The following is a 51,364-nucleotide window of genomic DNA, read 5'->3' as shown; positions in this document are numbered from 1 at the left end:
CCCGAGCTGTTGTCGAACACCTCCATGGTGACCGAGACCCGGGTGCCGATGGCGCGGGGCTCGTAGCCGGCCGCCGTGATCAGCGTGTTGAGGCTCATCGCCGCGCAGGCCGCCTGGGCGCAGGCCACCATCTCTTCAGGACTCGATCCCTCGGCGAGGGTGCGGCCGTCGAACGAGAAGTCGGCGTCGATGACGCCGCTGCCGCCCACCAGGCGCCCGTACGGGGTGCCCCCGTCGGCATTCCAGTCGAACGAGCCCGTGCGGGTGATGTTCTCCGAGAGGGGCTCTTCGTCGACGAGGTCGCCGACACTGAGTCCGTAGGCGCGGGCCAGCGCCACCAGCGCCGGGAGCGAGGGCTGACGCTCGCCGAGTTCGAGCCGGGACACGTAGGCCTTCGAGAGGTCGGTGGCAGCGGCCAGGCGGGAGAGCGACCACTCGCGCTGGGCGCGCAGGGCGCGCAACTTGGCGGCGAAGCGATCCGTCACGGGCTCCCCGGTGAGCGCAGTCGCCTGCTCGAGTGTGTCGTCGTGCTGCATGAGCACCTCCGCGCCGTGGACGAATCGGCGACAAGGCGGATCGACCTTGGCGACGATGAGGAAACACAACTGTAACACCCGCGGAATCACGCCTCTTGTAGCGTCTCGAACGCGCAGTGTATGTTCGTCGACAAGCTCGATCCGGGCTGGCGACGCTCCGTCTCCGATCCCGGTGGACCAGCCATCCGATCCACCAGAAGGAGACACCATGCCGGTCATCAACGCCACCGTGGTCGCGGGTACCTACGACGCCGCCGAGAAGGGCGAGCTCATCGCGGGCTTCACGAACGCGGTCGTCGCCGTGAAGGGCGAGGGCGTTCGGCCGTTCGTCACCGTGCTGCTGAACGAGGTCGAGAGCGGCGACTGGGGCGGCGGCGGCGACCGCATCACCACCGAGCTGGTGCTCGGCGCCATCGCCGCGGGGAACGAGGCCGCGGGCGAACCCGCATCCGCCATCGCGCCGGCCGAGAAGGTCACCGCCGATGTCTGACGCGGCGTTCGCCGTCGGAACGCCGCTGGCGATGCCGTTCGGGCACATCCTCGACGGCGAGTCCGTCGGCCCCGCCCGCACCGTCGTCGGAGATCTGGTCACCATCAAGGTGCCCTCCTCGTCGACCGGCAACCTCTTCTGCGCCTTCGAAGAGCTCACGCCGCCGAACGGCGGGCCTCCCCCGCACCACCACCCGCAGGCTGAACTGTTCTACGTGCTCACGGGCGAGGTGCAGTTCATGCACGTCACCGACGACGGCCCGGAGATCGTGACCGGCGGCCCCGGCTCGATCGCCTCGATCCCCGGATCCGTGGTGCACACCTTCAAGAACGTGGGCCTCACGCAGTCGAAGGTGTTCGTGGTCTCGACGCCGGGCGGCCTCGACAACTTCTTCGAGGACATCGGCGACGTCACCGACCTCTGGTATGCCCCGGGTATGGCGGGCCCGCCCGACATGGACCGCATCCTCGCCGCCTCGAACAAGTGGGGCGTGCACTTCGTGGATCCGGCCTGACCCGGGGTCGACGCCTGGCCCGCGCGGAGGCTCCCGGCTAGGCGAACGTGCGATCGGCGAACATCGCGGCCCAGGCCAGCCCCGCGGCCACGATGGCGATCAGCACGATCAAGGCCCCCATGCCCCAGCGCTTGAGCTTCTCGGCGCGCGGATCGGGGTAGTAGCGGCTGCTGCGTCGCCTTGAGCGACGTCTCGACGTCGAAGGCATGTGCCCACGGTAGACCCGCCGTGGGACCGGCACGTTTCGAACACGTGAACGGATGCTCGGCACTCGCCGAGCGAGCCCGCTCGGCATACGAAGAGGGCCCCGCTCGCGTGAGCGGGGCCCTCTTCTGCTGGGAGTGGTGCACCCCCTCGGACTTGAACCGAGAACCCACTGATACGGAGTTCATGTTTCGAGGAAGTTGGAGAAGCTCCAATCGGATCGAACATCCGCGCCACGTCACAGATGTGAGTTCGGAATAGGTCGGGCAGGGTCCGTTCTCCTCTGAGTCAAAGTACCGAATAGGTACCGGATCTGGGTGGCCTGGCAGGCAACCGCCTACAACACCAGAAGCGCCCCACACCGCCGTGATGGCTGGTGTGGAGCGCTTCTGGTGTCGCGCGTCTATCTGGCTGGTTCGATAACGGTCAGGTCGTCTTCGTCCACCGTCTCTGGCAGCGAGCGGATCTGCACGTAGGTCACTGGGCGCGTCTTTGCGTCTACGGCGCGGAAATAGGTGAAGCCCGGTCCGCTAGTGGCCTGCTTGACGTACTCCTGGGGTGTCCCGTTCTCGATGGTGAGGGTGGTCAGTTGCCCAACTCCGACGCCGTTCTGGATGGCGGCGGCGTAGGTCTCTTCTGTATTCACAATGCTTCCAGTTCGTGTCGTCGTGGGCTCTCATCTTGGCGTGTCGTCGGTGGTGCTGTCTACGATGACCACTGCGCGGGCCGGCGCGCTCCCATCTGAGAGGAGCACCCGTTGGCCCAATGGCACCCCGTCGACAGCCTGCTGCCCGCCGAGCTGATCTTCCCCCGGCCGGGCACGAAAGAGCCGTACGCGATCATCCGTTGGGTGGACGTAATGCTCGAGGGCGAGCCTGTGTCGCGGTGGCGGGTCGTGACCTGGCACTCGGACCCGAACAGACGCCGGCTCCTCAGCGACGGCTACTACCGGGAACTTGAAGACGCGGCGATGGCCGCGCATCGGCATGCGGTCGCAAATGCTGGCAGCAATATCATCCAGACCCGCGGCGCGTCGGTCGACATGAGCCCAGAGAAGGCGATCTACCGGTGAGGGGGTTCACTCGTTAGAGACGTAGGTCACGTCTAGCCCAAGGGCTCGCCAATCGATCGCCGACAGCGCATTGGTGACGAAGTCGGAGATGGTCTGATCGTTGCCTGTCGCTTCGAGCGCCGCGCGGTATCGAGCCGGGTCGACGGTGTCGACTTCGAGAGAGATGGTCACTCGCATCAGGTGCGGGTAGGTCTCTACTCGGTAAGCCGCTTGGGTAAGAGCGCCATTATCTCGGTCTGCCGCTTGATGGCCTCCCGCACGTCTTCGATCGCTTGATTGACCGGGTCATCCGGACCATCAACGACGATGATCGAGCCGTAGGGCTCCATTCCGTGCTTGATCTGCGACTGCGTGATCACTTCGTTGGCTGCTTCCATGCGGCGCGCGTTCTCGTACAAGAGATGGAGGTTGTCGTCCAGATCGCCCTCGTCTGATCGGTCTGTGGTCATGAACGCAGAATAGCCCCCGGCCTCTCCGAAGAGAAGCCGGGGGCTCGGTGGTGATGCGGGTGGGTCAGGAGTTGATCGCGGATTTCGGGATGCTGCCCAGTCCGAACCGGGTGAGGAACGCGTTCACCACCGGGTTGGCCATCAGCCGGGCGACGAGCGCCATCAGCAGCGCCGTCGCGACGACGATGCCGTTGAGGACTACGAAGATCCAGCCGGGGATGACGAAGTCGGCCTGACCCTTCAGGACCTCCAGGACGATGCCGGCGCCGAGGTTCGCGACGGGCACGAGGACGACGAGGGCCTGGACGCCGGTGCGGAGGGCACGCTGGGTCTTGAACCAGATGGTGGGCACGGTGGTGGTGTCGATGTGGGTCACGGGGTCTCCTTGGGGTTGCGGACCTTTACGAGGTCACGGTCGGGGGCGGTGCGAAGAAGGTGTGGCCGCCACTTGCGGAGGCCGAGCAGGATCACCAGGGCGGTGACGGTGTATGCGACGTACGTGTAGGCGATCGCGCGGACGAGCGGCCGCCACGGGAGTACGTCGCCCGGGTAGATCCACCACTCGCGGCCGGTACGGGGGTCGATGAAGAGGCTGATGAACACGAGGCCGACGACGCCGATGAGGGACACGGCGAACCGGAACACGAACTTGCCCGCGGTCGTCGCGCCGGGGTCGAAGAGGGCGTAGTAGCCGACCACGAAGATGACGAGCACGACCGCGATGTAGGCGACGAGCAGGTTCGAGGCCACCCACAGGATCGGGTTGATCTCGGCGAAGAGGTCGGTCATCGGGCCTCCTTGGGGCGCAGGGTGTACTCGAAGTCCTCACCGAAACCGTTCTGGTCCTTCCGGGCTTCGAGCCAGGATGTGAGGGCGTTGACGTGGGGCTGTTGTGCGGCGACGCGTCGCATGGACTCGTCGGCCTGCGCGGTGAGCTCGTCCGGGTCGATGCGCGGGTGCCGCGGCTTGCGGGTGAAGATGCTCACGTGGACACCTCCCCGCGCTTCGGGGTTGTCTCTTCGAAGAAGTGCTTCGTGATCTCGTTGGCCGTGATCAGCTGCCCGTTCTGCTTCGTGAGTTCGACGTTGGCTTCGGCGAGGAGCTTCGCGGATGCCTCGAGGCGTCGGTATCGGGCGCCGGGCACCCATCCTTCGCGGAACGCGCCGAGGACGACGGCGAGGCAGAGCCCGATGAAGAGCGACCAACCGCCGAGGGCCGCCCAGTCGCGCGTAAGTAGCGCGGTAACTGGGTCGGCACCCTCGGCGACGAGCGCGGCCATGATGAGTGCAGTCACCTGCTACCCCCTCTCAGGGTGGAGAGGGTCAGGCTTCTGCCGTGGGAGCGGATGCATCGAGCGCGGGTGTGGGCTCGTCCGTCGGCACCAGGGTGCCGAGGTCGATGGGCTCGCTGCTAGCCGAGACGAGGGTGTGGAGCTTGCCCTGGACCTCGTCCATCAGGAGGGTCCAGTCGGCCTCAGAGCACTCGAGCGCGTTCTCGGGCGCGACCATCTGCAGTCGCATCCAGTTCTCTCGCTCCGCGAGCGATGCGAACGAGTGGTAGAAGCCCTGGTCGGTGTCGATCGCGGCGATCTCGCCGGTCTTGGTGCGGCGGTACTGGCGGGGGCGGGCCTCGCGCCGGATGGCGTTGAGGATGCGCTCCACCTGGGCGTCGTCGTTGCCGAGCGCCGCGAGGATGGCGCGCAGCAGCGGAACGATGGTCTTGTCGATGCGAGTGCCGATGAGCTCCTCGCGTGCGGCGGCGTCGTACATGTCGTCTCCCTGGATCGGTGTTGTGTGTTCGCCTGCGGTGCTGGTACGGCCGAAGACGGCATGGACGACCTTCGAGAAGGCCGAGAAGTCGATGTCGCCGTCGGGGTTGCGGTAGATCTCGTAGTGCCAGATCTCCGATGAGATAGTGCGCTTCATGCCGGCGCGCTCGGCCCAGTAGTCGAGGCGGCTGTAGCTGTCGCAGTCGATGTCGCCGGCCACGCCGACGGTGTGCTTCGAGGCGTACTGGCCGGCGTACGGGTTCGCCGCTGAGGGGGTGCCCTGAGCTCCGCCGGTCGCCACGTAGAGCAGGTACCGGCCGTACTGGTAGCAGACCGTGGAGCGGCCGGAGGCGGTCTGTGAGGCGCTCTGCCCGTTGCGGCCCACGGCAATGTCGGAGAACGAGCCGAACGGGCGCCCAGCCTCGTTCAGGCCGACGTCGACACCCTCCTCGCGCAGCTGCGTGAAGATCCACAGGAGCCGGTAGAGGAGGCTGACAGAGTTCTCGTTGTCGCGGTCGAAGAGACCACCCTCCCACGTGGAGAGGTTGCTGCCGTCGACAAGAGTCATGAGTGCTCCTTAAATACGAATGCCCGCCGAAGCGGGCGATTGTCCGGTCGTTCACGGGTGTCGAATACCGGTAGGGTTCACGAGTGGATAAAGCGGGGGCGCGTCCCAAATTCGAGTTCGCCGATGGGCTGCGAGCACTCGCCGCGCTGACGGTCGCGGTATTACACGCGACGACGTTCACGGGTCACCTCGGCGATGCCGACGAGAACCTGCCGATCATCGCGAAGCTGATGGAGATCGGGAACTACGCGGTGCCCATCTTCATCACACTGTCGGGCTACGTACTGATGCTCCCCGTCGCCCGCACCGCCAACTTCGAGCTTCGCGGCGGGTTCTGGAAGTACATCTGGCGACGAGGGAAACGAATCCTCCCGCCCTACTACGCTGCCCTCATCCTCTTCATCGTGATGATCGCCGTCATCCCCGCGCTGCAGACAGGCCACGACACCGCTTGGGACAACAAGGTGCCGATCACCCCTTGGGGCGTCGTCTCCCACTTCCTGCTGATCCATAACTGGAGGGCCGACTGGATCTACCAGATCGACGGACCCGCCTGGTCGGTGGCGACCGAGTGGCACATCTACTTCATCATGCCGCTGATCCTCCTGCCGCTCTGCCGCTGGCTCAACCCGTGGGTGATGCTGGTCGTCGCCCTGCTACTCGGCCCCGCCCTCTCCTACGCTCTCCCCGGAGTCGGACCAGCGAACTACTGGATGATCGGCCTCTTCGCACTCGGAATGATGGCCGCGCTCTACACCGTCCGTGGGACACCACGCATCCCGTCACACTGGTTCGGATGGGCAGGCATCGGCCTCTTCCTGATCGCCGTCGCGTGGCAGCTCACCTACACTCCACACGCCCGCCACGAGCAGATCATCTCCGACACACTCGCCGGAGCCGGCATCGCCCTCGGCCTCGTCGCAATGGGGCAAACGAAGCTGGCCGGGCGCACCAACCTCGGAGTGCGCATTCTCGAGTGGCGACCACTGGTGTTCCTCGGGCTGTTCTCCTACAGCATCTACCTCATCCACTCCCCGCTTCTCGCTCTGGCGAACATCCTGATGCTGCCGCTCGAGCTCCCCACCCTCGCGAACTGGCTTGTGCTTGTCCTCGTGGTGATCCCGATCGCGGTCGCTGCATCGTACGGGTTCTTCTGGCTTGTGGAGAGACACTTCATCACCAGTCACCAGAAACGCGCACTCGCCGACAAGGCGGGCGAAGACACAATCGTCCGACCAGTTTCAACCCCCTGACAGACGGCGAAGGAGGCTCCGGCCTCGAGGCTTGCCCAACCGCCGCATCAGCGCCGAGCCGGCGGTCTAAGACAGCCCGCATTGCATCGGGGGTGGGGCGACGTAGTAATCGCCGCCCCACCCGTCCTTTCATCCTCGGTACCTTTGCACGGCAGTCACCAAAGGACGGGCACCGGGTCCTTCTCCACGTTCGTGAGCGTCGCCCCCGTCGTCACCACCGTGTCGAGCTGGGTAGGGGTGTCAGCAAGGTCGAAGATGCCCCTCCGGGACTGGAGGTAGCCGCCGATCAGCACCGCGCCAACCGCGACGAGGATCGCCGCACGGTCGCCGACGATGCCCCGCTTGCCGTTGGAAGCGATGATGTTGTCCTTCAGCATCAGCTCCTTGATCTTTGCGCCGTCGGAGGTGCGCAGCCACACACCGGACTTCCCGTTGCGAAGGATCTGGTTCCCCGTGATCATCAGCCCCTCGATGTCCACCCAGGAGGCGGTGATCGCGATGCCATAGGACTTGTTGTCGATGATCTGATTGCCCTGGATGATCAGGTGAAGGTTCCGGCGCACGTTCGGGAAGTCCGCGAGCTTCGCCGTGGAGATCGTGAGGCCGACCCCATCGTTTTCACCCGGGCCGGTGCAGCCCATGATGATGTTGTTGACGATGGTGGTGTTCAGGCCCGGGTACGAATCCGGCAGCGTCGTGACGCTCACCCGCATGCCCCTCGAGCAGCCGACGACCAGGTTGCCGCTGATGAGCGTCCCGTTCGAGCCTGCGTCGGAGATCCCGAAGTAGAACCCGATGATGACGTTGTTCACGATCCGGTAGCCCGGGGTGCCGAGGTCGGGGTTCGCGCCGGTCTGGCCCTCGGTGAAGATCCCGTTGTGCCCGTTCGTGATGTTCGTCGCGGACTGTCGGCCGATGATCGTGTTGTTGAAGATCAACGTCGGCTCGGTCGCGCCCGTCGCCTTCGTGCCCGCACCGATCCCCGACCCGCCCGGCCCCACGCCGGAAGGTGCGAGACGTCCCGGGTAGAGGATCACGTTGTCGTGAATCGAGCACTGGTCGAACGAGTGATCGAACGGGATCGCGGTCGCTGGGGTGTTCCACACGTTCATGTTGTAGATCGAGCAGCGCTGCACGTAGTAGATGTTCAGCGGCTTGATCGCGGACCCGTATCCGCCCGTATGGATGTGAGCCTCAGCGTTGATGCCGAAGTCGTGGAAGTCGGCACCGATCAGCGGGTCGTCCGCTGTACGGCCGGCGCACGTGAGCCAGTCCGACTCACCCGCCACGTAAGGCAGGCCGCCGGTGTCCTGGATGACGTGCACCCACGACCGCTCCCGGCTGGCACCTCCCCAGCTCACGTAGTTCTTCACCTTGAGCGGCAGGGTGACGATGCTCCGCGCTGCGGGGAAGTAGACAGTGCCGCCCTTCGAGAAAGAAGAAAGGCTGACCGCTGCTTCCTGTGCGCGGAAAATGGCCTGATCGTCAGGGGTACCGAAGATCGCTCGGAGTCCGGTGGCGGAGGTGGTCGCGTTGGAGTCGAGGACCGCGGAGCTGCCCGACAAAGACAGGACGGTGCCGATCCACACGCCGTCGTTCTTGTTCGCCAGCACGGGTCCAGCGCCCATCACGGCGACCCGCTTGCCGATGTCCGCCGATGTAAACGCGTAGGTCGGCGACTGGACGTAGGCCTGCCCGGCGTACGTATTCACGTCGGTGAGGTAGATCCCGTCGCACTTCGCGCCGTAATCGCGGATATCGAAGACGGGGCCGATGATTGACCGTTTCGTCTCCGGCGCGAGTCGCACCAACGACGACAGCAGACCATCCGCCCCCAGCGAAGGAAGCTGACGATCTACGGTTCCGGTGGGCGAGTCGTACCAGGCCAGCCACTGCCAGCCGCCGAGCTTCGCCCCATCCTGCAGCGTGCCGTTGGCCCACATGCCGGCGAAGTTCGCCGCTGCATGAGCGGTCTTGACTGCGTCGGCAACCTGCACGAATGCGACCAGGGCTCCGTTGATGCTGAGCGACAGGATGCCGTCGGCACGCGCGTAGCCGAGGTCGACCAGGTCGTTGGCCTTCGGCACCACATTCGTCACGCAGAGCGTGGTGAACGCACCGATGGAGAAGCTAGTGCCTTCCCAACGGGTGAGTGCGTAAACACCGGCCGAGGTGATGACCCACCGGAAGAAACGGACATCGTTGGTCGCGATGCGGCAGCCCACGATGCCACCCATGGAGGACTGCACGCCCGTGGTTGCAAGACCGCCCACGCGCAAACGAGACACCCCGTCACCGGTCCCGACATCGATGAGGGGCATAACGATGGCGGAGCCGCCCGTTGGACGCTGGAAGCCAGGGGTGAGGCTGTTGCCCCACTGACCTCCTGTGCCCGTGGGGAAGCGCACCGAGATCGCTCGAGCATCAGCGCCGGGGCCCGTGATTGCGGCGAGCCCGTTGAACGATGCCGTACCGGCCGCGATCGCCGAAGGGTCGATGGAGTAGCGCATGCCGAAGAGGCGGCCAGGCTGTGACCCGTTCGGCATCGTCACGAGCCCGTCGGCGGTGCCCGGCTGGAAGTAGGCATCCTCGATGATCTGCGCGACGGCGGGATCGAGCTGCGTTTCCAGCGCAGCCGAGACGGCCGTGTCTGCACGGTCGTCGACGACACCGGTGATGATCGTCGTGAGCTCTGGGTCAGAGAGCGCCTCCGACACGAGAGGGTTGACCTCGTCGCGGATCGCCTGCCGAGTCTTCGTGGGGTTCTTGATCAGCCCTTCGGTGACGTCATCGTTTGCGAGCGCGATGCGGCCCTTGCCGACGAGTTGTGCCATGCTCAGGCCTCCACTTCGAACCAGTTATCAGGAGCGTCTTCGGGGGCGGTTGCCCAGTAGATCCAAGTGCCGATCGAGATAGTTCCCATTTCTTTCACCAGTGCGGCGTAGGTGGGCGCGTAGGACCAATACAGCGAGTCCGCGTTGGTGGGGGCATCAAGCAGCTCTTCGAGGGTTCCGCCGCCGAGAGGAACGTGAACCCGCCAGTTCACGAAGTCCTGGGAGATGAAACGGCCGACACCGTTCTGCCACGTGATACGCGGGAAGTAGCGCAGCGACCCGTCCGGGACGCCATAGATCTCGTCAGTGCGCTCGAGCTGCACCGTGAACGCACCCGTCGACTGGGTGACAGTCGCCGGCACCTCCCGCGTGACGAATAGGTGGTCCCCGTGCACACCGTTGCCGGTCGGAACGAACGCCAACTGCAACCCAGGGAGCTGGTCGGTGTTGCGGGCGAATGATGTGATGAACCCGGTCACAGTCTCGAGCGCCAAGAGATCCTCCAAGAGTTAGGTGGTCAGGCTGCGGGGCCTCGGTAGAAGTTGCCGTCTTCATCGACGAGCGCGACGAACATAGAAGTGTCTGACGGCGGGTTTGGCAGGTTCATCGCCTGCAGGCCTTCGGCGGATCTGAGGTCGCCGGCAACCGTGGCGCGCCCGTCCGCGAGGGTGATCATGACGGTGAGATCCGGTGAGATCATGCCGAGGCTGCCCAGGCCAGCGAAGATGCTGCCGGTGGGGTTGAAGTTGATCGCACCGCCACCTACGACAGATGGCTCGAGTGTGATGCCGCCGAGGTCGATCTTGCCGCCGCCCACGACGCGCATGTCGGAAAGGAGAGACACGAGCTCGCGGAGCGTCGTCTCTGCCGTGACATCGAGCGTCTTCGTGATCGCGACATCGCCACCGAACGAGGCGTCCGCTTCGACATCGAGCGTCCCGGTCTCCCCGGTGATGGACACGGGGCCGCGGAAGATACTCGAACCGATCGCGGTGAACGCGCCCGTCAGGTTGAACGTGCCGATCCACTCGAAGACGGCGCCGGCCATGCCCTGCAGCAGGCCGCCGATGAACCGGACCCGCCCTCTGGTGATGGACGCGTTCTCGAGCAGCCAGCCGCCCTCGATGCGGTCGAGGCGGTACACGATCCGCTTGATCCACCCGGCGACATCGGTGAGGTCAACCACTCTGGACCTCCGTCTTGAGCTGGTAGCCGTTCCCGCCGGACACCTTGATGACCCGCAGCGGGTGCACGTCGTCAGGGATCACCGGGTCGCCGTGGGACTCGACCAGCCATCGGCGACCGGGTGCCGCGTGAGAAGGTGGCCAGTCGTCGCTGATAGTGAATGCGCCCACCGACCACTGGGCGATCGGGAGTCGGTTCGCCTCGTAGTAGGTGTCCGTGGCCTGCTGCAGGTCGTCACCGGTCTGATCGGGGAACGACTGCTTGGTGTCACGGATCGGGATGAGGTACGGGGCGCGGCCCTGCCAGCGGGTTTCCTGCTCCTCGCCGGTTCCGTTGCCGACACCGAGTAGGCCAGTGACCTGGCGGCTTCCGCTCTTCCGATAGGTGATTGCGCTGATCGGGCAATCGTCGGCGGCGAGGTTCATGCTGGACGTACCGACCGTGATCGCCTGAGCGACCTCGACCGCGAACCGCACTCCGTCGTCGCTGGTCCGGTAGGGGCGGAGGTAGACCTCGACACCGGCGCGCTCTGAGATCTGCTGGATGACGTCGGAGATGCGGTACTTCTTCAGGAACTCCCACTGCCCCGAGATCGGGCCAGCCTCGGCCCCGGGCACGTCAATCGGGTAGTGCCACTTCTCGTCCCACTGCATCATGCGCGCGAATGCTGCGCCGATCGCTGCGCGCGGTGACTGGTTCGTGACGACCAGCGGGGGAACTTCGTTCCCCGGTTCGGCACCGTCCACGCCGCCGAGGAGCCGCCACTCCGCCTCGGTGATGAGGTCGACGGTGGTGACGGTCACCTTGCCTGTGTCTTTCTCGTAGGCGTAGTCCTCGACCTTCTGCGCGTACATGCAGTGATCGCCCCACCAGCGCGCCAGCAGGCGGTCGTTGGGCAGGAAGAGATCGTCGACGCGCCCGGGCGGCCACGGTGCGTCAGCGTCGTTGACGATGAACGTCTCGGTGGTGGTGCCATCCGGGGCGATCGCGGTCGACCATGCCGAGTCCGCCGGCTCGACAGACGTTTTGTGCGCGCCGGTCTTGGCATCGTGCACGGTCAAGGACCATCCGGCCATCGGGGTCTCCTCACACGAACGTGTTGGTCACGAGCGCCCGACCGGGGCTCGACAGGACGATCGTTGATGTCGCACCGTCGGGTGCCGCCCACAGCGGGCCGCGGCCGACGTCTGGCATCCACACGTCATTGCGGGTGACCCTGCCCGTGCGGAGGTCCACGCGATGGGTGCCGCCCGGCGTTGCCCCGGTGATGTTGTAGACACCGGCCGGTGTCTGGATCGCGTACGAGGCCGGAGCGGCCGGGACCTCGATGACGGGGAACGCCAGGAAGTTCCCGTCGTGGGAAACATCGATCGACGTCGCAAGGCCCGACTCGGGGAACCTCTTCACGTCGCCGTACTTGCGCGGGTCGGCGGCGACGAGCTGCGCCTGAAACGCGGCAACCCGCCACGGCCCGTGCCGGCGGCCCGTGTCGTCGGCCTCGGCGAGGAGCCGGCGCGCGGTCGCGGTGAGATCTTGTTCCTGATGCTCAACCGACAGCGCGAACCTGTCTCCCGATGCACCCCACCCCGTCAGCGACTGGGAGAGGTTCCGCAGTTCCGGGATCGTCCGGGCGATCACCCACCCGTCGATCGTGATCACCCGCGCCGGCAGCTTGACCGGCACATCGAACTCGCCATGCGCGAGGGCCCGGGCGAGGGCCTCCCGGCGTCCAGCCGGAAGACCCTCCCACCCTTGCCACCCATCCCGCTTGACGAACAACCCGGTGGGCCGCTCGAGCGTCGGCGTCCCCCGGATCTCCCGGCCGAGCCCCTGAATGGTGAGGGCATTCCGAATCATCAGATACCCGCCCTCCTCGCGACAGCCGACAGCCTCTGCCCTGTCGCCTCGATCGCGATCTCGGGATCCATGTGCTCGAAGTGGTTGTTCTGCACGAACCCCGGCGTGCCGGCGACCGCGGGCCCGCCGCTGCCATCGTCCGGTCCGCCACCCGGACGGGTGGGCGGATCGTCGACTGCAGCGGAGAACGTGGCGGTCACGGCACCCATCGCACCCTGGGCTTTCTTCGACGCGGCCTTGGCCATGTCCACGAGCGAGCTCGCGTACGTGGGGGCCTCGTCGTCGACACCAGCGGCCGCACCGCGGACCACCCACTTCGACTCGGAGCGCATCAGCTTGGACGGTGACGCGATCCCGAAGAAGTCCTTGAACCCCTGGAAGGCGCCGCCGGCCAGCTCGACGACAGCATCGATGAGCGCCTGGCCCATGGACCCGATGCCGTTGATGATGCCCATCACGATCTGCGTGCCGAGGTCGAGCCAGTCGACTGCGACGAGGCCATCCCAGATCGCCGAGACGATCTGAGGCAGCATCTCGATGATCTTCGGGATCGCGCCGACCAGACCGGTGATCAGCGACACGACGAGCTGGATGCCCGCCTCGACCAGCTGAGGCAGCATCGTGATCAGGCCGACCACGAGCTGCAGCACCAGGTTGATCGCCGCGGTGATCAGATCCGGCAGCGCCGCGATCAGTCCGGTGACCAGCGACAGCAGCAGTTGGATGCCGGCATCGATGATCATCGGCAGGTTCTCGATGATCGCCTGAAGCAGACCCATCACCAGGCCGAGAGCTGCGGTGAGCAGCTGCGGCAGCGCGGTGATGATGCCCTGCACCAGCGCCAGTAGCAGCTTGATGCCGCCCTGGATGATCATCGGCAACGCGGCGACGATTGCGGTCAGAAGGCCGGTCACGAGCTGCAGCGCCGCGGTGATGAGCAACGGGATCGCGGTCACGATTCCACTGATCAGCGCCGTCACCAGCTGGATCGCACCATCGATGATCATCGGCAGGGCGCCGACGATCCCCGTGATCAAACCCTGCACGAGCGCGAGCGCCCCCGCGGCGAGCGCCGGGATGGCAGTGACCAGCCTTTGCACGAGCGCGCCGACGAGCTGGATCGCGCCCTGGATGATCATCGGCAAGGCGCCGACGATCGCGGTGATGAGCCCTTGGACGAGTGCCACGGCGCCGGTGATGATCAGCGGCAGCGCGGTCACGAGCCCCTGGATGAGGACCGTGATGATCTGTGCGCCGGCCGAGAGCAGCAGCGGCAGCTGCGCGAGGATCGACGTAACCAGTAGGGGGACGAAGGCCGCGACCTGTGTGACGAGCCCGGGGAGGGCAGCGACGACCTGGTTGATGATCCCGGTGAGGCCGGTCACCAGCCCGGTCGCATCCGCGCCGGAGAGCGCGAACCCGGCGATGACCGCGGCTGCGATACCGAGCGGGCCGGTCAGGGCAGCGAGCGGGCCGAGGAGTCCGCTGAACGCGCCGCCCAGCAGTGGGATCTTCGAGACGAGCCCGATGATGCCGCCGCCGGACATGGCGAGGAACCCGGCGCCGACGGTGGCGAGCACCGGGTTCAGCGACCCGAACAGCTGCTTGATGCCCTCGACGCCCGGCGACACGGCGGCGAGCTTCGCGCCGAGTGCCGCGATCGGCTCGTTCAGCTTCGACAGCCACCCGCGTGCGGCCTGCACCGCCGGGGTCACGATGGTCGTGAACGCGGTGGCGAGGCCGGTGAGGATCGGGAGGAAGGTCGACCCGATGATCACGGCGAGGCCTTGGAAGGTGGCACCCAGGGTGCGGGATGCACCGCGGAACGCGCCGAACTTCTGCTGCTGCACCGTGTCGAGGACGAGCCCGAGACCTGCAGCCTTGCCTGTGAGCTCGGCGATGCCGGCCGCGCCCTTGTTCAGGAACGGGAGCATCTGCACGCCGGACTTGCCGAACAGCTTCACCGCGAGCGCGGTCTTCTCGGTGCCGTTCTCCATGCCGGCGAACTTGTTCGCGACATCGGGCAGGAGGTCGGTCATCTCGCGGACGTTGCCGTTGGCGTCCGTGATGCTGAAGCCGAGCTTGTCGCTGAGCTCGGCCGCGGTCTCCTCGGAGGCGGCCGCGGTCTCGAGGTTCGCTGAGAACCGGGTGAGGGAGATGGTCGCGTTGTCGACGTCCATGCCCGACAGCTGCATGGCGCCGCGGAGGCCGGAGACCTCCTCGACGGATCCGCCGATGACGCGCTGCAGCCCCGACACCGCGCCCTGCAGGGATGAGAACGCGGACACACCGGTCTTGATCGCCGCGACGGCGGATCCGACGAGCGCGGCCGCGCCGATGGAGGCGGAGGAGAGTCCGGAGCGGAGGGCGTTGCTGGTGGCCTGGCCAGCGCGTGACGCCGCCGAGGTGACGGCGGTGAACGCTGAGCTGGTGATCGACCCGAGCCGGCCGAGGCCGGAGCGGAGGCCCTCGGCGATGCGAGCACCGGCTGGGCCGGCGAGGCCGCTGATCTTGGTGAACAGCGACGACACCTGCGAGGTGACCGGCGACAGCCACGAGGAGACCCGCGAGCCAAGGCGCACGAACGGCGTCGCCAGGGTGGTGCCGGCCGCGGAGGCGAGTCGCCCGATCGGTGCGAGCGCGGTGGCTACGTTCGAGCGGATGCCGCCGAGGAACCGGGACGACGTCGACCAGGCGGCCGCGAGCTTCCCGCCGACCATCGTGGCCATCGACGTGAACGACGTCGACACCTGTGACGCGGTGAGGCGCGCAAGACGGCCCAGGTGGGTGAGGCCGGAGACGTCGGACACGGCCCGCAGCACCCCGCCGATGGACGCGGCAACACCACTGAACGCCGAGCGTGCGGCCGCGGAGTTCGTGGCGCCCAGCCGGAGGTTCGCGAGGAACCCGCGGAGGCCGCTCGAGGCGGCGACCGCGGACACCTGCACAGCGGTCTGCGCCGTGTGGAGCGAGAGCTGTGCCGCCTGGAGCCGCAGAGTGGAGGCCGTGACCGCGTCCGTCGACACACCCTGGATGCGGCGTGCCGAGGCGAGACGCTCCTCCGCGGCGACGGCCAGGGCCGAGCCCTCCCCCGACTTCGCGACCGCCTCCGCGAGGCGGGTCTCGGCGACGCGCACCTTTCCTGCGTCGTCCTGCTGCTTCAGCCTGGACTTCGCCAGCGCGGCCGACGCGGCGCCGACCTCGCTGGTGAGCTTGCGCATCTCGTTCGCGCCGAGGTCCCCGGCCGTAGCGGAAAGCGCCGACTGGAGCCCCTTACCGAGGCTCCGGCCGGCGCGAGTCCCGGCGCCGGAGAAGCTGCCCTCGAACGACTTCGCGCCCGCCGCGCCAGCCGACTGCGTCTCCTTCGAGACCGTCGACTTGAACCCCTTCATCTGGGGGACGATGCTGACGTGCGCGGAGCCGACCTCTGCGGACATGCGCACCTCCAGGGCTATTCGAAGACGAAGTCGGCGTCGAGCTCAGCGTTGGCCGCCGCGACCTCCGCGGCCGACGCGGCCGGGGCGCCGGCCTTCCGGCCGGGTAGCTCGAGCGCCCATGGCATCACGCGCTTGGCGACCTTCGGGTCGCCGATCTGCGCCATCAGCGACAGCAGCTCGATCATGCTGGCCTGATAGGCCCACCCGGAGAGCTCCGCGCCGAGCGGGGTGCCGCCGTCGACGGCGGCGTCCTCGAGGAGGATCTTCGCTTCCCCCCAGGAGAGGGCGTCGCCCAGGTCCGAGAGCCCCACGCCCGACATCCGGAGCGTGCGCGCGGCCGCGCCTTTGTGGTCTCGGATGAGCTGGGCGACGTCGACTATTCCGGGAGTGACGCCTTCGCGATGCGCTCGAAGACGGCGAAGAACTTGCTCGACATCACGACGGTCTCGGCGAGGTCGTGGCGGCTGAACTGCTTCGCCGCCTCCTCGCCGGCGAGGGTGGTGAGGAGCGCCTTGAACTGGTCGACGGGGTCGCCGCTGGACAGGGCGTCGACTTCGTCGAGACTGATCGACAGCGGCATCTTCACGATGATGCCGTCGGGGAATCGGCCGACGAAGTTCTTCTCGACGATGATGTACGGGATCTCGGGCGCGAGGGCGGCGATCGCCTTGGTCTCGGCTTCCGGCGTCCAGCCGTCGAAGTCGTAGACGACCTCGTTGGGCTCGGGCAGCGGCGCGGTCTCTGCGGCGGGGGTGGTCGGGGTGGTTGTGGCGCGTGCGGCCATGGTGAATCTCTCCTATCGGGGTTCTCGGGTTCGGGTGGTGGGACTGGCCGGGGTGACCCGATAGCACCCCGGCCAGTCGTTGAGAAGCGGCTACGCGACCGCCACGGCGGGGGTGGTGCCGCCGGTGAGCGAGTGCGAGGCCGCGAGGATGGCCGCGGTCGGGAGCGTCACCGCGATCGGGCTGGTACCCGAGGAGGTGATGCCCGAGATGCCGGTCACGCCCGACAGCCCGTTCAGGGCCGCGGTCACGGCCGCGGCGTTCGCGTCGAACGCGAGCGGCGGCGTGGCCACCCCGTTCAGCGTCAGGGTGAACGTGCCGCCCGTCGGGGAACCCGAGACCGTCACGGCCCAGCTGGTCTTCGCCGTGGCCGCGGTCGGGGCGATGAGCCACTCGCGGTAGAAGCCGCCGACGGTCTCGTCCCAGATCCACTCGAAGGTGGTCGCGCGGCCCTGGGCCTCGCCTCGGGTCTCCTGATCGGCCTCCACCGCGGAGATGCGAGCGAGGCCGTTGCGGACGCGGGTGGCCTTGTTCTTGTACTTCGTGACCACCAGCAGCGGGAACGCGTTGTCCGGGGTGAGACCGGTGATCACGATCATGCCGTTCGCATCCGGGGTCTTCCCGGTGATCAGCCGGCGCACGGTGGCGTCGAACTGGGCCAGATTGATCTGGATGTTGGGCTGGTCGTCGCCGGCGAGCTTGTAGCCCTGCTGGAAGAACTCGATGGGGTCGCCCGCGTCGCCACCTTCCTGCGGGCCGCCGTCGACCTTGAACAGGCCGACCTTCACGTACCCGGACGGCGCGCTGATCGGCAGAGTGCCGCCCGCCTGGGGGGTGAGGTACGTGGGCCCTCCGGTGAGCTGGACGGCTGCGAACCCGGTGATCGGGACGCCGACCGCGCCAATGTCGTTGCCTTCGGCGTCTGCCGACATAGTCTCCTCCTTCAAAGAGAAGAGCCACCCCGCGGTGGGGTGGCTCAGGTTGGGTTGGCGCCGGCGATCAGTCGCCGACGACGGTGTACTCGGCGGTCAGATACCGTCGAGCCACATTCAGGGATTCCTGCACGGCGTAGGGACCGTTGCATCCGTCCCACTCGACCGCGGCGATCGGGCTGCCCTCGACGAGGGCGATCGCGTCATCGAAGAGCAGGCCCGCGAGCCAACGCCCGAGGTCGCTGGCCGGCTTACCGTTCCGGGTGGTGCCCGCGAGGACGGAGACGCCGACCGAGCGATCGAAGGTGGTCCAGTCGAGGCGGTTGCCGGAGTCGTCACGGATGACCACGAGCGGCTTCCCGAGAGGCAGACCGAGGTCCGCCGGCTCGGTGTTCGCGACGGTCACCGCGATCTGCGCGGCCGCGGCGCGGGTGCGCACGAACTCGGTGAGCCACAGCTCGAGGTCCGGAGGGGTGACCCTCACTTCTTGGCCGCCTTCAGGGCGCGGGCGAGGTTGCCAGTCTTCGCCTCGATGAGGAGTGTCTTGGCGTCGTCGCCGACAACGCGGACGACCTTGCGGAACTTCGCCTCCTTCACTTCGATGTGAAGGCCACGCTTGTAATCGCCGTCATCCACGGGCGCGTTCTGGCGCGCGATCTCAAGCGCCTTCTCGGCCGACTCCCGCGAGAGCGCCTCCACCTCAGCGGTCTTCAGGATCTGGTCGAAGTAGAAGTCGTTGAACTGCACAACGGTCTGTCCCTTGCGAGGCATGAGCACTCCTCTCCATCAGCCGACGTAGCGGGTGAGCGGGATCTCTCGCGGCGGGGTCCACCCGGTGAAAGGGTTCGAGTCCGCGGCCGGTGGGATGCCGTCGATGGTGTAGACCAGATCGCCGTCGCGGATGCGGTCGCCCTTCTGGATGTCGACCGTTCCTTCGCAGAACAGCGACTTCGACTCGGCGGCCTGCTCTCGGGTGGCGGTCTTCAGCAGCGAGGTCGAGGTCTGAGCGATGAACGCACCGGGGATCGGCAGCGGCTCTTCGGGATTGGCCCAGTCCTCGCGGACCTCGGCGTCGGGGTTGTAGGGGTCGGGCATCAGGCCGGCCCGCTCACGGGTGACCGTGCGGCCGTGCGGGAAGATCATGCTCACGAGTAGGTCTCCGGCCACAGGTTCGCCAAGGGACGCTCGGTGGGGAACGATCCGACCGAGCCGGGCGCGGGCGCGGCGGAGCACAGTGCACGGAGCGCCCGGGTGGGCTGCCCCGCGAATGCATCGACGATGTCTCGGTACTCGACGCGCGCGGAGCCGATGCCTTGGCCCTTCACGAACAGCGAGCCGCGGCCAGCGAGCGCGAGGTAGACGCGCCGCACGATGGCGAGCGCGTTCTTGTAGTCCTCGGTGTCCTCGACGAAGGAGCCGAGGCAGGGGGCGATGTCGCGAGCCACGATGAGCACCTCGCGGGCGAGGTCTTCGTCGTTGCCGAGCTTGTCGTGGGTGATCACGTCACCGCCCCCTCTCGTTGTTACTTCGCGGTGGTGCGAGCGGCCGCGGCCTTCGCGGGCGGCGCCTGGGCACCAGCTGCAGCAGCCTTGTCGGCGGCCTCGCGGGCCTCCGCATCGGCCTGCTCGCGTTCGGCCAGCACCTTCGCGACGCCGGCTTCGATACCGGCGTCGATCTTCGCCTGCAGCTCGGCCTCGGCGGCGGCGACCTCGGCGGCGTCCCGCTCGGCGAGCAGTGCGGCCTCCTCCGCCTCGAACTCCTCCGTGGAGGGCAGCTCGGCGATCAACCCACGGCGCTGAAGGCGCTTGAGCTGCTCCTTGACGACGCCCTCGGGCACGACGTCGCCGCGGCGCAGGAACTGCGCGATGCGGTTCCCGCCGGCCGAGCCGATGGACACCTTCACCGCTGCTGCGGTCACGATGTGCTGGTGCATCACGGGGCCTCCGTTCCGGTGAGGTAGAACCCGGCGAGCGGGTTCGTGACGATCGGCACGTGAACGTTGCGTGCCTGCAGCCGGGTCTTGTCGGCCTTCGGCTCGCGGATCGTTGCGATCTCGACGCCGGTGTCGCCGCCGATGGCGCGGTACTCCGGCGAGGGGATCTGCTCGCGAGCGATGCCGCCGAGGCGACGTCGATCGAGGAACAGCGGATCCTCGATGTCGTCGCCGTCGTCGGGCAGCCAGGTCAGGCCACCGATCGACGGGAAGCCGTCGGTGAGGGCCTGAGAGCTGTCCTTCGGCAGGATCTCCATCAGCTCGGGGATGACCTCGGCGTAGAGCTCGCCGGGCAGGATAACGGTGTCGACGTCGTAGCCCAGCTTCTGCTTCCGCACGCGCGCCTTCACGCGCAGCGCATCCTTGTAGACCTGCTTGCCGGTCGTCCAGAAGCCGCCAGCCGCGACGGTGTTCGTGATCGACGAGGCGATCGCGCCGAGCGCAGCGTCGTTGGCCGAGAACACGAGCTCGGTCTGCAGGAAAGTGAACGCGTCGTCGATGGGCTGGCGCAGCAGTCGGCCCACCTGCTCGTCGGTCACCTCGGTGGCGAGACCCTCCTTCATCGCGGAGTAGAACTCGTACTCCTCCGCCGACATGGGGGTGAGCTTGTACTCGGCCCCGGGGTTCACGATCTCCGCGCCGCGCTGGGCGCGGATGACCTCGTTGATGGGGACGCCGATGGCGCCGCCCGTGATGGTGTAGCGGCCCTGCAGCAGGAACAGTCCGAGGAACTGCTGTGCCTGCAGGATCTCCGCGAATCGCCGCGCGATGAGCGTGGGCGACTTGAGGAACGCGACCAGGTCGGCTGCCGAGACGTCGGCGAGCTGACTGGGGGTCAGCGGGTAGGTCTGCATCGTGGTCTCCTTTCTAGAGCTGGATGGCGCGGACGAGTCCGCCGTCGGCGACGGAGGTGAGGGCGAGGAAGATGGCCGCGCCGGAGGCGAGCGTACGAACGCTGCCGGTGGCGGCGGCCTCGAGCTTCTGGCCGCGGGTGATCGCACCGGTGGCCTTCAGCTCGTGGATCGGCTTGCCGATCTCGATGGTCACCTTGTCGCCGACCTTCGCGTCGTGGCCGACGACGCCGACGTACTTCGCGGAGGCGGCTGCGGCGGGGGCGACCGACATGTCGGCGGTGCCGACCTCGGCGAGCTGGCCGGCGAGGACGGCGGTGGTCACGTTGAACGTGACGGTGTCGCCCGGGCGGAACAGGGGCAGGTAGCTCTTCGGCATGGTTTAGGCCTCCTTCTTCTCGGAGCCGTATACCGCGCCGTACAGCGCGTCGTCGGCGCTGGTGAGGCTGTCGGACACGCCGACCTCGGTGGTCGGCACGGCGGTGTTGGCGGGCATCCCGGCGAGGATGGTCTTGATGCCGTCCTCGTCCTTGTCGAGCTGGGCTCGCCAGCCATCCTTCGACGCAGCCGTGATGCGGCCGTCCTTCAGGGCGGCGGAAATGATGCCGTCGCGACGATTGCTCTCCTGCTCGCGGCGAGCCTGGGCGCCGAGGGCGGCGTTGTCGCGCAGCTCGGCGAGAGCGGCGGCGTCCATGACGACGGCACCCTCGGGGAGCGTGGCGGTGGCGGCGGGTGCCGCCGGGTCGGACTGCTCTTCGAGTGCCTCGTCGAGCGCTGCGAGCAGCGTCTCGTCCGAAGCAGCGGCGTCGGTTACGCCGAGCCGCTCGCGAAGGCCAGCCGTCAGATCGCTGTAAGCCACAGCGTTCTCCTTTCGGTTGGGGTCACCCGGCTCGGACGAGCTCGGGAGCTTGGGTGCAGCTTTCGCCGCAGTGGGGAGGCGCCGGGCGCCGGCCGCGAACCGGATGACGCGTGCGGCGGCGATGTCCTCCGGTTCCTCGTCGTCGGGCACGACAAGCAGGTCTTCGTCGTCTTCGTCTCCGACGGTCGCGGTCTCGCCCGCATCCGGGATGACAGCGACACGGTCCGCGAGGCCCTCGGCGACTGCCTCGGCTCCGGTGAGCCAGGTCTCCGCCTCGAGCAGCGCGGCCCAGTCCTTCTCGCCTGCCTTGGCCGAGTAGACCTCGGCGAGCGACCGGTCAAGGCCCTCGAGCACCGCGGCCTCCTTGCGCATGTCGGCGGCGTTGCCCCAGACGATGGTCGAGGTGCAGTGGATCATCATCTGCGTGCCGGGCGACATCACCGTGTCGTCGGCGCCGGCCGCGATCACGGACGCGGCCGATGCGGCGAGGCCGTCGACGACGGCGGTGACCTTCGCCTTGTGGGCGCGGAGGAGGTTCATGATCGAGATGCCCTCGAACACGTATCCGCCGGGCGAGTAGATGCGCAGGATGATCTGCGTCACCGACTCGGGGAGCGCGTCGAGCACCCCGCCGACGTCCTTCGCTGAGATGCCCCAGTAGCCACCCCAGGAATCGATCGGCCCGTACAGGCGGATCGTCGCGATCTCGGGACTATCGCCGACGGGCGGCGGGGCGACGACGGCGTCGAAGAATTCGCGCTTCGTCTTCGGCAGGTCGCGGCTTCCCCAGAATCGGTTCGGCCACGTCTCGGTGCGGGTCATGCGGCCTCCTCGGCGCTCGTAGATGTTGATCGAGGTCTCGCCGTGGCGATGTCCTTCACGGGGAACCCGAACTTGTCGCGCACGTACACCTCGAACGGCTCGTCGGGGACAATGGCGCCGGACTCGATGAGGGCCTTGATGGCCTCGGCGGTGACGGGCTGCTGCTCGCCGATCGCGGCCGGCACGATGCGCGGCGCTGGCTCTGTCGGGCCCCAGTTGTAGTCGACGAGGTCTTCGATGACGTGCTGGTTCGTGACGTCGGCGATGTGCTGCGCGACGGCGTTCAGCGAGTCGGTGAAGAAGTTCGCGAACGTCGAGCCGAGCGCCCACGACCCGGTCTCGGTGCCGAGGTTCAGGAAGTGCGCGAGCACCGCGCGAGCGATCTGCTCGTCGTAGTACCGGATCGGCTTGTCGGTATCGGGCAGATCTCCGACGACACCCTGGAAGAGCAGGGTCGACCCGTGAGCGAGGGCGGCTCCTGCGGCATCGCCTGCGCGCACCTTCGTGGCGATCTCGAGGCCGCGCGCGATCTCCTTGTCCATGAGGTCTTTGGCCTCTTCGAACGTGGCGCCCTCGGGCGGGGCCGCGGCGGTGAACACGGGCAAGCCGAGGCCGTTGCGCTCGGCCGTCAGCGCCTGGATGCGGAGCACCCGGTCCTTCAGCACCCACATCTTGTAGGCCGACCGCAGCAGCGATTCACCGAGCCAGTTCGCGCCTTCGCGCTCGTTCACGTAGGCCACGAGCTGCTTGACGCCGATGAGCGGCTTCACGCCGTGCTGGTGGATGCCTTCGAGGCCGCCATCGCGTGCCACCTTGATCTCGCTGATCGTGCGCGGCGGTCGCCATGCGAGCTTCGCGAGGTGGGTGCTGCCACTGCTCTGGTCGTAGACCTGCTCGAAGAACGAGTGTCCGTACGGCAGGCACAACAGGGCGAGTCGCAGGTGCTCTTTCCAAGAGAAGCGGCCCTTCGTTCGAAGCGGCGCCATGAATGACTGGCCCTTGACCGGAAGCCCCAGATCGGCGGCGACATGCGCGATCACCGCGGGTCGGCACCCGGAACCGTCGATCGCCCACTCGGCGCGGAGGATGGGCAGCGTGACCGCACGCAGCACGGACTTGATCTGCGGGTCTTCACGACGCATCCGGTCGAACACGTTCAGCGACTGCGGCCACAGCAGCTCGGGGTTCGTCTCGTGCATGGCCTCGAGCAGAGCGCCCCACCCGAGGAGCCCGGCGTCGGTCTGATATCCGATCTCGGCCATAGCGCCTCCTGGTCTAGAACCCCAGCGTCCTGAGGTCGGGTTCGTTGTCGGCGACGTGGCCGCGCGTGAGCAGTGCCGCCTCAGGGGGCGGTGGGGACTTCTTCGTCGGGGTGGCTTCGGACTTGAGCACGCCCCATAGCGCCCACATGACGACCTGCGCCATCGTGATCGGCTTCGTCGGGTCCGACTGGTCCCACGTAACGCCCGCGCGCCCCAGCGGGCGCGTGGTGGCGAACTGGAGGGATTTCGTGACCTCGTCCTGCGGGCGGTGCGGCACGAGGCCAGCGTTCGACCACTCGACGAACTGGGCGTGCGCCGCGGCGACGTCGTCCATGTTCATCGGCAGCCACTTGATGCCGGCGGCCGCGAGCGAGGACAGGACCGGCGCAGCGTTCTTCGTGTCGAGCACGAGGAGCGCGTTCCCGAGCTCTGCTTTCAGCGCCTTCAGGTCGGCGGCGAGCCAGCGGGTGCCGCGATCGGTCTTGTGGTGCTCGACCGCGATGGAGTCGGAGTCGACTCGCACGGCCTTGCCGATGGTGGCGTAGCCGGCGCCGCGGCCGAGCGCGAGCGACAGCACGACACCGTCGCCCGCGACCCCAGCGTCCTCGCGGGCGTGCCGCGTCCACACCTCGAGGTCGAACTCCGACAGCTTCGCGGCGATGGCCGGGCGGCGGTTCGGCCAGATGTTCAGCCGCAGCCTGCGCACCGATTCCGGCGACAGCCGCGAGATCTCGTCCTCGATCGTCTCCCGGGTGAGGCCCGGACGGTAGCCGAGGCCCGGGTTCCCATAGGGCCAGTTGGCCTCGTCTCGGATGTCGATCTTGTCGGCGATGTCGGGATCCTCGGACCCGGGCGGGCTGAACTCCATCCACCCGGTGCGCGGGTCCGACCCGGAGCGGCCGCGGTCGCGGACGCCCTCCCACACCTCGGAGTCGTTGAGCTCGTCGGGCACGGTGCCGGTGTAGATGATCTGCGTGTTGTCGACGGCCGACATCGTGGGCAGCAGCGCATCGAGCGCGGCCTGCGCCATCTGCTGCGCCTCGTCGACTATCAGCACGTCGGTCGTGAAGCCGACGCCCGAGTTCGCGGAACGCGCCAGGTACAGCAGGCGGTTCCCGTTCGCGAGCTCGAACCCTTCCTCGCCGTGCGCGGTCGAGATGCGGGTCACCTCGCCCATCAGGATCGCCGACGACTGGATCACGCGCCGCAGTCGCAGGAACGCCTCGCGGGCGGTCTTGAACTGGTGCGCCGTGTGCACGATCGTCTTCGGCTCACCGTCCGGCTTCGGCCACAGGTAGAGGTGCGCCATCGTGGCCGGCGACAGCACGTCGCCCTTGCCGTTCTGGCGGGCCACCAGCTCGCCGTGCTCCGTGCACACCCAGCGGCCAAAGGCGTCGATCGAGAAGATGGAGTCGAGCGACAGCTCCTGCCACGGGTCGCTCTTCTTCCCGGCCAGATACCAGAGGTCGAGCGCTTCCTCGCCGAGCGAGCCCGCGCGCTCCGGGAGCCTATGAAGCCGCGGTCGCTGCGAGCCTACGAGCACGGACTTCGGCGAGCTGGTCTGCAAGCGTGACCCCCTTCACCTGGCCGTTGCCCTGCAGCTCGGCGATCTCCCGGATGATCTCCCGCTGCTCCCGCTGCTGCAGATACGCGCGCGCCGGATCGGTCTTCATCAGTGCCTTCACGAGCGTCCGCGAGTCCTCGAGCATCTCCTTCAGCACCTCGACTCGCGACACATGACCGTCGGCGGTGGTCGGAGTCGGCGTGGGAGGTGCCGGCGGGGTCTCGTCGGCAGGCGGCTTCTTCGCAGCCGCCCGGGCCGCGCGAGCAGGCGCCGACGTCGACCGCCCACCGTCGTGCTCCTTCTGCGCAGCCCGACAGGCCGCATCGACCTTCTCGCCGTGCTTCAGGTGCCGCCGGTACGCCCCGTACGTGCCGCAGGCCGCTCTGGGTGGTGGCATCGTGCACCTCCATCGCGCGTCATCGGGCATCGAGCGTCACGCACGATCGTGCGCGGGGAGAAACGCGCCAGGACCGCGCGGGAGGTGGGCAGCGGTTTGGGGTTGCTGGATTTTTCTCAGGTCTGGGGGCGGTGTCGGGTGCCGAAGGCGAGCATGGGCACGGTCTGTCCGGCGAGGTGGTGGCTGCTGTCTGTGAGGTACTCGATGCGTCCGTCTCGGATGAAGGCGTGGCACACTCCGTCTGGGTGCCCTGCACCACTCCCCTGACGAGGACTGAGCCCTCCACCGTGGGGCTTACTCATCGGCTGCGCCCGAGTCGCCGGCCCCGCCGCTGGGCCCGCGTGTGGGTGGTGAGGGGAAGCGCGAGACGGGCACCGCGTGGCTGGCCGTGAGCCCGCAGGCGTTGCACCATGGTGGCTTACCGTCTCTGTGCTGCACGGGGCGGTGGTGGTGGGCGCTGGGCTCGTGGAAGAGCTGGGCTTCGATGTCGTCGGCCGCCTGACGCAGCGCGTCGGCCATCGAACGCTTCGTCGCGTCGCCGGCATAGTCACCGCCGACATGGACGGTCAGCTCGAACTCGGCGGTGCCCAGCGGTTCGCTTGATCCCTCGGCGCTGATCACGATTGAGGCGGGCACCTTCACAGTGCCGATGACTGCAGCCATGGTGATCTCCTCTGTCTACGACGCGGCCCAGATCTCGACGGGCGCGTGGTCGCCCTTCCTGCTGTTGCAGGTCAGGTGCATCGGCACGAGCTGCTGGCCAACGAGGCGGCCGCCATTCCCGAGCGCCTGCGGGTGGTCGGCGGTGAACGACATGCGCTCGCCGGCCGGAATGGTGGTGTCGATGGGCTGGCCGCATCCCTCGCCGGTGGGTGAGCCGTACCCGCAGGGCAGGTTCTCGGCCGCGGTGCGACGCTTCAGGGCGGCCTGGGCGCGGCGGTAGGCGCGGTGACCCTTGCCGTCCCGGACGCTTCGACTTCCCATAGCCCTATCTCCTGGTCTTCACCTGTCGCTATGATTCGGCCATGTCTGACCTGAACGCCGAATATGACCCGACCGAGATGATCAACGATGCTGTCGACCAGATCAACGCGGCGAACGCCGATACGACGACACCAATCCCCGGTTCGCAGTATCAGCACGTGCAGGCGCAGTCGGCTCTGCTCGCTGTGCTCGCCACCGAGATCCACGCGATCCGTCTGCTGCTCGAGAAGGACCGCTCGTGAGCGGCTTCCCGGACTTCGGCAAGATGGGGGACGACATCATCTACGAAGCGCTGGCCGAGGCAGTTGCTGAAGAGATCCGCGCCGACGGCGGCGATACGGCGGACGGTGTGACTCTCGATCTGACGACCGACGATCCCGGCTTCCGGGTCGACAATGAGCGCGTCCGACGTCGCGCCAACCAGATTCTCTCTGGCCGCAGGTAGGTGCCGCTCCGGCCACCGTGCGGCGTGCGAGGCGGGCTGGGCGGGGTACACGGCTGGGCAGATGCCCCATATGCTGGCTGGACGAATGGGGGGTCGATGACGACGTCGTTGAGGGCACTGCCCGACGGGCCGAAGGGTCGCGTCCCGGAAGTGCGCGTCGCACACAAGTTCCTCCGCGGTGCGCACGGAAGCGTTGTTGGGTTGTTCGAATCAGTCGCGGCATTGAACGACGCCCGTCGGGCAGCAACTGGTGTGAACGGCGGTCGAATGGCGACGCACGAGGTCGACATCGTCCGTGCCGCGATCGCTTTCACGTCGAGCGGATTGGACGCGTCGATGCAACGACTTGTCTGGGACGCCGGGCGTTATCTGATCCCCCGAGCCGGGACTGGGGCTCGCGCGCAGTACGAGTCGTTTATCCGTCAGGAGTTGGTGAGCTCGGACAAGGTGGGCGCTGATCTGATCAAAGCGATCATTGCGTCCGACCCCAGGGAGGAACTGATCACCTACTACCTTCGTCAGCGGACAAAGGCCAGCTACCAGGGAAGCGGCGACCTGGACACGCGTGTTCGAGGTGCTCTGGGGTTGCCCGGTGCCGGGCTTCCCCCGGCCCGGTTCAAAGCGCTCGATCCGTTCTTCACCGTCCGCAACAGCGTTGTCCACAAGATGGACTACCAGGATGTCGAAGCCGCGCGCGGTCGAGCTCGACACCACCGGCCGGTCGAGGATGCCGCGGCAATGTGCGACCTGGCCTTCGCCGTCGCGTCAGACTTGATTCACTCGGCCGCGACGGTGATCGTCACATCTCGATGATGAAGCCGGGCGGCCGCAACTCTCCCAGAATGCGGCCGCCCGTGACGAGTTCGCATCCCCTCAGATGCCAGGTTGTCAGCCCTGTATCGCCACCGGAAGAGACGGTGGCGGGTCCGTGATGCACGACACCCGCCGAGAGTCGGTGACTCGAATCGGTGGGTGCAGAAGTGCTTACCTTGTAGTGAAACTGTAAAGAACCGTGGGTGTCAAACGGATTTCCTGAATTGGGTGGATCTCTTCGCGCGGATGCGTTCGCGGAGTGCGGTGAGCAGGTCGTCGTGGGCGATGTAGCGGCGGCCTCCGACGAGTCGGTAGGGCATTCCGTGGCGCATCCAGGAGTAGATAGATTGCCGCGAGCGGCGCACGCGACGCGACGCGCTCCGGATGTCGTAGAGCTCGCGGTCCTCCATTGCAATCAGTCGACGTCCAGCGGGAGCAGAAGGATCTTGCTGCATTGAACGCCATCCTGCTTCCAAAGGAGGGTCGCCGAACGCTCAGCGGTGAATGGAATGTGGACGGTGAACGCTTCTTTTCGACCGACTGGCATCTCATCCCAAAACAGGCGGCTTCGCGCGCTGAGCTGTGGTCCTTCGAGCGATATCCATACGTCTTGAACCGCCATGGGGCCCAGATTCTCGATGCCATAGTTGATCACACCGCCCTGTCGCCTACCCATGGTGTCCACATAGTTCTTGGCCGTGACGTTCGCGAGGACAAAGGTCACCGCCAACGTCGCAAGAACCGATGGAGTAACTGGCGCCGGCGGCGAGTAGTGCTTACGGAGACGCCGATCAATGCGGCCGGGTATTGATCGAGCGAACCCAATGATCTTTCGGCCGAAGATTGAGGCGACGACCACGCCGCCGACGAGGATGAACAGGCTGATCCACCCGGCCGGGTCCTCCTGAAACTCTCTCGCGTACCAGCTCCAGAGCCCGTCCCAAATATTCACTGTCACACCGTAGCGGAGGTCTTCGTCGCCTCAAGCGACTCGAGCTGCTTGCCGCGGAATAGTTCGTACACGGTGCCCTCCTCTGACACCACCATGTACGGGAACATGACCTCGTCAAGGCGGGCGAGCTGCGCGTCGATCAGCGCCGACTGCGCCTCGAGCCAGTCCTTCGCGATCCGCCAGGCGACCTTCGCCGCCTGCTCCGTCGTGCACTTCGATCGCGGCACCTTCGAGTCGGACTCCATCGCCTTCAGCACGCCGGCGGTGCGCACGGGAAGCTCGAAGTCGCGGGGCCCGTAGTCGGTCTTCATGGTGAAGCCGAGGCCGGCCGCGACGCCGCTGTCGTCGAACAGTGTCGAGATGCGGGTGACGCCTCGGCGGGCGAGGGCGCCCTGGATCTCGCCCATGGTCTTCGTGACGGAGATGTCCGTCGTGTAGTTCATGATCGGCATGGTTGCCTCCTCAGGCTGCTCGTTGTTCGTGGCATTCGCAGGCGCAGTGGAAGCTGTCGCACTGCTTGTGGCGGCGGCGGTCGCACGCCAACGATCGCACCGGTGTGGTTCCCGCCCAGTCGACGAACTCGTCGTGCTGCTCCGGCGGGATGACCTCGCCGCAGTGATCGCATGACACCTCGACGCCCGCCGCGTAGAACTTCGTGCCGACCGCGCGCTCACCGCACGTCGGGCACACCCGCTTCGATGCCTGGCGCGGCTTCCGCGGCGCCTGGGGGTAGCGCGAGCGGAACGACCCGACGATGGCGCCGATGTCCTCACACCAGGCGCGCACGGTCAGCGGCGGGAGCGCGGTGACCATCGCGAGGTCGTGGTGCTCGTACCAGCGAACGAGGTCGTCCATGATCGTGTACGCGGACGCCTGGTCGCGAGCCCACGAAGGCAGGCGGGCAGCGTCCGTCGAGGCCTTCAGGAACGCGATCGCCGTCGCCGGCGGCCGGGTGCCGGTCTGCCGGGCGAAGGACACGATCCAGTTGACGACTGCGGCGTAAAGGTCGTCGGCGTCGTCGACGGGGTCGGGGCGCAACGGGATCGGTGCCTCGCGGGTGCCGGATACGCGCGGGCCGCGCGCGGACTCGAGCGAGGGCACGACCTGGCCGCGGATGTGCGCGAGCAGCTGCGGGGCCTGGTGCAGGTCGTTGCGTGCACGGCCGAAGCACGGGCCGCACAGGTGCCCGTACCGGGCCTCGATCGGGACGATGTCGCACCAGTCGGCGAGGTACCCGTCAGTTGCGATGTCGACGAGCCCGAACGGGTGCGCGGCACAGTGCTCGAAGCACTCCCCGTCGTGGCCGACTCCGAGTGTGCAGCGGTCCCGGCCGCGACGATGGCACTGCTGCGCTTCCCGCTTGGCGGCGCGGGCGGCCACGAGCTCGTCGACGTCGGGCTCGACCGGTGCCGGCAACATCCCTGTGGCCAGTTCGTGCGCGAGGATCTCGGCGGTGTCCTCCGGGATGCCCTGTGCACGGAGGCGTGCGTAATGACCTGCTTCGGTGTCGAGGCCCTGCTCGACGCTCTCCACGAATGCGGTCACGTTCGGCCAGGTGGTGGGGTCGTCCATCAGCTCTCCTTTGCGGTCAGGTACTCGTCAACGGCGACCGCCATGTCGAGGAACGTCTCGATGTAGCTCGTCGGATACTTCGATGGCGCGCTGTTGGCGTCCTTCACTCCCCACGTCTCCATGAGCACGATCTGCAGATCGCGGACCCGCTGCGAAAAGTGCCGGGTGGCACGCTCGCCCGGCTCTGCGTCGTGCGGCACGTACGCCTTCGCACGCTGAGCGAACTCGTACAGCTCGGTGCGGGGCTGGTAGCCGCGTCGCGCGTCCTCGACCTCGCGCATCGCTCGGGCCACGTCGTGGAGCAGGCCGACGACGGTTGCGGTCACGTTGCTTCCGCCGGCCTGGTGCCCGGCGCTGATGTTGCGTGCAGCGTCGGCGAGGTAGTCAGCATCGGCGATCAGCTGAGGCACGCCCTTCGGACCGAAGGGCACGTGCGGCGCTCGGATGATCAGGTCGTCCATCAGTGCCACACGACCTCTCCGCTATCGGCACCCCAGCCGTCAGCCGCCGGCGCCGCCTTCACCAGCGTCCCGTCGACGACCTTCGCGTCGTTCAGGTTGACGTCGACGAACGTCTTGTCGCCCTTCTCCGTGACCTTCTTCGAGAAGCGGCCCAGGAACCGCGCCCGGTCCCCCACCGCCAGCCCGTGCCCATCGCCGAGCCAGACCGTGAAGTACTCGTCGAACGTGCGCCCGTCGTTCAGCGTCACCACCTCGGTGACGACCACGCCCTTGCCCCCCGCGAGCCGCTTCACGGTCGCGTCCTCTGTCCTGATCATCGCCATCAGTTCTGTCCTCTCTCGTCGACGCGCAAGCCGCGCGCCCTCATCTGCTGGTCGAACTCTTCGTCTGCCCGGCGGGCGGCGTGGCAGTCCGAGCACGTCACCTGCGTCCACGCCGCCGCCGTCGCCGCTCGGCGGCCGCAGTACGCCTTCCCGGCCTCACCCGGGGCGTGCACGGCGGAGCTGCCCGTGTTGCTGGTGAGCGGCGAAGCGTGGGCTTCCCGCGCCCGCTTGATCGGTCCCTCGCTCATCAGTTCGCACTCTCCCAGTCCATGGCCGCCTGCGAAGCCATGCGTGCGGCCCGCTCGGCGTCCGGCACGACGGCCTCTACGGCCGCGTCGATGCCGGCGGCAAGAAGCATCGTGCCCGCGTCGTTCGCGTCCTGCGCCGTCAGCGTCAGCACCAGCCGTCCGCGGACGAACACGTCGACCTGGCACTCGTCGTTCACCTCCACACCCAGCAGCTGCTGAGTAGTGGTCTCCGTGATCTCTCTCATCGCTCTCTCCTGTCTCTTCGATCAGTCCGGGATCGGCAGCTCGTACTGCCCGTTGTTCTTCCACGACGACACCCGCGCGTAAGCGCCCTCCCACAGGAGGTGCGAGTAGCCCTGGCGGCCGTGGCGGTTCTTCGCGACATGCATGCGCAGCCGCTGGTCTGGGTGGCCGTCCTCGGACTGGCCGCGCTGCAGCAGAATGACGACGTCGGCGTCCTGCTCGATGGTTCCCGACTCGCGCAGATCCTCGAGCGTCGGCGGCTTCCGCTGCTTCCCCTGCATCTGCGGGGCCCGCTTCAGCTGCGACAGCGCGATCACCGGGCAGTCGAACTGCTTCGCCATGATCTTCAGCTGCCGGGACACCTCGGACACGATCTTGTAGCGCTCGTCATCGCCGACGCCGGACACGAGTTGCAGGTAGTCGACGACGATGCCGCCGAGCGGGCCCTTCCGCGACACCGAGCGGGCGTGCGCGCGGATCTGCGTGATCGTCACCTCCGACCGGTCGTCCACGTAAAGCGGGAGCGCGTCGAGGTTGGGGCGGATGCTGGCGACCCGCTCCCACTCGTCCTGCGTGAGGTGCGATCGCTCGAGCGACCCCATGTGCACGGTGGCCGCGTTCGAGATCAGCCGCTGTAGGAGCTCGCCGCGGGTCATCTCCAGCGACGAGTACGCCACCGGGCCCTTCCGGCACATCGCCATGGCCAGCTGGGCGGCGACCATCGTCTTGCCCTCGCCTGGGCGGGCGCCGACCACGACCAGACGGCCGGGGTGGAGGCCGACGAGGATCTTGTTGATCTCGTGCCAGGGTGTTTCGATCACGTTGGGCTGCGTCGACAGCTCCTCGACGACCTGGTTGAACGCGGCCCCGACCCGCACCACCTCGGCACGCTGCCCGCCGAGGACCGCGTCGAGCTCGCCGCGGGCCTCCTCCACGAGCGCATCGGCTTCACCGATGTCGGAGTAGCCGCGCTCCAGGATGCGGGTGGCTGCTTCGAGCGTGCGCCGGCGGACTGCCTTGTCGTGCACGATGTGCGCGTAGTAGGACGCGTTCGCGGCCGTCGGAGTCGCCGAGGTCAGCTCGTGGGTGATCGTGTTGCCGACCTTCGCGAGGTCGCCGCGGCGGCGCAGCTCGTCGTGCACGGTGATCGCGTCGATCGGCTCGTCCTTCGCCGACAGGGCGTGGATGGCGTCGAACACGATCTCGTGCTTCGGGTAGTAGAAGTCCTTCCCGGCCACGACGTCGAGGACATCCCAGACTGCCGCCTTCGACAGCATCATCGCGCCGAGCACGGACCGCTCCGCCTCCTCGTCGTGCGGCGGTGTGCGCTCAGCCATGCTGACGCCTCCGGTTCATGGCCTCGACGAACCCGGGCTCGTCCTTCCGCTCGAGGTACTCGTCGTGCGTCAGCCCCACCTGATCGAGCCAGATCGCCAGCTGCGGATGCACCGCCGGGCCAGTCTCGGCCGGCGCCGTCGTCTTCTCGTCGTTCCACTTGTGCGCGCGCAACCACCCCGCCGGCAGCTTGATGAACTGCGGGTCATCCGACCTCGCCGCGTACGCTTCCGACGCCATCACCAGCACCTGCAAAGGAGGCAGCAGCTTGCTCTTCTTCAGCGTGTTCCACGCCTTCAGCGCATCCCCCTTCGACTCCCGCCGCGGATAAGACGCCCACCATTGCTCGAAGTCGTCCGGGTACGCCGTCGCCGGGCGCTTACCCGTTTCAGCCGGAGGCTGGACAAGAGATATAACGGTCGGGTCGGGTCGGGTCGGGTCGGGGGGCTGTGACACGTCCGTGACTGACGCTGCTGTCACACTGTGACTAACGCTCTTGTCACGCTGTGACGGCGGCGTCACGCCCGCCTTCCTGGCCCGGTATTCCGCCTGACGCTGCTTAGCTGCAGCGCGCGAGTCCTCGATTGAGGCTGCACTCGGCTGGTACTCGTCCCAGTTGGCGAAATGGAAAACGTTCGCCTCACGCGTCCAGAGTCTGGCGCTCACAAGTGCCTCGGCTGCGGCCTGAGTAGCGCCCAGCTCCTCGATCATGTACTCGGGCACCTCGCCGTCGGTCAGCTCCTTTGCCGACCAGGTGCCGGCGAGCGTCCACAGTCCAACCGCGGCGAGGCGCATCCGCTTCGGGATCGACAGCACCTTGCGCGACGAGAAGAACCCGTCGTCGACCTTGAACCATGCCATCAGCTACTTGCCTCTTCCTCATCGAAATCGCCGCGCTTCACGCGCGCGATCATCCCGTCGTAGATCGCACCCACGACCGGGCCCTCCGTCTGCGCCCGCCGCCCCAGCCACTCGAGCAGCGCCGCTTTGTCGACGCTCACCGGAACACCCCCAGCTCGCGGAGACGATCGCCCCACGCCTCCCACTCCTCGCCGTACACCTCGGCCATGAACGCGCCGACGCGCGCCGGGGACAGCTCGTACCGCTCCCCCGTCACCGTCAGCCGCCACCACGACATCTCCGGCACGTAGAACACCGGCACCAGCTCGGGCTGCTTCACCCAGGACCGCACCTTCCACCCATGGAACAGAGCAGCCGTCTGCATCTCGTGCTCGTACGCCGGATTGCACGTCGGGCACGACGCCAGCCCATCGGCCACCGCGACCTCGATCCGTGAGCCGCCCATGCCGGTGCGGCGTCGGTGCTGGAACTGCAGCTGATCGCGGGCACCGCAGGAGACGCAGCACCACTGGTCGCGGTCGTAGACCTCGAGGCGGACGGCAGCGGTAGGTGCGACCATCAGAACAGCGCTCCTTCGGTAACGACGTGCTCGAGCACGCACCAGTTGTCGTCGACCCACGAGTAGGTCGAGTGGTCGCCTTCGCGTCCGACCTCGGCGAGCATCCACTTCACGGTGGTGTGCGGCCGATGGATGACGCCCGTGCCCGAGCACGCCGGGCAGGGAGAATGGTCGAGGCGGCGGCCGCATCCGGTGCAGGCCGCGCATGGCGTCCCCTCGTACGGCCAGATACCGAGCACGCGCATCTGCCGGCGGTCGCCGTACGTCTTACCTCTGGCGATGCGTTCGGCCAGCATTGCGTGCCAGGCGGGGTGCTGGGGGTCGTACATCTGCTGCCAGACGACGTCGCCGACCTCGATCACACCGTCGAGCGCGCTCACGCTGCCACCACCGTCTCGACGAAGGCGGCCACGGCATTGAAGTCGCGGCACACCCAGCACTCACTAGCGGGCTGCAGGACGTTGCCGATGTAGACCTTGGCCGACATGTAGCGCGTGCCCTTGCACGCCCAGCACTCGGTGCGACCGTGCGAGGCGTCCCAGGCGCGCCGCACGACCCCGTACGTCACGATCGGCGACACCCAGCCGCAGGAGCAGTAGCCGCGCTGCACGAGACCGCCCAGGCAGAGGCAGTCCTCGCCGCGGTGGTGGTGACAGCGCAGGTCCGCGCGATACTCGAGCAGCATGTGCCCGTCAGGCCCGAACGACGGACCCTGGCCGAGCGCGAGCCACAGATGAGGCTTGCCGACCGCGATTCCAAAGTTGCCGTGCACTCGCCGCTGCTCGTGCTCGATGGCGTCGAGCAGATCGGGATCAAGCGGCTCGGAGTAGTAGCGCAGCTCCGGACCTTCGTACGGCGGCCGTGTGAGGTCGTCGAAGTCGAAGGCGAGCTGTGCCGAGGCACTCATGCCGCCTCCCCGAATTGGGGGTGCTTGCGCTCGACACCCGTCGATAGAGTGCGGGCATGATCAACGCAGCCCTTCTCGACAACGCCGCCCACTACCGCCAGCTGGCCTGGGACCTCGTTGGCGAGGACTCGAACGCAGCCACTACACCGCAGAACGCTCGACAGGCGATCGACTACCTCGACTCCGCCGTCCTCTCTCTGGTTGAGTGGGCGCGGCAGCTCTCGAGCGAACTGGAGGACCGTGGCTTCCCCGTCGGATCCGGCCCCATCGACTAGCCACATCAAAGACGTCACCGTCGATAGAGTGCGGGGCATGGGGAACAAGATGAGAGGAGTCCGCGCGGCCGGAATCGTCATCTGTGCCGCGCTCGGCTTCATAGCGCTGATAGCGGTCGGCGTGCATTCGATAGACGTCCTGGGCGAAGGGAGGAATCCCCCAAGTGCGGTCGACTTCATCAACTCGGTAGTGGCAATCCTTGCGCTCGTGGCGACGACTTTTGTTGGCATCGCTGCCTGGCGAACCTCTCGCAAGGCCGCCGAGATCGCCGCAGATGCACTCAGCGCGGAACGCAAGCGCGATGACGCGTCGTACGAGGCCGCGTTGAATGCCGCGATCATCCGTGTCTTCGAAGCGTTGGGCGAGTACGCCCGAGAGCTCAACGACTGGCTACAGACCTCTGGCCGACTCGAAGAGTCCGCACCCATGTCTGTGAATCCAGACGAGCTCCCATACCCGAACGAGCCGACCAACGTGAATGTCGTCTTTCGACTCGATGCCGCCGGACTGGTTGCGAGAGCCGATGACAGGAACGCAATCCACTGGATGACTGTGTACGTCGCGGAGATCGACAACCGGAAGTTGTTTAGACGATCTGTGCGAATGAAGGCCTTGTCTAGGCGGGTTAGGGCCTGGAGAGACGGAACACAATCGAGAGACGCGCTGATCGCATTCCTGCGGCAGAAGGTCAACGAGATGCGCCTCGAAAAGTAGCATTGCTCCGACGCAGTCACGCCGCCACCACCGATGCGGGGATTCGGATGACGACCACGAGCGCACCCGACGGCAGCGCCGTCACCGTGCACTCGAGGTCCGGGTGCGACGTCGCTCCGGCCAGCGTCAGCTCCGGGGTGGGCTGCTCGGGGTGGCCGGCACGCTCGGGCGTCACGACGACATCCGGGCTGCTCGAGGTGGCCGGCACGCTCGGAGTATCCTCGGCCGCCTGCTGCGCCGCACGCTTCGCCTCGACCAGGCCCCGCTTGTACGCCACCGACGCCTGACGACACGACAGACCACCCTCGAGGAACGAGGGGCACTCGTTGTCCTTCCTGCACCCGCGCTGGTACATCGCGTTCGACGGGTGCACCACAGCGTCACTCGACGTACGCACCCGCTTCGCGGGCGCGGCCTCGGGCAGCGGCTCGACACTGTCGGCCACAGTCACCGTCGGCTCGGCGAACACACGCACCTCACCGCGCGGAGCCTTCGACGCGGCCGCCTTGGCGGGGAACTCCGGCGGAGGGGTCTCCCCCGCGTCGACGGCCTTCCGGTACGCGTAGTCGCGGTTGTAGCGCATGAACGCGTCCCGGCAGATCGTCAGCCCCTCGAACGCGTTCGGGCACGCGCCGCCCTTGCAGCCGCGCTCGTAGCCCGCCTTCGTGCCGTGAGGGAAGCCGTCCTCGTACAAGTCCATCGAGCTCATCAGGCCCCTCCGTCGTATCCGTGCGCGTGCGCCCCACTGGCCGCTCGCGCGTCTGCTCTGTCAGTCCTGGCGTCGTCCTGCGCCGACTGGATGGTGCTGAGGAAGTTCCGCATCGCCCGCTCCCGCTGCTCAGCCAGCAGGTAGACCAGGTGCAGCTCGTTCGCCCGGTCCTCGGCCCGTGCCAGCTGCTCAGCCTCGGCGCGGGTGACCTTCTCGCCCTCCGCGCGCAGCTGCACCGTGCGCCGATCCACGTGGTGCTCGTACGCCGTCTTCGCCTTCGCGAACGTCTCGCCGGCCGCCCGCAGCTCCCACGCGAACACCCACCGCATCGCCGTGAGCCGCTTCCCGGGCGAGGCGTACATACCCGCGTCGGTCAGCGCCTGAACGAGGCCCGCGTGGAGCGGGTCGGACAGGTCCGGGTTGAGCATGCCGATGCTGCGCAGCACACCCCGGATGACCGGGTGGGTCTCGGACTCAGCCACGACGACTCACCCCGATCCACCACGTCGGACCGAGCTCGCCGCCGATGGTCTCGAGCGCGGTCTGCGCCTTCTCCCTCGACTCGAACGGGCCCATCACCCTCGTCGGCCTGGTGAGAGGCCCCTTGCACACGTGGAACACGACCGGCCCCCTAGAACGGCTCGTCAGCAGCGGGCTCGACATCGACCGGCGCCTCGTTCGGGATCGGCGCGGTGACCCACTCCTGCACGGGCTCACCCTCGGCGGGCTCGTCGACGACCTCAGCCACCACCGGCGCCGCCTCCATCGCCCGCTTCACCGCGCCGATCAGCTGCCCGGCCGAGACCGTCGCGGGCGGCTCGTCGAGCTCCCACTGCGCCACCACCGAGGTGAGCGAATCGCGGAACACCGGGTTCAGCGGCAGCCCGACCTCGGCCGCGGCCTCGACCTGCTCGTAGACCGCGCGCAGCTGGTCGACGTCGCCCGCGACGGCCAACGCGGCCGCCCAGTCCTTCGACGCGTACCGAGGCGCATCCTCCACCGGCGCCGACCGCGGAGGCGACGACACCGACGCGGCCGCCGGCGACTTCGCATCGGCCTGCTGCATCTCCTCCGTCGAGTACAGCCCCGACAGATCTTGCGGGAACGCCTTCCGCAACGCGAGCATCTCGGCGCACTTGCCGAGCATCAGCGCCGGCATCTTCTTCCAGATCGACGACCCCGCGTTGTAGGCGTCGAACGTGGCCACCGCGAACAGCGGCGCCTGGAATCCCTCGCGGTAGACGCCCACCCGCGCCGCGGCCGGGTCGTCCTTCGAGAGCCAAACGTCGGTCCAGGTCACGCCATCGGCGGTCCACTGCGTCGGCGTCTGCCCTCTGTACTGCCCGGAGCGCTCGGCGACGAGGCGGGCGCCGTCGATCGAGATCTGCGTGCCCCACTTCCCGCCGCGTTCGATGCAGTAGATCTGACGGGCGATCGGGTCCAGGCCCGTGCGTCGGCAGTGCACAAGGAAGGCTTCGACGACGGGGCGGGGCGCGAGCTTCCCGCGGGACACGAGCCCGGCGGCCTCGACGAGGGCCTTCTCGGTGTCGTTCCACTTCGAGTGGTCCCCGGTCTCGGGGAGCGCTACGACGGTGCTGCTCATGCTGCCTGTCCCTTCTTCGTGGCGGTGATCGTGAGGCGTGCCGGCTTCGACTTGCCCGGCACCGTGCTGGTGAACTCCTTCTCGTGCTCCCGCACCTGGTCGGTGAGCGAGGTCACGGTGGCCTGCGCGTCCTTCAGCTGCTCGTACAGCCCGGGGCTCGCATCGAACGCGGCCGCGAGATCCACCTCGGTCGTCGTGGTGGGTTCGGCGGGCGAGTAGGTGACCTTGAAGCCGCCGTGCTCCTGCGAGTACGCCTCCGTCATACCGACCTGCTCGAACAGCTGCTCGGCCGCCTTGTGCGCGGACTCCTTCCGACCCTTGCCCGCCTGCTCCTGCGCCAGCCCCTCTTTCTCACGAGCGGCCAGCTCGGTCAGTTCGGCGACCTGCTCATCCGTGAAGGTGGGGGCGATCGTCTCCCCCACCTCGGCGAGGCGTTTGTCGAGCCGCTCGAGCGCACGGTCGGCCGCCGCGATCATCTTCGGCAGGTGCGCCGTGATCGTCGGGTCGGCAAGGTCGATCCACACCGACGACCGGTTGATGATGCTGGGACCGAAGTCGTTCCACGTCTCGGGCTGGTCCATTGGGCGGGACGCCCACTGCGACCAGTCGTCGTCGTGCTGCTCGAACGTATACAGCACCCGCCGAGCGCCGACGCAGTACCCCTGCCAGACCATCTGAAACAGGTAGCCGGCCTGATCGAACTTCGGCGACCCGAAGCTCATGTCGTGCTTCGATGTCTTGATCTCGCCGAGCACGATCAGCCCGTCGAAGTCGACACCGATCTGGTCCGGGGTGGCCGCGTGCCGGGGGTTCTCGACGGCGTGCACCAGCTCGCCGCAGGTCTGCAGCCCGAAGCCGGCGATCGCGTCGACGATGAACGGCTCGCGGTGCTTGCCCCACTCCGTGTACTGGTTCCCGGAGAAGGAGGAGCCCTCGACCTTCTCGCGGACCACCTTCGCCTTGTCCTGCGCGGACCCCTTGTAGAGCGTCTTCGCCTCGGTGGCGGTGACCACGTTCAGGCGGGCATGCAGCCAGGCCTCCCGGTTGGAGTCGTTGCCGAGCGAGCGGGCGTAGACCGCGGCGATCTCGGGCGACAGCGTCGAGGTCGCGCTCACTCGTCACCACCGCCGTCGAAGTCGAGGTCGAGCACCTCGGCGCCGGCCCGGGCGCTGATGGCCTTCTGCCGCAGCTCCTCGCCCGGCGTGCGCAGGTCGCCGGTCAGCGGGTGGATGTCGATGATCTTCAGCACCGGGTAGCGGTCGCCCGAGTCGACGTCCTCCGTGATCTTCTTCACCGAGTAGGTGACCACCGCGACGATCGTGTCGTGCGGGTTCGCGAGGATTGCGCCCTCGATGTCGACGAGCCCGTTGTGCTCGTCCTTCGGCTTCGCCGGCTGAATCTGAACGGTCATGCGCTTCTCTCTTCTCGTAAGGGCCAGGCCACAGCGGCCATGGCCTCGTGCTGCTTCTTGCTCAGGGCCCCATCGACCGGGAACCCCGCCCACCGCGCGCCGGCGGCCGCCATTGCCACCGCGTCAGCGACGTTGTGATCCGGGATCCGCACCCCGGGAAACCTGTCCCGCATCGCCGCGGCGACCTCGGCCTTCTCCGCGTTCCCGTTGCCGGTCGCGAGCTTCGCCCGCTGCTTCGCACCGACCACGACGACCTCGCATCCGAGGCGGAACATCTGGTCGACGAGGAACCCCCACAGCCACGCCCGCTCGAGCACGAGCCCGGCCTGCTTCCCGCCCTGCGGGATGTACATCTCCTCGATGAGCACGAGCGAGCCGCGGGGAACGAAGCGGACGGTGCGGCCGACGATGTACCGCACCCGCTCGGCCATCTCGCTCAGCCCCGTCGTGGCGCCGTGCACGACCCGCTGCGTCTCCACCGCACCGGCGTCCGTGATGGATGCGAGGCCTGTCGCCGAGAGCGACGGGTCGATGCCCACGGCGATCATGAGCGGCCGCCGACCGGGATCAGCTCGAAGAGGTCATAGAGGCGATCGGCGATGGTCCGGCAGATGCCGCACACGACCCCAGCGGTCTTCGCCGACTCCGCCTCGACGCGCACCCGGTGCGGCTCGCAGACCAGGATCGACCACGAGCACTTCTTGCAGCGCAGCATGAACGCGGCGACGGTGCGGCAGGCTTCGGGCCTCCGGACCTCGCATGTCAGCGCCGGGTCGAAGTCGAGGTGCTCGATCGTGTCGACGTCGGACTTAGTGTCTACGGCGGCCATCAGCGCGCCCCCGCTCTCGTCGCGATGAGCAGCCCGCCGGATCCCGCCATCACGACGGCGAGGACGAGCACGGCACCGTTGACGCCGAGCACGAACGAGACGACGACCAGGCCGAGGAATGCGACGATGAACACGAGCGCGAGCAGCTGGCGGGTCACGATGCGCCCCGCATTGCGCGCACGAGGCGGGCGGTCAGCCGGGCACCGCCGAATCGCGCCCACCACGGCCGCGACTGAAACGTCTGACGGCGGCTCACAGCGTGTCCAGCAATTCGGTCACGGCCGCCCACTGCTCACTCGTTTTCTCGAGCAACTGGCGGCCCCCGCGAGTCAGCTCTTGCTGCTCCTCGAAGAGGTCCCGGTCGAGGTAGTCCTGGATTGTGTTGCCTATAAGGTCGTTCAGCACCTGGGGCTCGAGAGCATCAAGTTCCCAGCTGCTTCTTCCGTGCTCGGCGATGTAACCGCGCGCCCGGCTGTCGGTGATCTTCGCGGGGTTCGGCGGCGGGTTGTACTGGTCGATCTGATCGCGGTTCAGTGCGATGCGGACGACCTCGGTGCTTGCGCCGAACAGACGTAGCCGGTCTTGCATGTCACGGGTCATGTCGATGCCCGACGGGTCGTGGTCGCCGAGGTGAATGACGATCACCTGCGGGCGAAGGCCCGACTCGGTCTCGGACTGTTCGAGTTCCAGATGACGCTGAGCGGCTGCGTACAGCTCGGACTGAGAGACGTAGCCCCGGCAGCTGAAGTAGGGCGCGCTGTACCGGCCCGCGGCTCGACCAACGACCGACACGAGGGCGTCTTTCTCGACCCAGATCTCGACGCGGTAGTCCTGTCCGAGCCAGTGGTCCGTCTCGTACTGCCACTTGTTCAGTTCGATCAGCTCGGCCGGAGTTTCGAATCCTCCGTGGCTGCCACGCAGATTGCGTGTGCGGTCCTCGAGGTAGTCCCAGTCCATGAGTCCGGCGAGGCGGGCCCGGTTCATGACCGCGCCGAGGTTCTTGTAGCTGCGCATGGTGTTCGGGATGTAGTCGCGGGCGACGAATTGGTAGTACAGCTGACGGAGTGTGAGGTCGTAGCCTTGCGCCTTCATCTCGGCGCAGATCGCGTTGGCGATCCGTACCTGCTCGAGCGCTTCGGGCTTCGGGTTCCAGTCCTCGAATGCTTCGCGCATCAGACCGTCACCGCCTCGGTGCGGTCCTTCACCATCGTGCGCAGCGCCTCGAGCGCCTCCACAGACCCAGACGCCATGAGCACGGCCTGCACGAGCGAGGGGAACGCCTCGGCGACGCGCGCCCGGTTCAGCGGGTCCGCGTGCTGAATCGCACGGATGAGGTTGGTGGTGAACGAACCCGGCTGCAGGCCGAGCCCGAAGTCGCCGGCAACGGCCCAGAGCGCGTGCTGCGCGTCTGCCGTGCCGATCTCGATCATGGGCATGCTGATCTCTTCTCTCTTCGGTACTGCGAGGGGGAAGCCGCGCCCACCAGGTGGGGGAACCTGTGGGGGGTGTGGGCGCGACGGTCTGTGTGGCGGGCTACGCCGTGCGCTGGACCTCGACGGTCTGGCTCTGGAGGTAGGACTCGACCTCCGCCTCCGAGTAGCGGACGAGCCGCCCGATCCGGGAGAAGGGGATATTCACCCGCTTGAAGCGCCAGTCACGCAGCGTGGCCGCGGGAATCCCGGTCTTCGCCGAGCACTGCTCCTCGGTGAGCCACTGCGCGCCGATCACGCCGCTACCCGCCGTCCGAGTTCGGCTGAGGCAAGCAGCTCGTCCATCGAGAGGTCGAGGAAGTCGACGATCAGAGCGAGCTCCGCCATGTCGAACGGCCGCTCGCCGCGAAGGCGGGCGTAAACCGCGTTGCGGCCCAGTCGAAGCGGCTCCACCAGGTCGTGACCGCTGAGGTCGCGCCGGGCGAGTTCGGCCTTTACGGCACCCGCTACTCGGGTACTGAGGGTGAAGTCTGCGCTGTCCATGCAGTGACAGTACCTATTTAGGTACTCTTATGCAACCTAAATGGGTACACATTGCGTTAAGTACCCGAATTGGGTACTTTGTACGCCATGGGGCAGAAACCAATCGGACCGGCGCGCGGGTTCTCCATGCGCGTGATCGACGTCATCGAGAACGCTCGGCGCGACGCAGACGTATCTCAGGCAGAGCTAATTCAGCGCACTGGCATGGGACGCAACACCTTCTACAAGAAGCTCCGTGGCGAGGTGCCCTTCAACACGAACGACATCGACGTAATCGCCGAGGCGCTGGGCTGCGACCCGATGCTCATCCTGCGCACGGCCGCGAAGCCAGCGCTCAGTGTCGTAGGTGATCCAGATACTGGTGATCTGTCCCCCAAGCGCGCGACCGAAAAGGCCCGCGAGAGCTGGAACAACGGGATTGAGAAGCGGGCCGCGAAGAAGCGCCCCACCGACGACGACGGCAAGTAGAGGAACATCATGCGCGAGCTCCTGGGGGAAGCACTGCGCCTTGGCATCCGGATCCACCTCGCGCATCTCGACGAGGTCGAGGAGGGGCTGCTTGGGTTCTACGACCACGACGACAGCGCGATCTACGTTGAGATCGGCCTCACGCGTGCGGAGAGGCACGAAGTCATCGCGCACGAGCTCGGGCACGCAAAGTACTGCCACACCTGCGACAGCGAGGTAGGCGAACGCCAGGCCAACGCATTCGCCGCGAGCATCCTCGTCAACCCGGAAGTGTACGCACGCGCCGAGGCAATCTCGTACGACCTCGACTTCATCGCTGAGGAACTCGACGTGACCCGACAGGTCGTCATCGACTATCAGCGCTACTGCCTTGAGCGCATCGGGAACGTCACCTACGTCAAGCCGAAGATGGGCGCCGGGCAATGGATCGCAAGGCACGCGCATGCCTAGGCCACCTCTCCCCCTCGAGACCTGGGGCAAGGTGCGTCGCACGACGGTCAACGGCCGGCCGATGGCGAGCGTCTACTACCGCGATTCGACCGGGAAGCGTCGGCAGATGCAGCGGTACGGGCGCACGGAGGCGAACGCCGAAGCGGTACTGCTGACGGCGCTACGCGAGAAGCTGAAAGAGGGTGAAGCCGACTCTCTGCTGTCGCCGACCACGACCGTCGCGGAGCTGGCCGCTGTGTGGCTCGACGAACGAAAGCTAAAGGGCGCACCCGCGGGCACGCTCTCCACGTACCGCAATTCGATCCAGAGCCAGATCGTGCCGGGGATTGGTTCGTTGCGCCTCAGGGAGGCAACCACGCCCCGCCTGGACAGGTTCATCCGTGATCGCATGGATCGGGTCGCCATGGCCCGCACAGCGCGCACGGTGCTGGTCCAGATGTTCGCCCTCGCGGTGCGCCACGGGGCCGTGACGAAGAACTACGCCGCCGAGGTCATCTCGGTCTCAGCAAAGAAGAAGATCGTCACGGCACTGAAGGGCCCCGACGTGCACGCCATGAGGGCCCTGTTCCTGGAGTACGACCGAGAGCACATCTCCGAGCTGTACGAACTCGCGCAGATGCTCACAGCGACCGGTGCCCGGATCGGCGAGATCCTGGCGCTGGACTGGGAGCGCGATATCGACCTTGAGCACGGCGTCGTGCGCGTATCCGGCACCCTCGTCGATGACGATGGGCTGCGCCGGCAGGACCACCCGAAGAGCGAGGCCGGCAACCGCGGGCTGAAGCTGCCTCCGACGGTGCTGCACATGCTCACAGCGCGTCGGGTGGAGGCGGAGTACCCGATGGTGTTCCCGTCGGCCACAGGGACGTACCGGTGGCCGAACAACACGCGTCGGCAGTGGCGCCAGGCCCTCGTCGGAAGCGCCTACGAAGGAAAGACCCCCCGGGACTATCGGAAGGCTGTCGCAACGCTCCTAGCGCGCGAGGTGAACGTGAAGGCTGCGAGCGACCAGCTCGGCCACGCAACCGAGGGCATCACGACGGAGTTCTACGTCGAGATCCAGGAGCAGATCGCGGACTTCGCAGGAGTCATCGAGACGCTATTCGAAAGTACCGAGTAAATACTGGATCGGCCCCGCCTCTCGACTCCCCGGGACAACGAAAAACGGCCCAGATCCGCAGACCTGGGCCGTTCTTGTGGTGCACCCCCTCGGACTTGAACCGAGAACCCACTGATTAAGAGTCAGTTGCTCTGCCGATTGAGCTAGAGGTGCGAGGCTCTTGGCGAGCCAGTCGTCAACATTAGCATGCTCCGAGGACGATGCGAAACCGGGCCCGGGATGCGAAATACTGGAGCCATGACCGACACCAGCGCGCGCCTCGAAGCAGGCCAGACGGCTCCCGATTTCACCCTCCTCGACGAGCACGGGAACTCCCGATCGCTGTCGGAATTCCGTGGCCAGCGGGTCATCGTGTACTTCTACCCCGAGGCGGGAACGCCGGGCTGCACCAAAGAGGCCTGCGACTTCCGCGACAACCTCAACTCGCTGAAGAGCGCCGGCTACGTCGTGCTGGGCATCTCGCGCGACAAGCCCGAGAAGCTCGCGAGGTTCGTCGACGACCAGGGGCTCAACTTCCCCCTGCTCTCCGACCCGGATGTCGCCGTGCACCACCTCTACGGCGCCTGGGGCGAGAAGTCGCTCTACGGCAAGACCGTCACGGGCGTACTGCGTTCGACGTTCGTCGTCGACGACGACGGCATCCTGACTTTGGCGCTCTACAACGTGAAGGCCACGGGCCACGTCGCCTCGCTGCGCAAGAAGCTCAAGATCGACGCCTGAGCACGCGCCGGTCGGTCACTCGCGGCGGGTGGCTGCGACGACGGAGGGTGTGAACAACAGCAGCATCGCCAGTACGGCGGGCACCAGCAGGTACCAGCCGATGGTCGGTGTGGCCACCAGCCCCTGGAAGCAGCCGATCGCGATGACCACCTGCAGCAACTGCCAGGTGAGGGTCGCCGCCCGGGTCCACGGGCGCGCCCGGAGGGTGTGGATGGCGACGAACGAGAGGAACAGGGCGGCCACCGCGGCGAGCACCAGGATGGCCAGCGCCGTCACGTACGACGTGGGCCGCGTGGTCAGCAGCTCGAGCAGAAGCCACACCACCACCCCGATCATCACGAGCGCCTCGGCCCCCATGATCACCGCGAGCAGCACCAGCAGAGCGGGTCGCCGCACGGGCTCACGGCGGCCCGTCACGCCGTATTCACCCGATGTTCCGGGGCTGTTGGTCTCGTCACTCACGCTCGTACTCCCGAGAAAACCCTTGATTTGCAAATACCAGTATGCGACCATATTTGAGGTCAACGTTGCTCACAGTGACGTGAGCGGGTGCAATCTCCTCTGATTGCAACGTCTACCGTGCCGTTGACTATTCACCCGAATCCCCCCTAGGTCGTTCGACCTACGCACCTGGCTACATAAGGAGCACCCGCTATGGATTGGCGCGACAAAGCCGCCTGCCTGACCGCAGACCCCGAGCTGTTCTTCCCCGTCGGGAACACCGGACCTGCTGTCGACCAGATCGACAAGGCGAAGGCCGTGTGCTCCCGTTGCACCGTCACCGAGGTCTGCCTGCAGTACGCACTCGAGACCGGTCAAGACTCCGGCGTCTGGGGTGGCCTCAGCGAAGACGAGCGCCGCGCTCTGAAGCGTCGCGCCGCCAGGGCACGACGCGCCTCCTGACCCTCTGAGAACCCGCTGACCCGGTGTCAGCGGGTTCTTTGCGTGTCTGGGCTTTTCCCGAATCAGGGCTTCTTCAGCCAGCGGAACGGGATCTCGATGGTCACGACCGTGCCGCTGCCCACCATGGTGTGCCAGTCGATCGTTCCGCCCAGCTCGCCCTGGATGAGCGTGCGCACGATCTGGGTGCCGAGCCCCGAACCGACCTTGCCCTCGGGCAGGCCGGTACCGCTGTCGCGCACCTCGACGGTGAGGGTCTCCTCCGAGCGCGTGGCGACGATCTCGACCTCGCCCTCTTGACCCGCGAGGCCGTGCTCGACCGCGTTCGTGACGAGCTCGGTCAGCGCGAGCGCCAAAGGCGTGGCGTATTCGCTCGGCAGCACGCCGAAGCTGCCCGACGACTTCGGGTGCACCGTCGTGTTGTGCGCCGATGCGACCTCGGCCACCAGCAGCAGCACCCGGTCGAACACGGTGTCGAAGTCGACCTTCTGGTTCAGCCCCTCGGAGAGGGTGTCGTGCACCACCGCGATCGCCGCGACCCGGCGCATGGCCTGGGTGAGAGCATCCCGGGCCTCGTCGGAGTGCGTGCGGCGGGCCTGGATGCGCAGCAGCGAGGCGACCGTCTGCAGGTTGTTCTTGACGCGGTGGTGGATCTCGCGGATCGTGGCGTCCTTCGTGATCAGCTCGCGTTCCTGGTGGCGCAGCTCGGTGACGTCGCGGCTGAGCACGATGGCGCCGAACCGGTGACCGCGGGTGCGCAGCGGAATGGCCCGCAGCGAGACGGTGACACCGCGCGCTTCGATGTCGGTGCGCCACGGCGCCCGGCCGGTGACCACCAGAGGCAGTGATTCGTCGACCACCAAGCGGCCGGCCAGCAGACCGGTGGTGACCTCGGCCAGCGATTGGCCCTCGAGCTCGCCGGCGAAGCCCATCCGGTTGAACGCGGACAAGCCGTTGGGGCTCGCAAAAGTCACCACACCGTCGACATCGAGCCGGATCAGGCCGTCGGATGCTCGCGGGGCTCCCCGACGAGGGCCGGTCGGCGCTCCGAGATCGGGGAAGTCGCCCGCCGCGATCATGGCGAACAGATCGTTGGCGCACTCGTTGAACGTGAGCTCCTGGCGACTCGGCGTGCGGGCCTCGCTGAGGTTGGTGTGCCGGGTGATGACCGCGATCGGCTTCTCGGTGGTGGTCTGCTCCGAGACCGAGAGGCGGCGCAGCACCGGTACCGCGCGCACGCGGGTGGGGGTCTCTTCGTACCAGTCCGGCGCCGCGGTGTCGACGATCTGCGCACTCTCGAACGCATCCGTGACCTGCTTGCGCCATTCGGGTTTGATCGTCTGCCCGACGAAGTCGCGATAGAACAGCGTGGCCGAGCTGGAGGGGCGCGAATGGGCCACCGCCACGAAGGTGCTGTCGGCCGTGGGAACCCAGAGCACGATGTCGGCGAAGGCGAGGTCTGCGAGCAGCTGACAGTCGCTGACGAGCAGGTGCAGCCATTCCACATCGGCTTCGGTGGAGCTGCCGTGGGCGGAGACGAGGTCGCTGAGTGTTGACACGGGAACTAGCCTACGGTGACTCGCCTGGCACTCGAATCAGAGGCCGCTGATGGAGGGGGGAAGCTCCCGTGACCACGTTTCCCTACGAAGTGGCCACGGGAGCCGTATCATTCCGACCGGGGTTGCGGCAGATCGGGGGAACGGGCACCCCGGTCGGAAACTCATGCTCTTGCGTGTCTTCAGTACATCAGCGGGAGCATCCGGGGTGTTATGAGCAATTGCCACCTAATGTGCGCGCCGTCTGGACGGATTCCACAGGGCACAAACGCTGCTGGACAAGCTTTCTCGACACTGGTTGAGTAACAGCCCTCAGCACCCTGGTGAGCAATCCTTACCTCTGCGGATGCTGCCTCTGAACCGAAGGAGCGCACATGACCTCGACCACGCTGGAGCTGCCTCGAGAGCTCGTGTCGAGGCCACCGGAGGCGCCGCCCCTCGACGTGGAGCCGGTCGATGTGGAAGGGGTCGACGTCGAGGGAGTCCTGCGCGGCGACCCTCGCCCTCTGGCCGAGAACCTGGCGCGCTGCGTGATCGAGATCCTCGCCGGTACACGGAGTCTGGATCAGATCGCGCGCTGGCTCTCCAGCGACGTGCACGCCCATCTGATGAAGCGGGTGGTGCTCTCGCAGCGCGCGCGAGCGGCCCGGGGTGAAGCGCCCGGGCGCCTGACCTTCCGCATGGGGACGACGGTGCTCAGCGAGCCGCGGGACGGGGTGGTCGAAGCGGTCGTGATCGTGCACGGGCGCGCACGATCACGCGCCGTGGCCATCCGCCTGGAGGCGCTGGGCCTTCGCTGGCGTGCCAGCGCCGTTCACGTGCTCTGAGGCTCGCGGCGAGCGCTACTTCTTCTTGCCCTGCGCGCGGCGCTGAGCTCGATTGACCGGCGCCTGGGCGGCCGGCTTGGCGCCCTTGGCGGCGTTCCCCGAACCGGACGACTTCGCCGACGAACCGCCTCCAGTCGATCCGGAACCCGACTGGGACGTCGCAGCAGACGAGGGCTGCGCGCCCGCGCCTCGGGAGAATGCGCTCGCCACCGGCGCCGCCTTCTCTTCGGACTGCTGGGCACGGGCCGTGGCGGCCTGCTCGATCTGGCCACGCTGGTTGCGCACCTCGACCCCGCCGGAGTCGCTCGGCGCCGAGAAGCTCAGCTTCTCGGCCGGAGCGGTGGGCTGGGTGAGGCCCTTGGCCTCGACGGTGGGAGCTCCCACCGCGCTCGGCGAGGAGTTCACCTCGACCTCGAGGTTGAACAGGAAGCCGACGGTCTCTTCACGGATCTGTCCCATCATCGACTGGAACAGGGCGAAACCCTCGCGCTGGTACTCGACCAGCGGGTCGCGCTGCGCCATGGCGCGCAGGCCGATGCCGTCTTTGAGGTAGTCCATCTCGTAGAGGTGGTCGCGCCAGCGGCGGTCGATCACCGAGAGCACCACGCGGCGCTCGAGCTCGCGCATGGCCTGCTCGCCGAGGGTCTCCTCGCGGCGCTGGTAGGCCAGCTTCGCGTCGGAGAGGATCTCGCGGGCCACGAAGTCGCGGTTGATGCGCCCCTTGCTGCCGGCCTCGGCGATGACCTCGTCGATGGTGATGGAGATCGGGTAGAGGGTCTTCAGCTCGGTCCACAGGGCGTCGAAGTCCCAGTCGTCGCCGGTTCCGCTGGAGGCGTGGTCGGTGATGACGGCGTCGATCACGTCGTCGAGGAACTTCTGCGCACGATCCTGCAGGTTGTCGCCCTCGAGGATGTGACGGCGGTCGCTGTAGATCGCCTCGCGCTGGCGGTTCAGCACGTCGTCGTATTTCAGCACGTTCTTGCGGATCTCGGCGTTGCGGCCCTCGACCTGGGACTGAGCGCTGCGGATGGCGCGCGAGACGACCTTCGACTCGATCGCGAGGTCATCCGGAACGCTGGCCCGGCCCATCAGGCTCTCGGCGGCACCGGCGTTGAACAGGCGCATCAGGTCGTCGGTGAGCGAGAGGTAGAAGCGGCTCTCCCCCGGGTCTCCCTGACGGCCGGAGCGGCCGCGCAGCTGGTTGTCGATGCGGCGCGACTCGTGGCGCTCCGTGCCGAGCACGTAGAGGCCGCCGGCCTCGATCACCTTGTCGGCCTCGGTCTGCACCTCGGCCTTCACGGTGTCGAACACCTCGTCCCACGCCGCCTCGTACTCCTCGGGGGTCTCGGCGGGGTTGAGACCGCGCGAGTGCATCTCGGCGACCGCGAGGAACTCGGCGTTGCCGCCGAGCATGATGTCGGTTCCACGACCGGCCATGTTGGTGGCGACGGTGACGGAGCCCAGCCGGCCGGCCTGAGCCACGATCGCGGCCTCGCGAGCGTGGTTCTTGGCGTTCAGCACCTCGTGCCGCACACCGCGTTTGGCGAGCAGGCGCGAGAGGTACTCGCTCTTCTCGACGCTCGTGGTGCCGACCAGCACCGGCTGGCCCTTCTCGTGCCGCTCGACGATGTCTTCGACCACCTGGTCGAACTTCGCCTGCTCGTTCTTGTAGACCAGGTCGCTCTGGTCGATGCGCTGCATCGGGCGGTTGGTCGGGATGGCGACCACGCCGAGCTTGTAGGTGCTCATGAACTCGGCGGCCTCGGTCTCGGCCGTACCGGTCATGCCGCCGAGCTTCTCGTAGAGGCGGAAGTAGTTCTGCAGTGTGACCGTGGCGAGGGTCTGGTTCTCGGCCTTCACCGCCACACCCTCCTTGGCCTCGATCGCCTGGTGGATGCCCTCGTTGTAGCGGCGGCCGGCCAGGATGCGGCCGGTGTGCTCGTCGACGATCAGCACCTCGCCGTTCAGCACCACGTAGTCCTTGTCCTTCTTGAACAGGGCCTTGGCCTTGATGGCGTTGTTCAAGAACGAGATCAGCGGGGTGTTGGCCGACTCGTAGAGGTTGTCGATGCCGAGGTAGTCCTCGACCTTCTCGATGCCGGGCTCGAGCACACCGACGGTGCGCTTCTTCTCGTCGACCTCGTAGTCTTCTTCGGCCACGAGCCTGGTGGCGATCTGCGCGAACTCGTTGAACCAGCGGTTGGCCTCGCCGGAGGCCGGACCCGAGATGATCAGCGGGGTGCGGGCCTCGTCGATCAGGATCGAGTCGACCTCGTCGACGATCGCGAAGAAGTGGCCGCGCTGCACCATGTCGCTGGCCTGCCAGGCCATGTTGTCGCGCAGGTAGTCGAAGCCGAACTCGTTGTTCGTGCCGTAGGTGATGTCGGCCTCGTACTGCACCCGGCGCTCGGCCGGCGTCTGACCGGCGAGAATGCATCCGGTGGTCATGCCGAGGGCGCGGAACACGCGGCCCATC

76 protein-coding genes and 1 tRNA gene (1 of these 77 cut by a window edge) are annotated in these 51,364 nt (G+C 67.3%); 15 read left to right on the top strand and 62 right to left on the bottom strand.

The genetic code is table 11. The features are described from left to right. On the bottom strand, window positions 1–536 hold the 5' portion of the coding sequence (locus Q0D75_RS12210; RefSeq protein ID WP_291053771.1) for a helix-turn-helix domain-containing protein. It extends 154 nt beyond the left edge of the window; the window shows 536 of its 690 coding nt (coding positions 1–536); its start codon is at window positions 534–536; its stop codon lies off the left edge, out of view. A gap of 208 nt (window positions 537–744) precedes the next feature. Between Q0D75_RS12210 and Q0D75_RS12205 the strand changes: the two genes are divergently transcribed. Further along, window positions 745–1,026, top strand: coding sequence for a tautomerase family protein (locus tag Q0D75_RS12205; RefSeq protein WP_291053769.1), 282 nt, complete (start codon window positions 745–747; stop codon window positions 1,024–1,026). Further along, on the top strand, window positions 1,019–1,540 hold the full coding sequence (locus Q0D75_RS12200) for a cupin domain-containing protein (protein WP_291053767.1): 522 nt from the start codon (window positions 1,019–1,021) through the stop codon (window positions 1,538–1,540). The genes Q0D75_RS12205 and Q0D75_RS12200 overlap by 8 nt, the downstream gene beginning before the upstream one ends. Window positions 1,541–1,577: 37 nt before the next feature. On the opposite strand, the gene Q0D75_RS12195 is transcribed toward Q0D75_RS12200, so the two are convergent. After that, complete coding sequence (locus tag Q0D75_RS12195) at window positions 1,578–1,748, bottom strand: hypothetical protein (RefSeq protein ID WP_291053765.1); 171 nt, start codon at window positions 1,746–1,748, stop codon at window positions 1,578–1,580. 399 nt (window positions 1,749–2,147) lie between these two features. Further along, window positions 2,148–2,390 (bottom strand): hypothetical protein, encoded by a 243-nt coding sequence (locus Q0D75_RS12190; RefSeq protein ID WP_291053763.1) that lies wholly within the window; start codon window positions 2,388–2,390, stop codon window positions 2,148–2,150. A gap of 111 nt (window positions 2,391–2,501) precedes the next feature. On the opposite strand from Q0D75_RS12190, the gene Q0D75_RS12185 reads away from it, so the two are divergent. Next, window positions 2,502–2,816, top strand: coding sequence for a hypothetical protein (locus Q0D75_RS12185; protein WP_291053761.1), 315 nt, complete (start codon window positions 2,502–2,504; stop codon window positions 2,814–2,816). Window positions 2,817–2,822: 6 nt separating this feature from the next. On the opposite strand, the gene Q0D75_RS12180 is transcribed toward Q0D75_RS12185, so the two are convergent. The 7 genes from Q0D75_RS12180 to Q0D75_RS12150 all read right to left on the bottom strand — a co-directional run bounded on the left by Q0D75_RS12180 (window position 2,823) and on the right by Q0D75_RS12150 (window position 5,601). Further along, on the bottom strand, window positions 2,823–2,987 hold the full coding sequence (locus Q0D75_RS12180) for a hypothetical protein (protein ID WP_291053759.1): 165 nt from the start codon (window positions 2,985–2,987) through the stop codon (window positions 2,823–2,825). Between the two features lie 23 nt (window positions 2,988–3,010). After that, entirely contained in the window at window positions 3,011–3,265 is a 255-nt protein-coding gene (locus Q0D75_RS12175) for a hypothetical protein (protein ID WP_291053757.1), read from the bottom strand. Between the two features lie 64 nt (window positions 3,266–3,329). After that, on the bottom strand, window positions 3,330–3,641 hold the full coding sequence (locus Q0D75_RS12170; protein WP_291053755.1) for a hypothetical protein: 312 nt from the start codon (window positions 3,639–3,641) through the stop codon (window positions 3,330–3,332). Beyond that, window positions 3,638–4,054: a hypothetical protein gene (locus Q0D75_RS12165; protein WP_291053753.1), complete on the bottom strand. Its 417-nt coding sequence runs from the start codon at window positions 4,052–4,054 to the stop codon at window positions 3,638–3,640. Before Q0D75_RS12165 ends, Q0D75_RS12170 begins: the two co-directional genes overlap by 4 nt. Beyond that, window positions 4,051–4,251: a hypothetical protein gene (locus Q0D75_RS12160; RefSeq protein WP_291053751.1), complete on the bottom strand. Its 201-nt coding sequence runs from the start codon at window positions 4,249–4,251 to the stop codon at window positions 4,051–4,053. The genes Q0D75_RS12165 and Q0D75_RS12160 overlap by 4 nt, the downstream gene beginning before the upstream one ends. Further along, the gene (locus tag Q0D75_RS12155) at window positions 4,248–4,559 is read right to left on the bottom strand and encodes a hypothetical protein (protein WP_291053749.1); all 312 of its coding nucleotides are present in this window, start codon (window positions 4,557–4,559) and stop codon (window positions 4,248–4,250) included. The genes Q0D75_RS12160 and Q0D75_RS12155 overlap by 4 nt, the downstream gene beginning before the upstream one ends. 28 nt (window positions 4,560–4,587) lie before the next feature. Beyond that, a complete protein-coding gene (locus tag Q0D75_RS12150; RefSeq protein ID WP_291053747.1) occupies window positions 4,588–5,601 on the bottom strand; it encodes a hypothetical protein in 1,014 nt (337 codons plus the stop codon). 83 nt (window positions 5,602–5,684) lie between these two features. On the opposite strand from Q0D75_RS12150, the gene Q0D75_RS12145 reads away from it, so the two are divergent. Further along, entirely contained in the window at window positions 5,685–6,854 is a 1,170-nt protein-coding gene (locus Q0D75_RS12145) for an acyltransferase (protein WP_291053745.1), read from the top strand. Between the two features lie 155 nt (window positions 6,855–7,009). On the opposite strand, the gene Q0D75_RS12140 is transcribed toward Q0D75_RS12145, so the two are convergent. The 22 genes from Q0D75_RS12140 to Q0D75_RS12035 all read right to left on the bottom strand — a co-directional run bounded on the left by Q0D75_RS12140 (window position 7,010) and on the right by Q0D75_RS12035 (window position 26,613). Beyond that, complete coding sequence (locus tag Q0D75_RS12140) at window positions 7,010–9,688, bottom strand: right-handed parallel beta-helix repeat-containing protein (protein ID WP_291053743.1); 2,679 nt, start codon at window positions 9,686–9,688, stop codon at window positions 7,010–7,012. A gap of 2 nt (window positions 9,689–9,690) precedes the next feature. Beyond that, window positions 9,691–10,182 carry a hypothetical protein gene (locus Q0D75_RS12135; protein ID WP_291053741.1) on the bottom strand — a complete coding sequence of 164 codons (492 nt, stop codon included), beginning with the start codon at window positions 10,180–10,182 and terminating at the stop codon, window positions 9,691–9,693. A 23-nt stretch (window positions 10,183–10,205) separates the two neighbouring features. Beyond that, on the bottom strand, window positions 10,206–10,874 hold the full coding sequence (locus Q0D75_RS12130; protein ID WP_291053739.1) for a hypothetical protein: 669 nt from the start codon (window positions 10,872–10,874) through the stop codon (window positions 10,206–10,208). Further along, window positions 10,867–11,949, bottom strand: a complete 1,083-nt coding sequence (locus Q0D75_RS12125; RefSeq protein ID WP_291053737.1) for a hypothetical protein — start codon at window positions 11,947–11,949, stop codon at window positions 10,867–10,869. The genes Q0D75_RS12130 and Q0D75_RS12125 overlap by 8 nt, the downstream gene beginning before the upstream one ends. A 10-nt stretch (window positions 11,950–11,959) precedes the next feature. Then, on the bottom strand, window positions 11,960–12,730 hold the full coding sequence (locus Q0D75_RS12120) for a hypothetical protein (protein ID WP_291053735.1): 771 nt from the start codon (window positions 12,728–12,730) through the stop codon (window positions 11,960–11,962). Beyond that, a complete protein-coding gene (locus Q0D75_RS12115) occupies window positions 12,730–16,167 on the bottom strand; it encodes a phage tail tape measure protein (protein WP_291053733.1) in 3,438 nt (1,145 codons plus the stop codon). The genes Q0D75_RS12120 and Q0D75_RS12115 overlap by 1 nt, the downstream gene beginning before the upstream one ends. A gap of 14 nt (window positions 16,168–16,181) precedes the next feature. Next, on the bottom strand, window positions 16,182–16,478 hold the full coding sequence (locus Q0D75_RS12110) for a hypothetical protein (protein WP_291053731.1): 297 nt from the start codon (window positions 16,476–16,478) through the stop codon (window positions 16,182–16,184). 65 nt (window positions 16,479–16,543) lie between these two features. Then, window positions 16,544–16,951: a hypothetical protein gene (locus tag Q0D75_RS12105; protein WP_291053729.1), complete on the bottom strand. Its 408-nt coding sequence runs from the start codon at window positions 16,949–16,951 to the stop codon at window positions 16,544–16,546. Window positions 16,952–17,041: 90 nt separating this feature from the next. Further along, the gene (locus Q0D75_RS12100; RefSeq protein ID WP_291053727.1) at window positions 17,042–17,881 is read right to left on the bottom strand and encodes a hypothetical protein; all 840 of its coding nucleotides are present in this window, start codon (window positions 17,879–17,881) and stop codon (window positions 17,042–17,044) included. A 67-nt stretch (window positions 17,882–17,948) separates the two neighbouring features. After that, the gene (locus Q0D75_RS12095; RefSeq protein ID WP_291053725.1) at window positions 17,949–18,365 is read right to left on the bottom strand and encodes a hypothetical protein; all 417 of its coding nucleotides are present in this window, start codon (window positions 18,363–18,365) and stop codon (window positions 17,949–17,951) included. Then, entirely contained in the window at window positions 18,362–18,652 is a 291-nt protein-coding gene (locus Q0D75_RS12090) for an HK97 gp10 family phage protein (protein ID WP_291053723.1), read from the bottom strand. The genes Q0D75_RS12095 and Q0D75_RS12090 overlap by 4 nt, the downstream gene beginning before the upstream one ends. Window positions 18,653–18,667: 15 nt before the next feature. Then, a complete protein-coding gene (locus Q0D75_RS12085) occupies window positions 18,668–19,030 on the bottom strand; it encodes a hypothetical protein (RefSeq protein ID WP_291053721.1) in 363 nt (120 codons plus the stop codon). Next, the gene (locus Q0D75_RS12080) at window positions 19,027–19,383 is read right to left on the bottom strand and encodes a hypothetical protein (protein ID WP_291053719.1); all 357 of its coding nucleotides are present in this window, start codon (window positions 19,381–19,383) and stop codon (window positions 19,027–19,029) included. The genes Q0D75_RS12085 and Q0D75_RS12080 overlap by 4 nt, the downstream gene beginning before the upstream one ends. A 20-nt stretch (window positions 19,384–19,403) precedes the next feature. Then, the gene (locus tag Q0D75_RS12075; protein ID WP_291053717.1) at window positions 19,404–19,817 is read right to left on the bottom strand and encodes a hypothetical protein; all 414 of its coding nucleotides are present in this window, start codon (window positions 19,815–19,817) and stop codon (window positions 19,404–19,406) included. Continuing rightward, a complete protein-coding gene (locus tag Q0D75_RS12070) occupies window positions 19,814–20,728 on the bottom strand; it encodes a hypothetical protein (protein WP_291053715.1) in 915 nt (304 codons plus the stop codon). The genes Q0D75_RS12075 and Q0D75_RS12070 overlap by 4 nt, the downstream gene beginning before the upstream one ends. A gap of 13 nt (window positions 20,729–20,741) precedes the next feature. Further along, the gene (locus Q0D75_RS12065; RefSeq protein ID WP_291053712.1) at window positions 20,742–21,104 is read right to left on the bottom strand and encodes a capsid cement protein; all 363 of its coding nucleotides are present in this window, start codon (window positions 21,102–21,104) and stop codon (window positions 20,742–20,744) included. A gap of 3 nt (window positions 21,105–21,107) precedes the next feature. Then, window positions 21,108–22,406, bottom strand: a complete 1,299-nt coding sequence (locus Q0D75_RS12060) for a head maturation protease, ClpP-related (RefSeq protein ID WP_291053710.1) — start codon at window positions 22,404–22,406, stop codon at window positions 21,108–21,110. Next, window positions 22,403–23,668: a DUF935 family protein gene (locus Q0D75_RS12055; RefSeq protein WP_291053709.1), complete on the bottom strand. Its 1,266-nt coding sequence runs from the start codon at window positions 23,666–23,668 to the stop codon at window positions 22,403–22,405. Before Q0D75_RS12055 ends, Q0D75_RS12060 begins: the two co-directional genes overlap by 4 nt. Before the next feature lie 13 nt (window positions 23,669–23,681). Continuing rightward, the gene (locus tag Q0D75_RS12050) at window positions 23,682–25,235 is read right to left on the bottom strand and encodes a hypothetical protein (RefSeq protein WP_291053707.1); all 1,554 of its coding nucleotides are present in this window, start codon (window positions 25,233–25,235) and stop codon (window positions 23,682–23,684) included. Further along, complete coding sequence (locus Q0D75_RS12045) at window positions 25,177–25,629, bottom strand: hypothetical protein (RefSeq protein WP_291053705.1); 453 nt, start codon at window positions 25,627–25,629, stop codon at window positions 25,177–25,179. The genes Q0D75_RS12050 and Q0D75_RS12045 overlap by 59 nt, the downstream gene beginning before the upstream one ends. Before the next feature lie 294 nt (window positions 25,630–25,923). Beyond that, window positions 25,924–26,292 (bottom strand): hypothetical protein, encoded by a 369-nt coding sequence (locus tag Q0D75_RS12040; protein ID WP_291053703.1) that lies wholly within the window; start codon window positions 26,290–26,292, stop codon window positions 25,924–25,926. Between the two features lie 15 nt (window positions 26,293–26,307). After that, window positions 26,308–26,613, bottom strand: a complete 306-nt coding sequence (locus Q0D75_RS12035) for a hypothetical protein (protein ID WP_291053701.1) — start codon at window positions 26,611–26,613, stop codon at window positions 26,308–26,310. Window positions 26,614–26,654: 41 nt separating this feature from the next. Between Q0D75_RS12035 and Q0D75_RS12030 the strand changes: the two genes are divergently transcribed. From Q0D75_RS12030 to Q0D75_RS12020, 3 genes are all read left to right on the top strand, one after another. Further along, on the top strand, window positions 26,655–26,855 hold the full coding sequence (locus tag Q0D75_RS12030) for a hypothetical protein (RefSeq protein ID WP_291053699.1): 201 nt from the start codon (window positions 26,655–26,657) through the stop codon (window positions 26,853–26,855). Continuing rightward, window positions 26,852–27,058 carry a hypothetical protein gene (locus Q0D75_RS12025; protein ID WP_291053697.1) on the top strand — a complete coding sequence of 69 codons (207 nt, stop codon included), beginning with the start codon at window positions 26,852–26,854 and terminating at the stop codon, window positions 27,056–27,058. The genes Q0D75_RS12030 and Q0D75_RS12025 overlap by 4 nt, the downstream gene beginning before the upstream one ends. Window positions 27,059–27,154: 96 nt before the next feature. Beyond that, window positions 27,155–27,871, top strand: a complete 717-nt coding sequence (locus Q0D75_RS12020) for a hypothetical protein (protein ID WP_291053695.1) — start codon at window positions 27,155–27,157, stop codon at window positions 27,869–27,871. A gap of 206 nt (window positions 27,872–28,077) precedes the next feature. Here the strand turns inward: Q0D75_RS12020 and Q0D75_RS12015 are convergent, their stop codons facing one another. Genes Q0D75_RS12015 through Q0D75_RS11950 form a run of 14 tightly spaced genes read right to left on the bottom strand, consistent with a single transcriptional unit; the run spans window position 28,078 to window position 35,332 of the window. Continuing rightward, window positions 28,078–28,281: a hypothetical protein gene (locus tag Q0D75_RS12015; RefSeq protein ID WP_291053693.1), complete on the bottom strand. Its 204-nt coding sequence runs from the start codon at window positions 28,279–28,281 to the stop codon at window positions 28,078–28,080. Window positions 28,282–28,286: 5 nt separating this feature from the next. Then, entirely contained in the window at window positions 28,287–28,823 is a 537-nt protein-coding gene (locus Q0D75_RS12010) for a hypothetical protein (RefSeq protein ID WP_291053691.1), read from the bottom strand. A gap of 2 nt (window positions 28,824–28,825) precedes the next feature. Continuing rightward, on the bottom strand, window positions 28,826–29,275 hold the full coding sequence (locus Q0D75_RS12005) for a hypothetical protein (protein ID WP_291053689.1): 450 nt from the start codon (window positions 29,273–29,275) through the stop codon (window positions 28,826–28,828). Window positions 29,276–29,285: 10 nt separating this feature from the next. Next, window positions 29,286–30,395 (bottom strand): hypothetical protein, encoded by a 1,110-nt coding sequence (locus Q0D75_RS12000; protein WP_291053687.1) that lies wholly within the window; start codon window positions 30,393–30,395, stop codon window positions 29,286–29,288. Beyond that, the gene (locus tag Q0D75_RS11995; protein ID WP_291053685.1) at window positions 30,395–30,856 is read right to left on the bottom strand and encodes a hypothetical protein; all 462 of its coding nucleotides are present in this window, start codon (window positions 30,854–30,856) and stop codon (window positions 30,395–30,397) included. The genes Q0D75_RS12000 and Q0D75_RS11995 overlap by 1 nt, the downstream gene beginning before the upstream one ends. Further along, window positions 30,856–31,173 carry a hypothetical protein gene (locus Q0D75_RS11990; protein ID WP_291053683.1) on the bottom strand — a complete coding sequence of 106 codons (318 nt, stop codon included), beginning with the start codon at window positions 31,171–31,173 and terminating at the stop codon, window positions 30,856–30,858. The genes Q0D75_RS11995 and Q0D75_RS11990 overlap by 1 nt, the downstream gene beginning before the upstream one ends. A 5-nt stretch (window positions 31,174–31,178) precedes the next feature. Further along, window positions 31,179–31,427, bottom strand: a complete 249-nt coding sequence (locus tag Q0D75_RS11985) for a hypothetical protein (protein WP_291053681.1) — start codon at window positions 31,425–31,427, stop codon at window positions 31,179–31,181. After that, on the bottom strand, window positions 31,427–31,672 hold the full coding sequence (locus tag Q0D75_RS11980) for a hypothetical protein (RefSeq protein ID WP_291053679.1): 246 nt from the start codon (window positions 31,670–31,672) through the stop codon (window positions 31,427–31,429). The genes Q0D75_RS11985 and Q0D75_RS11980 overlap by 1 nt, the downstream gene beginning before the upstream one ends. 21 nt (window positions 31,673–31,693) lie before the next feature. Further along, window positions 31,694–33,007, bottom strand: a complete 1,314-nt coding sequence (locus Q0D75_RS11975; protein ID WP_291053677.1) for a replicative DNA helicase — start codon at window positions 33,005–33,007, stop codon at window positions 31,694–31,696. Then, entirely contained in the window at window positions 33,000–33,866 is an 867-nt protein-coding gene (locus tag Q0D75_RS11970) for a hypothetical protein (RefSeq protein WP_291053675.1), read from the bottom strand. The genes Q0D75_RS11975 and Q0D75_RS11970 overlap by 8 nt, the downstream gene beginning before the upstream one ends. Further along, entirely contained in the window at window positions 33,866–34,006 is a 141-nt protein-coding gene (locus Q0D75_RS11965) for a hypothetical protein (protein ID WP_291053673.1), read from the bottom strand. The genes Q0D75_RS11970 and Q0D75_RS11965 overlap by 1 nt, the downstream gene beginning before the upstream one ends. Then, a complete protein-coding gene (locus Q0D75_RS11960; RefSeq protein ID WP_291053671.1) occupies window positions 34,003–34,425 on the bottom strand; it encodes a hypothetical protein in 423 nt (140 codons plus the stop codon). Before Q0D75_RS11960 ends, Q0D75_RS11965 begins: the two co-directional genes overlap by 4 nt. Further along, a complete protein-coding gene (locus Q0D75_RS11955; RefSeq protein WP_291053669.1) occupies window positions 34,425–34,805 on the bottom strand; it encodes a hypothetical protein in 381 nt (126 codons plus the stop codon). The genes Q0D75_RS11960 and Q0D75_RS11955 overlap by 1 nt, the downstream gene beginning before the upstream one ends. Further along, on the bottom strand, window positions 34,802–35,332 hold the full coding sequence (locus Q0D75_RS11950; protein ID WP_291053667.1) for a hypothetical protein: 531 nt from the start codon (window positions 35,330–35,332) through the stop codon (window positions 34,802–34,804). Before Q0D75_RS11950 ends, Q0D75_RS11955 begins: the two co-directional genes overlap by 4 nt. Before the next feature lie 56 nt (window positions 35,333–35,388). On the opposite strand from Q0D75_RS11950, the gene Q0D75_RS11945 reads away from it, so the two are divergent. Both Q0D75_RS11945 and Q0D75_RS11940 read left to right on the top strand, forming a co-directional pair. Beyond that, window positions 35,389–35,607 (top strand): hypothetical protein, encoded by a 219-nt coding sequence (locus tag Q0D75_RS11945; RefSeq protein WP_291053665.1) that lies wholly within the window; start codon window positions 35,389–35,391, stop codon window positions 35,605–35,607. A gap of 37 nt (window positions 35,608–35,644) precedes the next feature. Beyond that, the gene (locus tag Q0D75_RS11940; RefSeq protein WP_291053663.1) at window positions 35,645–36,322 is read left to right on the top strand and encodes a hypothetical protein; all 678 of its coding nucleotides are present in this window, start codon (window positions 35,645–35,647) and stop codon (window positions 36,320–36,322) included. A 16-nt stretch (window positions 36,323–36,338) separates the two neighbouring features. Here Q0D75_RS11940 and Q0D75_RS11935 read toward each other — a convergent pair whose 3' ends face one another. From Q0D75_RS11935 to Q0D75_RS11880, 12 genes are all read right to left on the bottom strand, one after another. Further along, window positions 36,339–37,022, bottom strand: a complete 684-nt coding sequence (locus Q0D75_RS11935) for a hypothetical protein (protein ID WP_291053661.1) — start codon at window positions 37,020–37,022, stop codon at window positions 36,339–36,341. Between the two features lie 8 nt (window positions 37,023–37,030). After that, window positions 37,031–37,513, bottom strand: coding sequence for a hypothetical protein (locus tag Q0D75_RS11930; RefSeq protein WP_291053659.1), 483 nt, complete (start codon window positions 37,511–37,513; stop codon window positions 37,031–37,033). A 149-nt stretch (window positions 37,514–37,662) separates the two neighbouring features. Continuing rightward, entirely contained in the window at window positions 37,663–38,634 is a 972-nt protein-coding gene (bet, locus tag Q0D75_RS11925) for a phage recombination protein Bet (protein WP_291053657.1), read from the bottom strand. Further along, the gene (locus tag Q0D75_RS11920; RefSeq protein ID WP_291053653.1) at window positions 38,631–39,749 is read right to left on the bottom strand and encodes a hypothetical protein; all 1,119 of its coding nucleotides are present in this window, start codon (window positions 39,747–39,749) and stop codon (window positions 38,631–38,633) included. The genes bet and Q0D75_RS11920 overlap by 4 nt, the downstream gene beginning before the upstream one ends. Continuing rightward, on the bottom strand, window positions 39,746–40,045 hold the full coding sequence (locus Q0D75_RS11915) for a hypothetical protein (protein WP_291053650.1): 300 nt from the start codon (window positions 40,043–40,045) through the stop codon (window positions 39,746–39,748). The genes Q0D75_RS11920 and Q0D75_RS11915 overlap by 4 nt, the downstream gene beginning before the upstream one ends. Beyond that, window positions 40,042–40,593, bottom strand: coding sequence for a crossover junction endodeoxyribonuclease RuvC (locus Q0D75_RS11910; protein ID WP_291053648.1), 552 nt, complete (start codon window positions 40,591–40,593; stop codon window positions 40,042–40,044). Before Q0D75_RS11910 ends, Q0D75_RS11915 begins: the two co-directional genes overlap by 4 nt. Then, window positions 40,590–40,874, bottom strand: a complete 285-nt coding sequence (locus tag Q0D75_RS11905; RefSeq protein ID WP_291053645.1) for a hypothetical protein — start codon at window positions 40,872–40,874, stop codon at window positions 40,590–40,592. The genes Q0D75_RS11910 and Q0D75_RS11905 overlap by 4 nt, the downstream gene beginning before the upstream one ends. Beyond that, entirely contained in the window at window positions 40,874–41,032 is a 159-nt protein-coding gene (locus Q0D75_RS11900) for a hypothetical protein (RefSeq protein WP_291053642.1), read from the bottom strand. Before Q0D75_RS11900 ends, Q0D75_RS11905 begins: the two co-directional genes overlap by 1 nt. Window positions 41,033–41,126: 94 nt before the next feature. Next, a complete protein-coding gene (locus Q0D75_RS11895; protein ID WP_291053640.1) occupies window positions 41,127–42,047 on the bottom strand; it encodes a hypothetical protein in 921 nt (306 codons plus the stop codon). Beyond that, complete coding sequence (locus Q0D75_RS11890) at window positions 42,047–42,310, bottom strand: hypothetical protein (protein WP_291053638.1); 264 nt, start codon at window positions 42,308–42,310, stop codon at window positions 42,047–42,049. The genes Q0D75_RS11895 and Q0D75_RS11890 overlap by 1 nt, the downstream gene beginning before the upstream one ends. 97 nt (window positions 42,311–42,407) lie before the next feature. After that, on the bottom strand, window positions 42,408–42,602 hold the full coding sequence (locus Q0D75_RS11885; RefSeq protein WP_291053636.1) for a helix-turn-helix domain-containing protein: 195 nt from the start codon (window positions 42,600–42,602) through the stop codon (window positions 42,408–42,410). Beyond that, window positions 42,599–42,847, bottom strand: a complete 249-nt coding sequence (locus tag Q0D75_RS11880; protein WP_291053633.1) for a hypothetical protein — start codon at window positions 42,845–42,847, stop codon at window positions 42,599–42,601. The genes Q0D75_RS11885 and Q0D75_RS11880 overlap by 4 nt, the downstream gene beginning before the upstream one ends. Before the next feature lie 126 nt (window positions 42,848–42,973). On the opposite strand from Q0D75_RS11880, the gene Q0D75_RS11875 reads away from it, so the two are divergent. The 3 genes from Q0D75_RS11875 to Q0D75_RS11865 all read left to right on the top strand — a co-directional run bounded on the left by Q0D75_RS11875 (window position 42,974) and on the right by Q0D75_RS11865 (window position 44,885). Next, window positions 42,974–43,315 carry a helix-turn-helix transcriptional regulator gene (locus tag Q0D75_RS11875; protein ID WP_291053630.1) on the top strand — a complete coding sequence of 114 codons (342 nt, stop codon included), beginning with the start codon at window positions 42,974–42,976 and terminating at the stop codon, window positions 43,313–43,315. A 9-nt stretch (window positions 43,316–43,324) separates the two neighbouring features. Next, the gene (locus tag Q0D75_RS11870; RefSeq protein WP_291053628.1) at window positions 43,325–43,765 is read left to right on the top strand and encodes an ImmA/IrrE family metallo-endopeptidase; all 441 of its coding nucleotides are present in this window, start codon (window positions 43,325–43,327) and stop codon (window positions 43,763–43,765) included. Between the two features lie 61 nt (window positions 43,766–43,826). After that, window positions 43,827–44,885: a site-specific integrase gene (locus tag Q0D75_RS11865; protein ID WP_291053625.1), complete on the top strand. Its 1,059-nt coding sequence runs from the start codon at window positions 43,827–43,829 to the stop codon at window positions 44,883–44,885. Between the two features lie 77 nt (window positions 44,886–44,962). On the opposite strand, the gene Q0D75_RS11860 is transcribed toward Q0D75_RS11865, so the two are convergent. Beyond that, window positions 44,963–45,038 (bottom strand) — tRNA-Lys (locus Q0D75_RS11860). Between the two features lie 84 nt (window positions 45,039–45,122). Here Q0D75_RS11860 and bcp point away from each other — a divergent pair. Then, entirely contained in the window at window positions 45,123–45,605 is a 483-nt protein-coding gene (gene bcp, locus Q0D75_RS11855; RefSeq protein ID WP_291053623.1) for a thioredoxin-dependent thiol peroxidase, read from the top strand. Between the two features lie 15 nt (window positions 45,606–45,620). On the opposite strand, the gene Q0D75_RS11850 is transcribed toward bcp, so the two are convergent. Further along, entirely contained in the window at window positions 45,621–46,067 is a 447-nt protein-coding gene (locus tag Q0D75_RS11850) for a hypothetical protein (protein ID WP_291053620.1), read from the bottom strand. A 192-nt stretch (window positions 46,068–46,259) separates the two neighbouring features. On the opposite strand from Q0D75_RS11850, the gene Q0D75_RS11845 reads away from it, so the two are divergent. Then, window positions 46,260–46,508 (top strand): WhiB family transcriptional regulator, encoded by a 249-nt coding sequence (locus Q0D75_RS11845; RefSeq protein WP_291053618.1) that lies wholly within the window; start codon window positions 46,260–46,262, stop codon window positions 46,506–46,508. A 62-nt stretch (window positions 46,509–46,570) separates the two neighbouring features. Here the strand turns inward: Q0D75_RS11845 and Q0D75_RS11840 are convergent, their stop codons facing one another. After that, on the bottom strand, window positions 46,571–48,064 hold the full coding sequence (locus Q0D75_RS11840) for a PAS domain-containing sensor histidine kinase (protein WP_291053615.1): 1,494 nt from the start codon (window positions 48,062–48,064) through the stop codon (window positions 46,571–46,573). A 371-nt stretch (window positions 48,065–48,435) separates the two neighbouring features. Here Q0D75_RS11840 and Q0D75_RS11835 point away from each other — a divergent pair, with 371 nt between their 5' ends. Next, the gene (locus Q0D75_RS11835) at window positions 48,436–48,888 is read left to right on the top strand and encodes an Rv3235 family protein (protein WP_291053612.1); all 453 of its coding nucleotides are present in this window, start codon (window positions 48,436–48,438) and stop codon (window positions 48,886–48,888) included. A 15-nt stretch (window positions 48,889–48,903) separates the two neighbouring features. Here Q0D75_RS11835 and secA read toward each other — a convergent pair. Beyond that, a partial coding sequence (secA, locus tag Q0D75_RS11830; RefSeq protein WP_291053610.1) for a preprotein translocase subunit SecA occupies window positions 48,904–51,364 on the bottom strand: 2,461 nt, incomplete at its 5' end.

Origin of the sequence: Herbiconiux sp. (assembly GCF_023264855.1) — a bacterium.
Taxonomy (GTDB): Bacteria; Actinomycetota; Actinomycetes; order Actinomycetales; family Microbacteriaceae; genus Herbiconiux.
Note: the sequence above shows the minus strand (reverse complement) of the source record. Positions and strands in the feature narration are given on the sequence as shown.

Excerpts from the sequence above, each read along its gene's own strand:
- Q0D75_RS12205 (WP_291053769.1), top strand. The coding sequence starts at position 745 with ATGCCGGTCATCAACGCCACCGTGGTCGCGGGTACCTACGACGCCGCC.
- Q0D75_RS12200 (WP_291053767.1), top strand. The coding sequence starts at position 1,019 with ATGTCTGACGCGGCGTTCGCCGTCGGAACGCCGCTGGCGATGCCGTTC.
- Q0D75_RS12195 (WP_291053765.1), bottom strand. The coding sequence starts at position 1,748 with ATGCCTTCGACGTCGAGACGTCGCTCAAGGCGACGCAGCAGCCGCTAC.
- Q0D75_RS12175 (WP_291053757.1), bottom strand. The coding sequence starts at position 3,265 with ATGACCACAGACCGATCAGACGAGGGCGATCTGGACGACAACCTCCAT.
- Q0D75_RS12165 (WP_291053753.1), bottom strand. The coding sequence starts at position 4,054 with ATGACCGACCTCTTCGCCGAGATCAACCCGATCCTGTGGGTGGCCTCG.
- Q0D75_RS12150 (WP_291053747.1), bottom strand. The coding sequence starts at position 5,601 with ATGACTCTTGTCGACGGCAGCAACCTCTCCACGTGGGAGGGTGGTCTC.
- Q0D75_RS12140 (WP_291053743.1), bottom strand. The coding sequence starts at position 9,688 with ATGGCACAACTCGTCGGCAAGGGCCGCATCGCGCTCGCAAACGATGAC.
- Q0D75_RS12125 (WP_291053737.1), bottom strand. The coding sequence starts at position 11,949 with ATGGCCGGATGGTCCTTGACCGTGCACGATGCCAAGACCGGCGCGCAC.
- Q0D75_RS12120 (WP_291053735.1), bottom strand. The coding sequence starts at position 12,730 with ATGATTCGGAATGCCCTCACCATTCAGGGGCTCGGCCGGGAGATCCGG.
- Q0D75_RS12115 (WP_291053733.1), bottom strand. The coding sequence starts at position 16,167 with ATGTCCGCAGAGGTCGGCTCCGCGCACGTCAGCATCGTCCCCCAGATG.
- Q0D75_RS12105 (WP_291053729.1), bottom strand. The coding sequence starts at position 16,951 with ATGGCCGCACGCGCCACAACCACCCCGACCACCCCCGCCGCAGAGACC.
- Q0D75_RS12100 (WP_291053727.1), bottom strand. The coding sequence starts at position 17,881 with ATGTCGGCAGACGCCGAAGGCAACGACATTGGCGCGGTCGGCGTCCCG.
- Q0D75_RS12090 (WP_291053723.1), bottom strand. The coding sequence starts at position 18,652 with ATGCCTCGCAAGGGACAGACCGTTGTGCAGTTCAACGACTTCTACTTC.
- Q0D75_RS12070 (WP_291053715.1), bottom strand. The coding sequence starts at position 20,728 with ATGCAGACCTACCCGCTGACCCCCAGTCAGCTCGCCGACGTCTCGGCA.
- Q0D75_RS12065 (WP_291053712.1), bottom strand. The coding sequence starts at position 21,104 with ATGCCGAAGAGCTACCTGCCCCTGTTCCGCCCGGGCGACACCGTCACG.
- Q0D75_RS12060 (WP_291053710.1), bottom strand. The coding sequence starts at position 22,406 with ATGACCCGCACCGAGACGTGGCCGAACCGATTCTGGGGAAGCCGCGAC.
- Q0D75_RS12055 (WP_291053709.1), bottom strand. The coding sequence starts at position 23,668 with ATGGCCGAGATCGGATATCAGACCGACGCCGGGCTCCTCGGGTGGGGC.
- Q0D75_RS12045 (WP_291053705.1), bottom strand. The coding sequence starts at position 25,629 with ATGCCACCACCCAGAGCGGCCTGCGGCACGTACGGGGCGTACCGGCGG.
- Q0D75_RS12040 (WP_291053703.1), bottom strand. The coding sequence starts at position 26,292 with ATGGCTGCAGTCATCGGCACTGTGAAGGTGCCCGCCTCAATCGTGATC.
- Q0D75_RS12035 (WP_291053701.1), bottom strand. The coding sequence starts at position 26,613 with ATGGGAAGTCGAAGCGTCCGGGACGGCAAGGGTCACCGCGCCTACCGC.
- Q0D75_RS12030 (WP_291053699.1), top strand. The coding sequence starts at position 26,655 with ATGTCTGACCTGAACGCCGAATATGACCCGACCGAGATGATCAACGAT.
- Q0D75_RS12020 (WP_291053695.1), top strand. The coding sequence starts at position 27,155 with ATGACGACGTCGTTGAGGGCACTGCCCGACGGGCCGAAGGGTCGCGTC.
- Q0D75_RS12015 (WP_291053693.1), bottom strand. The coding sequence starts at position 28,281 with ATGGAGGACCGCGAGCTCTACGACATCCGGAGCGCGTCGCGTCGCGTG.
- Q0D75_RS12005 (WP_291053689.1), bottom strand. The coding sequence starts at position 29,275 with ATGCCGATCATGAACTACACGACGGACATCTCCGTCACGAAGACCATG.
- Q0D75_RS12000 (WP_291053687.1), bottom strand. The coding sequence starts at position 30,395 with ATGGACGACCCCACCACCTGGCCGAACGTGACCGCATTCGTGGAGAGC.
- Q0D75_RS11995 (WP_291053685.1), bottom strand. The coding sequence starts at position 30,856 with ATGGACGACCTGATCATCCGAGCGCCGCACGTGCCCTTCGGTCCGAAG.
- Q0D75_RS11990 (WP_291053683.1), bottom strand. The coding sequence starts at position 31,173 with ATGATCAGGACAGAGGACGCGACCGTGAAGCGGCTCGCGGGGGGCAAG.
- Q0D75_RS11985 (WP_291053681.1), bottom strand. The coding sequence starts at position 31,427 with ATGAGCGAGGGACCGATCAAGCGGGCGCGGGAAGCCCACGCTTCGCCG.
- Q0D75_RS11980 (WP_291053679.1), bottom strand. The coding sequence starts at position 31,672 with ATGAGAGAGATCACGGAGACCACTACTCAGCAGCTGCTGGGTGTGGAG.
- Q0D75_RS11975 (WP_291053677.1), bottom strand. The coding sequence starts at position 33,007 with ATGGCTGAGCGCACACCGCCGCACGACGAGGAGGCGGAGCGGTCCGTG.
- Q0D75_RS11970 (WP_291053675.1), bottom strand. The coding sequence starts at position 33,866 with ATGGCATGGTTCAAGGTCGACGACGGGTTCTTCTCGTCGCGCAAGGTG.
- Q0D75_RS11960 (WP_291053671.1), bottom strand. The coding sequence starts at position 34,425 with ATGGTCGCACCTACCGCTGCCGTCCGCCTCGAGGTCTACGACCGCGAC.
- Q0D75_RS11950 (WP_291053667.1), bottom strand. The coding sequence starts at position 35,332 with ATGAGTGCCTCGGCACAGCTCGCCTTCGACTTCGACGACCTCACACGG.
- Q0D75_RS11945 (WP_291053665.1), top strand. The coding sequence starts at position 35,389 with ATGATCAACGCAGCCCTTCTCGACAACGCCGCCCACTACCGCCAGCTG.
- Q0D75_RS11940 (WP_291053663.1), top strand. The coding sequence starts at position 35,645 with ATGGGGAACAAGATGAGAGGAGTCCGCGCGGCCGGAATCGTCATCTGT.
- Q0D75_RS11935 (WP_291053661.1), bottom strand. The coding sequence starts at position 37,022 with ATGGACTTGTACGAGGACGGCTTCCCTCACGGCACGAAGGCGGGCTAC.
- bet (WP_291053657.1), bottom strand. The coding sequence starts at position 38,634 with ATGAGCAGCACCGTCGTAGCGCTCCCCGAGACCGGGGACCACTCGAAG.
- Q0D75_RS11915 (WP_291053650.1), bottom strand. The coding sequence starts at position 40,045 with ATGACCGTTCAGATTCAGCCGGCGAAGCCGAAGGACGAGCACAACGGG.
- Q0D75_RS11910 (WP_291053648.1), bottom strand. The coding sequence starts at position 40,593 with ATGATCGCCGTGGGCATCGACCCGTCGCTCTCGGCGACAGGCCTCGCA.
- Q0D75_RS11905 (WP_291053645.1), bottom strand. The coding sequence starts at position 40,874 with ATGGCCGCCGTAGACACTAAGTCCGACGTCGACACGATCGAGCACCTC.
- Q0D75_RS11895 (WP_291053640.1), bottom strand. The coding sequence starts at position 42,047 with ATGCGCGAAGCATTCGAGGACTGGAACCCGAAGCCCGAAGCGCTCGAG.
- Q0D75_RS11890 (WP_291053638.1), bottom strand. The coding sequence starts at position 42,310 with ATGCCCATGATCGAGATCGGCACGGCAGACGCGCAGCACGCGCTCTGG.
- Q0D75_RS11880 (WP_291053633.1), bottom strand. The coding sequence starts at position 42,847 with ATGGACAGCGCAGACTTCACCCTCAGTACCCGAGTAGCGGGTGCCGTA.
- Q0D75_RS11875 (WP_291053630.1), top strand. The coding sequence starts at position 42,974 with ATGCGCGTGATCGACGTCATCGAGAACGCTCGGCGCGACGCAGACGTA.
- Q0D75_RS11870 (WP_291053628.1), top strand. The coding sequence starts at position 43,325 with ATGCGCGAGCTCCTGGGGGAAGCACTGCGCCTTGGCATCCGGATCCAC.
- Q0D75_RS11865 (WP_291053625.1), top strand. The coding sequence starts at position 43,827 with ATGGCGAGCGTCTACTACCGCGATTCGACCGGGAAGCGTCGGCAGATG.
- bcp (WP_291053623.1), top strand. The coding sequence starts at position 45,123 with ATGACCGACACCAGCGCGCGCCTCGAAGCAGGCCAGACGGCTCCCGAT.
- Q0D75_RS11845 (WP_291053618.1), top strand. The coding sequence starts at position 46,260 with ATGGATTGGCGCGACAAAGCCGCCTGCCTGACCGCAGACCCCGAGCTG.
- Q0D75_RS11835 (WP_291053612.1), top strand. The coding sequence starts at position 48,436 with ATGACCTCGACCACGCTGGAGCTGCCTCGAGAGCTCGTGTCGAGGCCA.